General features: G+C 61.5%; 49 protein-coding genes and 2 pseudogenes (2 of these 51 cut by a window edge). 22 read left to right on the top strand and 29 right to left on the bottom strand.

All coding sequences use genetic code 11. From position 1 onward, the window contains the following. The 5 genes and pseudogenes from FBY10_RS32200 to FBY10_RS17745 form a co-directional block, all read right to left on the bottom strand. Positions 1-552, bottom strand: the 5' portion of a protein-coding gene (locus FBY10_RS32200; protein ID WP_371920981.1) for a methyl-accepting chemotaxis protein. It extends 204 nt beyond the left edge of the window; 552 of the gene's 756 nt are visible here — the first part of the coding sequence; the start codon lies at positions 550-552; its stop codon lies off the left edge, out of view. 102 nt (positions 553-654) lie between these two features. Continuing rightward, a pseudogene (locus tag FBY10_RS32195) lies at positions 655-1,074 on the bottom strand (HAMP domain-containing protein); the annotation flags it as partial. Positions 1,075-1,992: 918 nt separating this feature from the next. Further along, positions 1,993-3,243 (bottom strand): glycoside hydrolase family 68 protein, encoded by a 1,251-nt coding sequence (locus tag FBY10_RS17755; protein ID WP_145337197.1) that lies wholly within the window; start codon positions 3,241-3,243, stop codon positions 1,993-1,995. Between the two features lie 251 nt (positions 3,244-3,494). Continuing rightward, positions 3,495-4,433 carry a pectate lyase gene (locus FBY10_RS17750; protein WP_145337196.1) on the bottom strand — a complete coding sequence of 313 codons (939 nt, stop codon included), beginning with the start codon at positions 4,431-4,433 and terminating at the stop codon, positions 3,495-3,497. Positions 4,434-4,691: 258 nt separating this feature from the next. Next, complete coding sequence (locus FBY10_RS17745) at positions 4,692-6,191, bottom strand: CoA-acylating methylmalonate-semialdehyde dehydrogenase (protein ID WP_145337195.1); 1,500 nt, start codon at positions 6,189-6,191, stop codon at positions 4,692-4,694. A gap of 109 nt (positions 6,192-6,300) precedes the next feature. Between FBY10_RS17745 and FBY10_RS17740 the strand changes: the two genes are divergently transcribed. The 11 genes from FBY10_RS17740 (at position 6,301) to FBY10_RS17690 (ending at position 20,071) form a co-directional block, all read left to right on the top strand. Then, a complete protein-coding gene (locus FBY10_RS17740) occupies positions 6,301-7,239 on the top strand; it encodes a LysR family transcriptional regulator (RefSeq protein WP_131698806.1) in 939 nt (312 codons plus the stop codon). A gap of 141 nt (positions 7,240-7,380) precedes the next feature. Next, the gene (locus tag FBY10_RS17735; RefSeq protein WP_145337194.1) at positions 7,381-8,373 is read left to right on the top strand and encodes a transporter; all 993 of its coding nucleotides are present in this window, start codon (positions 7,381-7,383) and stop codon (positions 8,371-8,373) included. A gap of 39 nt (positions 8,374-8,412) precedes the next feature. Continuing rightward, the gene (locus FBY10_RS17730) at positions 8,413-9,609 is read left to right on the top strand and encodes an MFS transporter (protein WP_131698808.1); all 1,197 of its coding nucleotides are present in this window, start codon (positions 8,413-8,415) and stop codon (positions 9,607-9,609) included. Positions 9,610-9,634: 25 nt separating this feature from the next. Further along, a complete protein-coding gene (locus FBY10_RS17725) occupies positions 9,635-11,080 on the top strand; it encodes a carotenoid oxygenase family protein (protein WP_145337193.1) in 1,446 nt (481 codons plus the stop codon). A gap of 191 nt (positions 11,081-11,271) precedes the next feature. Continuing rightward, positions 11,272-12,123 (top strand): fumarylacetoacetate hydrolase family protein, encoded by an 852-nt coding sequence (locus FBY10_RS17720; RefSeq protein ID WP_145337192.1) that lies wholly within the window; start codon positions 11,272-11,274, stop codon positions 12,121-12,123. A gap of 3 nt (positions 12,124-12,126) precedes the next feature. Beyond that, positions 12,127-12,954 (top strand): IclR family transcriptional regulator, encoded by an 828-nt coding sequence (locus FBY10_RS17715; RefSeq protein WP_145337191.1) that lies wholly within the window; start codon positions 12,127-12,129, stop codon positions 12,952-12,954. A gap of 21 nt (positions 12,955-12,975) precedes the next feature. Beyond that, positions 12,976-14,637 (top strand): bifunctional 3-(3-hydroxy-phenyl)propionate/3-hydroxycinnamic acid hydroxylase, encoded by a 1,662-nt coding sequence (locus FBY10_RS17710; RefSeq protein WP_145337190.1) that lies wholly within the window; start codon positions 12,976-12,978, stop codon positions 14,635-14,637. Then, on the top strand, positions 14,634-15,482 hold the full coding sequence (locus FBY10_RS17705) for a VOC family protein (RefSeq protein ID WP_145337189.1): 849 nt from the start codon (positions 14,634-14,636) through the stop codon (positions 15,480-15,482). Before FBY10_RS17710 ends, FBY10_RS17705 begins: the two co-directional genes overlap by 4 nt. A gap of 49 nt (positions 15,483-15,531) precedes the next feature. Next, on the top strand, positions 15,532-17,010 hold the full coding sequence (locus FBY10_RS17700; RefSeq protein WP_131698814.1) for an aldehyde dehydrogenase family protein: 1,479 nt from the start codon (positions 15,532-15,534) through the stop codon (positions 17,008-17,010). Between the two features lie 58 nt (positions 17,011-17,068). Further along, positions 17,069-18,049, top strand: coding sequence for a helix-turn-helix domain-containing protein (locus FBY10_RS17695; protein ID WP_145337188.1), 981 nt, complete (start codon positions 17,069-17,071; stop codon positions 18,047-18,049). A gap of 339 nt (positions 18,050-18,388) precedes the next feature. Further along, complete coding sequence (locus FBY10_RS17690) at positions 18,389-20,071, top strand: AMP-binding protein (protein ID WP_131698816.1); 1,683 nt, start codon at positions 18,389-18,391, stop codon at positions 20,069-20,071. 47 nt (positions 20,072-20,118) lie between these two features. Here FBY10_RS17690 and FBY10_RS17685 read toward each other — a convergent pair whose 3' ends face one another. Both FBY10_RS17685 and FBY10_RS17680 read right to left on the bottom strand, forming a co-directional pair. Next, complete coding sequence (locus FBY10_RS17685; protein WP_131698817.1) at positions 20,119-21,393, bottom strand: glucarate dehydratase family protein; 1,275 nt, start codon at positions 21,391-21,393, stop codon at positions 20,119-20,121. Next, complete coding sequence (locus FBY10_RS17680; protein WP_131698818.1) at positions 21,390-22,757, bottom strand: MFS transporter; 1,368 nt, start codon at positions 22,755-22,757, stop codon at positions 21,390-21,392. Before FBY10_RS17680 ends, FBY10_RS17685 begins: the two co-directional genes overlap by 4 nt. A 106-nt stretch (positions 22,758-22,863) precedes the next feature. Here FBY10_RS17680 and FBY10_RS17675 point away from each other — a divergent pair, with 106 nt between their 5' ends. Further along, positions 22,864-23,766 (top strand): LysR family transcriptional regulator, encoded by a 903-nt coding sequence (locus FBY10_RS17675; protein WP_145337187.1) that lies wholly within the window; start codon positions 22,864-22,866, stop codon positions 23,764-23,766. A 148-nt stretch (positions 23,767-23,914) separates the two neighbouring features. On the opposite strand, the gene FBY10_RS17670 is transcribed toward FBY10_RS17675, so the two are convergent. Further along, positions 23,915-25,744 (bottom strand): methyl-accepting chemotaxis protein, encoded by a 1,830-nt coding sequence (locus tag FBY10_RS17670; protein ID WP_371920980.1) that lies wholly within the window; start codon positions 25,742-25,744, stop codon positions 23,915-23,917. A gap of 489 nt (positions 25,745-26,233) precedes the next feature. Here FBY10_RS17670 and FBY10_RS17665 point away from each other — a divergent pair, with 489 nt between their 5' ends. From FBY10_RS17665 to FBY10_RS17645, 5 genes are all read left to right on the top strand, one after another. Then, on the top strand, positions 26,234-26,692 hold the full coding sequence (locus tag FBY10_RS17665; RefSeq protein ID WP_090402472.1) for a (2Fe-2S)-binding protein: 459 nt from the start codon (positions 26,234-26,236) through the stop codon (positions 26,690-26,692). Next, positions 26,692-28,923 carry a molybdopterin cofactor-binding domain-containing protein gene (locus FBY10_RS17660; RefSeq protein ID WP_145337185.1) on the top strand — a complete coding sequence of 744 codons (2,232 nt, stop codon included), beginning with the start codon at positions 26,692-26,694 and terminating at the stop codon, positions 28,921-28,923. The genes FBY10_RS17665 and FBY10_RS17660 overlap by 1 nt, the downstream gene beginning before the upstream one ends. Positions 28,924-28,939: 16 nt before the next feature. Further along, entirely contained in the window at positions 28,940-30,280 is a 1,341-nt protein-coding gene (locus FBY10_RS17655; protein ID WP_145337184.1) for a cytochrome c, read from the top strand. A gap of 338 nt (positions 30,281-30,618) precedes the next feature. Continuing rightward, the gene (locus tag FBY10_RS17650; protein ID WP_131698822.1) at positions 30,619-30,900 is read left to right on the top strand and encodes a BrnT family toxin; all 282 of its coding nucleotides are present in this window, start codon (positions 30,619-30,621) and stop codon (positions 30,898-30,900) included. A 3-nt stretch (positions 30,901-30,903) separates the two neighbouring features. Next, a complete protein-coding gene (locus tag FBY10_RS17645) occupies positions 30,904-31,251 on the top strand; it encodes a BrnA antitoxin family protein (RefSeq protein WP_027603523.1) in 348 nt (115 codons plus the stop codon). A 41-nt stretch (positions 31,252-31,292) separates the two neighbouring features. Here FBY10_RS17645 and FBY10_RS17640 read toward each other — a convergent pair. Further along, positions 31,293-31,451: pseudogene (locus FBY10_RS17640) on the bottom strand (C4-dicarboxylate transporter DctA); the annotation flags it as partial. Positions 31,452-31,621: 170 nt separating this feature from the next. Here FBY10_RS17640 and FBY10_RS17635 point away from each other — a divergent pair. Continuing rightward, the gene (locus tag FBY10_RS17635) at positions 31,622-31,873 is read left to right on the top strand and encodes a hypothetical protein (RefSeq protein WP_145337183.1); all 252 of its coding nucleotides are present in this window, start codon (positions 31,622-31,624) and stop codon (positions 31,871-31,873) included. A 71-nt stretch (positions 31,874-31,944) separates the two neighbouring features. On the opposite strand, the gene FBY10_RS17630 is transcribed toward FBY10_RS17635, so the two are convergent. From FBY10_RS17630 to pstS, 6 genes are all read right to left on the bottom strand, one after another. After that, a complete protein-coding gene (locus FBY10_RS17630; RefSeq protein WP_131698824.1) occupies positions 31,945-32,568 on the bottom strand; it encodes a hypothetical protein in 624 nt (207 codons plus the stop codon). Next, positions 32,568-33,266, bottom strand: coding sequence for a hypothetical protein (locus tag FBY10_RS17625; RefSeq protein ID WP_131698825.1), 699 nt, complete (start codon positions 33,264-33,266; stop codon positions 32,568-32,570). Before FBY10_RS17625 ends, FBY10_RS17630 begins: the two co-directional genes overlap by 1 nt. A gap of 55 nt (positions 33,267-33,321) precedes the next feature. After that, positions 33,322-34,083, bottom strand: a complete 762-nt coding sequence (gene pstB, locus FBY10_RS17620; RefSeq protein ID WP_218571040.1) for a phosphate ABC transporter ATP-binding protein PstB — start codon at positions 34,081-34,083, stop codon at positions 33,322-33,324. 76 nt (positions 34,084-34,159) lie between these two features. Beyond that, the gene (pstA, locus tag FBY10_RS17615; RefSeq protein ID WP_131698826.1) at positions 34,160-35,071 is read right to left on the bottom strand and encodes a phosphate ABC transporter permease PstA; all 912 of its coding nucleotides are present in this window, start codon (positions 35,069-35,071) and stop codon (positions 34,160-34,162) included. Beyond that, positions 35,071-36,036, bottom strand: coding sequence for a phosphate ABC transporter permease subunit PstC (gene pstC / locus FBY10_RS17610; RefSeq protein ID WP_145337181.1), 966 nt, complete (start codon positions 36,034-36,036; stop codon positions 35,071-35,073). Before pstC ends, pstA begins: the two co-directional genes overlap by 1 nt. Positions 36,037-36,110: 74 nt before the next feature. Next, entirely contained in the window at positions 36,111-37,139 is a 1,029-nt protein-coding gene (gene pstS / locus FBY10_RS17605; protein ID WP_145337180.1) for a phosphate ABC transporter substrate-binding protein PstS, read from the bottom strand. A gap of 190 nt (positions 37,140-37,329) precedes the next feature. On the opposite strand from pstS, the gene ppk2 reads away from it, so the two are divergent. Beyond that, positions 37,330-38,247, top strand: a complete 918-nt coding sequence (gene ppk2, locus FBY10_RS17600; RefSeq protein WP_131698828.1) for a polyphosphate kinase 2 — start codon at positions 37,330-37,332, stop codon at positions 38,245-38,247. A 79-nt stretch (positions 38,248-38,326) separates the two neighbouring features. Here the strand turns inward: ppk2 and FBY10_RS17595 are convergent, their stop codons facing one another. From FBY10_RS17595 to FBY10_RS17555, 9 genes are all read right to left on the bottom strand, one after another. Next, positions 38,327-40,126: a glycosyl hydrolase family 28 protein gene (locus FBY10_RS17595; protein WP_145337179.1), complete on the bottom strand. Its 1,800-nt coding sequence runs from the start codon at positions 40,124-40,126 to the stop codon at positions 38,327-38,329. Positions 40,127-40,245: 119 nt separating this feature from the next. Beyond that, a complete protein-coding gene (gene kdgD, locus FBY10_RS17590) occupies positions 40,246-41,157 on the bottom strand; it encodes a 5-dehydro-4-deoxyglucarate dehydratase (RefSeq protein ID WP_145337178.1) in 912 nt (303 codons plus the stop codon). A gap of 199 nt (positions 41,158-41,356) precedes the next feature. Then, positions 41,357-42,133 (bottom strand): ABC transporter ATP-binding protein, encoded by a 777-nt coding sequence (locus tag FBY10_RS17585; RefSeq protein ID WP_145337177.1) that lies wholly within the window; start codon positions 42,131-42,133, stop codon positions 41,357-41,359. 11 nt (positions 42,134-42,144) lie between these two features. After that, on the bottom strand, positions 42,145-42,984 hold the full coding sequence (locus FBY10_RS17580; RefSeq protein WP_145337176.1) for an ABC transporter ATP-binding protein: 840 nt from the start codon (positions 42,982-42,984) through the stop codon (positions 42,145-42,147). Between the two features lie 14 nt (positions 42,985-42,998). After that, the gene (locus FBY10_RS17575; protein ID WP_027603510.1) at positions 42,999-43,916 is read right to left on the bottom strand and encodes an ABC transporter permease; all 918 of its coding nucleotides are present in this window, start codon (positions 43,914-43,916) and stop codon (positions 42,999-43,001) included. A gap of 42 nt (positions 43,917-43,958) precedes the next feature. After that, on the bottom strand, positions 43,959-45,569 hold the full coding sequence (locus tag FBY10_RS17570; RefSeq protein ID WP_145337175.1) for an ABC transporter substrate-binding protein: 1,611 nt from the start codon (positions 45,567-45,569) through the stop codon (positions 43,959-43,961). A gap of 45 nt (positions 45,570-45,614) precedes the next feature. Continuing rightward, entirely contained in the window at positions 45,615-46,652 is a 1,038-nt protein-coding gene (locus FBY10_RS17565) for an ABC transporter permease (RefSeq protein ID WP_065923970.1), read from the bottom strand. Between the two features lie 20 nt (positions 46,653-46,672). Continuing rightward, entirely contained in the window at positions 46,673-48,283 is a 1,611-nt protein-coding gene (locus tag FBY10_RS17560; protein WP_145337174.1) for an ABC transporter substrate-binding protein, read from the bottom strand. A gap of 72 nt (positions 48,284-48,355) precedes the next feature. Next, a complete protein-coding gene (locus FBY10_RS17555) occupies positions 48,356-49,510 on the bottom strand; it encodes a mandelate racemase family protein (protein ID WP_131698834.1) in 1,155 nt (384 codons plus the stop codon). A 359-nt stretch (positions 49,511-49,869) separates the two neighbouring features. On the opposite strand from FBY10_RS17555, the gene FBY10_RS17550 reads away from it, so the two are divergent. Then, positions 49,870-50,595, top strand: coding sequence for an oligogalacturonate-specific porin KdgM family protein (locus FBY10_RS17550; protein WP_131698835.1), 726 nt, complete (start codon positions 49,870-49,872; stop codon positions 50,593-50,595). Between the two features lie 81 nt (positions 50,596-50,676). Continuing rightward, the gene (locus FBY10_RS17545; protein ID WP_145337173.1) at positions 50,677-51,510 is read left to right on the top strand and encodes an NAD(P)-dependent oxidoreductase; all 834 of its coding nucleotides are present in this window, start codon (positions 50,677-50,679) and stop codon (positions 51,508-51,510) included. Here FBY10_RS17545 and FBY10_RS17540 read toward each other — a convergent pair. Further along, on the bottom strand, positions 51,450-52,229 hold the full coding sequence (locus FBY10_RS17540; protein WP_131698837.1) for a FadR/GntR family transcriptional regulator: 780 nt from the start codon (positions 52,227-52,229) through the stop codon (positions 51,450-51,452). The two genes, FBY10_RS17545 and FBY10_RS17540, sit on opposite strands and share 61 nt — an antisense overlap. Before the next feature lie 220 nt (positions 52,230-52,449). Between FBY10_RS17540 and FBY10_RS17535 the strand changes: the two genes are divergently transcribed. Further along, the gene (locus tag FBY10_RS17535; protein WP_145337172.1) at positions 52,450-53,313 is read left to right on the top strand and encodes a sensor domain-containing diguanylate cyclase; all 864 of its coding nucleotides are present in this window, start codon (positions 52,450-52,452) and stop codon (positions 53,311-53,313) included. 61 nt (positions 53,314-53,374) lie between these two features. Here the strand turns inward: FBY10_RS17535 and FBY10_RS17530 are convergent, their stop codons facing one another. The 4 genes from FBY10_RS17530 to FBY10_RS17515 all read right to left on the bottom strand — a co-directional run. Further along, complete coding sequence (locus FBY10_RS17530; RefSeq protein ID WP_145337171.1) at positions 53,375-54,823, bottom strand: amidase; 1,449 nt, start codon at positions 54,821-54,823, stop codon at positions 53,375-53,377. 16 nt (positions 54,824-54,839) lie between these two features. After that, entirely contained in the window at positions 54,840-56,072 is a 1,233-nt protein-coding gene (locus FBY10_RS17525; protein WP_145337170.1) for an MFS transporter, read from the bottom strand. Positions 56,073-56,082: 10 nt separating this feature from the next. Further along, a complete protein-coding gene (locus FBY10_RS17520) occupies positions 56,083-57,015 on the bottom strand; it encodes a transporter (protein ID WP_131698841.1) in 933 nt (310 codons plus the stop codon). A 68-nt stretch (positions 57,016-57,083) separates the two neighbouring features. Further along, positions 57,084-57,671 carry the 3' portion of a helix-turn-helix domain-containing protein gene (locus FBY10_RS17515; RefSeq protein WP_145337169.1) on the bottom strand. It continues 405 nt past the right edge of the window, so only the last 588 of its 993 coding nucleotides appear in the window; the start codon falls outside the window, past its right edge; the stop codon is at positions 57,084-57,086.

The raw sequence follows: 57,671 nt of genomic DNA, 5'->3' as shown, positions 1-57,671 counted from the left end.
GTCGACCGAATCGCTCATCGACAGCAGCAAGTCGCCCGCGCCCGAGGCCAGGGACACGCACTGGGTGGACTGCGCCTGGCTTTCGTTCATCACGTGCACCACCGAGTGAATCTTTTCCTGCATGAGCCCGATCATGTCCTGGATTTCGCTGGTCGAGGTCTGGGTACGGCTGGCCAGGGAGCGCACTTCATCGGCCACTACCGCAAAACCGCGTCCCTGCTCGCCGGCACGGGCCGCTTCAATCGCCGCATTCAGGGCGAGCAGGTTGGTCTGTTCGGCAATGGTGCGAATGGCGACAACAATGCCCTCGATATTCTGCCCGTACTTCTGCAACTCATCGGTCACCTGCGTGGCCTTGTTCACCTGGTCGGCCTGCTGGCGGATGTTGACGATGGTCTCGGCCACGCGCGCCTGCACCTTGTGCGTGAGTTCACTCGTGTCGTCCACGGCCTGGCGGGTGTCCTGCGCACGCCGAGCCACCTCTTCGACCGTGCTTTCCATCTGCGTCATGGCCGAGGCTGCCGATTGCAACCGGTCCTTCTGCTCATCCACCACACGGGTGGTCTGCTCGCTGTTCAAGGCGTTGCTGCCTGCGGTAACGGCCAGCGCATCGGCAGAGCTGATCAATTCACGAAAGGTTTTGCGCAGGGCCGTGGTCAGTTCGTTCAGGTAGCCGCCCAACTCACCGAACTCATCTTTGCGGCTGACATCGAAACTGACCCGCATGTCCCCCGCCGTGAGCGTCTTGAGGACTTCACGAAACGCCGCCAGCGGACGCCGCAGGCTGAAGGCGACCCACGTACCAATCGCCACTGCCGCCAGCACCGCCAGCACACACGCGATCAACAGCAAGCTGCGGCTGGTGCCGATGGTGGCATTGGCCGACTGACTGGCCTGGTTGGCGACCTCCAGGGACTGGCTGCCGAACTCGCCAATCCTGTCCAGGGTGGCTTTCAGGGTCGCGTCAACCGCATTGCGTTGCTGCTGCACCTGCGCAGCCAGTTTCGCCTCCACCTGATAAGCCTGGAACAGCCCGTCAGGGGCGGTCAGGTCAGTCAGCAGGCGATTGACCATGACGCCGGCAATCCGCCCGACCCTGGGATCAATCGCCGTCAGGGCCTGGGCCCGGGTGCTGATCACTTCGTCCTGCAGGTTGAGCACGCGCTGTAATTTATCAATAGCGGGCGTAACGGTATGAGCCGCGAAGCCATCGTAGGATTTGTTGACTTCCAACAGCAGCTTTTCCGCTGCGGCCACCTGTTGCGGCTCGCCGACACTGCGGGCATGGGCAATGTAATCGCGCAGATAGCTGGTCAGCTGTATCGCCTGAGCACTGCTGTAGCCTTGCAGTTGCCGCGTCAGCGCCAACTGCTGCACGTGTTGCACGTGGGACGTCATCAACGCCTGCGACTGCTCGGCGTAGGCCGCTACCTGTTGGCGCTGCTGCGCCAGGTTCGCGCGCAGCGCCTCATGCTCGCCGGTATAGGCAAGGGTGCTGTCGAGCAACTGGTTGAACTGGGCGATGCTCTCGGTGAACGGTCGCTTGCCGTCCTCGATCTGCTTGGGGTCGGTGCTGATCTGAATGGCCAGCAACGCCTGGTTGGCGCGCAGGATATGCACGTATAACTCACTGGCGGCCCGGCTCAAGGGTGCCGACTGGCCGGTGATAATGTTCAAGCGACTGCTGATAGACTGCGTGTTCTGATAGCTGATCCCCGCCATGACTAGCAGTAACAGCACCAGCACTGCGAACCCGCCGATCACACGCTGCAATATGGTCATGGCCACCCCTTTTGATTTTTATTCGTTGACCTGAGCGACGACCAGGTGTGCACCTACGCGTTCGGGATCACTCGTGGTGCTAGTGCCTGTATCGGCCAGGTGGGCGGGGACTTGAGCGTTGAAGGCGGCTGAAATGCGGTCAAAAAAAGTGGGAGGGGGCAAGCCCCCTCCCACCTACCTGATGAAATCAGGCTGGGTTTTGCACTGCGGTCACTGGCTCAACACCACATCCCGCATCGCCGGAATGTAACCGTAGTCGTAAGCCTCCTGCACAAACGAACGAGCGCCCTTCAACACGATCCTGACCGTCGGCGCCTCGGTGCCGCCGATGCGGTAGTCATCGCCGGTGGTGGGCACGCTGTCGATAAACGACGTCACCAGGCCGTTGGGCATCACGCAGTGGGAATACGTCTGGAACGGCTGCGAAGGCGGGTTGCCCAGTACCAGCCCCGACGCATTCATCAGCGTATAGGGGCCGAACAGGTGATCGCTGACGAACCCATAGACGCCATCCGGCCCCGTCACGCCATCCGCATAGGTGAACTTGTGGCTGATGGTGAACAGGTAGTACTTGTTGTCCTGGAACACATAGTGCGGCCGTTCGGTCTGGTCATTCACCCCGACGGCAGTCACCAGCGGCGGCAAAATCTCCCACTCGTCACCGTTGAGGTCTTTGGCAACCGCGATGCCGATACAGCCCACCTGATAACGCGCACCGCCTACATCTTCATACCCTGGCGGTACCAGGCCTATTTCATTCGGGCCCACTTCGTGAGTTCCGCGCTCGCCGGCCACATTGCCTTCGAACACCATGTACAACTTGCCATCGACGGGATCGATAAAGGGGCTGGGATCGCGAAAGTTCCAGGTCGCATTCTGCGCTTCGGTTTGGTAATAGGTGCCGTCGGCGTCGAACAATGACTTGACCTGAGTAAAGCCTCGCAGCTCGACACCGGTGTCCGAAGTGACAACCTGCCCCCTGACTTTGGCAATTGTGGCACCCGGCGTGACGCAGGTGTAATACAGGTCGATGTCACCGTTGTTATTCAACAGGATCGGCGTGCCCGCCCATTCACGGGTGGTCGGCGAAACCCCTTCAGCCATGACGCGGCCGCCGAAGATCCAGTCCTTGCCGGTGCGCGAGTACCAGTAGCAGATCCGCGCATGACCATGGCGGTCTTCCCAATCACGCTTGATGTCGTAACGGCCATCGGCATTGATGAATTGTGGATCATGGGGGCGGCGGTCGGCGGTCAGGGTGAAGATCACCGACCAGCCATTCACCGATACCACCGTGCCATCCAGTTCACGCAACGGCATGGTGTCCCAAATAAAGACCGTGTCGCTCATGACAGGAAAGTCAGGACTCACTAACGGCTGTGTCGTCGTCGGGTCATTCTCATTAACTTTCAGCGCATCGGCCCGTGTCCAGCGAGTGGGTGCGTGATTCGCATGTTTCATGATGATGTCCTTTTGCTGACGCTTAAATGACAAGCGAAGATTAAATAGCACATGACAGCCAGCAACTTAATGATGACTGGAAGAGCAATAGATAGTTGGCGCTGCAAGTGCGAAACAAGGTTTAACATGAGAACCTAATTACCGCAACATGAAGAATTATTTAGATTGCAAAGGCCATCACTGTATTTATATCCTTGATATAAATACAGTGGCACGTGCAATAAATGACAGCTAAGTAGAAAGCTAGCTACTCAACTACCAAACACCAGCGCCGCTGCCTGGGCCCCGGCATTTTTCTGTGTAAAGTCCTTGGCTTGTGCCGCCGTCTTCAATGTATAGGCGTAGTTAGAACTTGCCGTCCATTGTGCTTTGGGCGACTTTTGGTTGGTGATCGGCGGCACACTGTTTGTATCAGTGAACGTCCCGGTGCCCTTATCATCCAACATGCCTTTGTTTTGGCTGCCTTCGCCAAAATAGTTGCTTTCAGAGAGGATATTGGCGTTCTGCGCCAGGGTAAAACCGAGGTGAAAGTTATTGATGTAGTTGTTGTACACATGGAAATAACCGTAACGCATCAAGCCGGGCGCACGCACTTCCATGTTGTCGAAGCGGTTATGGCACACCGTCAGGCGCGGGTAACCGTTGAACTCTGCCTTATTATCATCCGCCGGGTGACCGAAGATCAGGCCGTACTTGTGGCTGCCAAAGAAGCAGTTGCTGATGGTGGCATAATCGGCCTTTTCACCGATATACAGCAGTTTGTCTTCACTGCCGTCAGTGGCGGACCAGCTGTGCCCGACAAACGAGCAATGGTCAATCCAATACTTGCTGCCGTAGTTCAGGTACACCTGAATATCGTCATTGGCCTTAATGCTCGCCGAATGTTTGAAGATAATATTCTGCAGAATAATGTTCTGCGACTGCGCAGTTGCACGCAGGTGAATATTCTCCAACGTACGGTTCTGGAACGAACCGATCAGGGTCTTGTTGGCGCCCATGTTGACTTTGGTCAGGCTCGACGCCGAGATATTACTGTTGAGCACCAATACCCGTGGGGTAGTGTCGCCAATATTGGCCTTGAGTTGATCCAGGCTGGTGATACTGACCACAGGGCCAGACCAGCCGCCGGTCACTTTTGCCGCAAGGGCGAAACCGGTCAAGCCGGTGAGTTTGCTTTCTGGATACGACATGAGTTCCCTCTCTATACATAAAAACGGCTCGGTAGAACGAGCCTGTGCATGAAGTTAATCCATTAACTTGCACACAGTGTTTGGCGTGGCTGATGTTGCCATCCTGGTTGATCAGCGCTTAAACACTGTGTTTATATACAGTATTCGTCATTCGCCTGGCCGTCAACCCTCAAGTGAAAAACAACCAAAAGTGGGAGGGGGCAAGTCGAATCGTCGCACCGCCCCTCCCACTTTTGCCCTACGGTGTTCTTCCAAGCGTTATTTGGACACCGGCATCGCAAACTCCGCGCCCTGCTCGATGCTCTCCGACCACCGCTGCATGATCGATTTCTGCTTGGTGTAGAAGCGCACCCCCTCAGTGCCGTAGGCATGCATGTCGCCGAACAGGCTCTTCTTCCAGCCACCAAACCCGTGCCACGCCATCGGCACCGGGATCGGCACGTTGATGCCGACCATGCCCACTTCGATACGCCGGGCAAACTCGCGGGCAATGTTGCCGTCGCGGGTAAAGCAGCTGACGCCGTTGCCGAATTCGTGGTCGTTGACCAGCTTCACCGCCTCGGCAAAGTCATTCACGCGCACGCAGGCCAGCACCGGGCCGAAGATTTCTTCGCGGTAGATGCTCATCTCTTTAGTCACGTGGTCGAACAGGGTCGCGCCGAGCCAGAAGCCGTTTTCCAGGCCAGCTTCGGTGGGTACATAGTCACGCCCGTCGAGCAGCAGTTGCGCGCCGGCCTGCACGCCTTGTTCGATGTAGCCGCTGATGCGCTCCAGTGCGGCGCGGGACACAATCGGGCCCATCTCGGCCTTGAGGTCGCGGCCGTCGGTGATGCGCAGGTGCTTGGCGCGTTCGGTCAGCGCGGCGATGACTTTGTCACCGACATCGCCAACCAGCACCGCTACGGAAATGGCCATGCAGCGTTCGCCGGCACTGCCGTAGGCGGCGCCCATCAAGGCGTCGACGGTTTTTTCGATATCCGCGTCCGGCATCACCACCATGTGGTTCTTCGCGCCGCCCAGGCCTTGCACACGCTTGCCGTTGCGCGCACCGGTTTCGTAGATGTACTGCGCAATCGGCGTGGAGCCGACGAAGCTCACGGCCTTGACGTCCGGGTGTGCGATCAGCGCGTCCACCGATTTCTTATCACCCTGCACCACGTTGAACACGCCTTTGGGCAGGCCGGCTTCACGCAGCAGTTCAGCCATGAACAGCGAAGCACTTGGATCGGTCGGGCTTGGCTTGAGGATGAAGGTGTTACCCGCCGCGATGGCGATCGGGTACATCCACATCGGCACCATCACCGGGAAGTTGAACGGCGTGACACCGGCCACGACGCCCAGGGGTTGGCGCATCGTCCAGTTGTCCATGCCACGGGAGACCTGGTCGGAATGCTCGCCCTTGAGCAGGTTGGGGATGCCGCAGGCGAATTCGAGAATGTCGATGCCACGGTCGACTTCGCCCTGGGCATCGGTGAAGACCTTGCCGTGTTCGGCGACGATGATGCGCGCCAGGTCGTCCTTGCGCTCACGCAGCAGGTGCAGGTATTCGAACAGCACGCGGGCGCGGCGGATGGGCGGAGTGTCGGCCCAACCGGCAAAAGCGGCCTGGGCAGCGGCGACGGCTTCGGACACGGTCTGGCTGCTGGCCAGTGCGACGCGGCCGGTCACTTCACCGGTGGCCGGGTTGTAGACGTCCTGATAGCGATCATCGCGGCTGACGCGCTGGTCGTTGATGTAGTGCTCGATTGTTGTAGTCATGGCAGTAGATCCCAGGTGGGTTGCGTTGGGACACACGATAGGCTTTCTGTTTGTTCCAAACCAGAGCAGAATCAAGAACTGATTGTCCTCACAAGCGAACAATAAGCCGATGGAAAAATCCGAGATCGAGGGGCTGTGGACCCACATTCACTGGCTCTCAGTGCTGGAGGAACACGGCACCTACACCGCAGCCGCCGCGCGCCTGGGGGTGAGTAAATCCGCAGTCAGCCAGCGCATTTCCGACCTGGAGAAAGCCACCGGCACACGGCTGGTGACGCGTACCACGCGCAGTGTGCGGTTGACCGATGCCGGGTTGTCGCTGACCCGTGAAGTGCGCGGTGCCTATGAGCAAATCGCGCGCAGCTTCTCGTCGGTGCGCGATTCCGCCGGGGAGATTCGTGGCCTGGTGCGCTTGACCGCCCCCGTGGCATTCGCCCGGCAACAGCTGGTGCCGCACTTGTCGGAATTCCTGCAGCAGTACCCGCAGGTGCGTATCCAGCTGGACGTGTCGGATGCCCTGAGTTCACTGGCGGCCGAGGGCTACGACCTGGCGGTGCGCCATGGCTTCCAGGTGCCGGAAACCCACGTGGCGTGGAAACTGTGCGACACCGGCTCGGTGCTGGTCGCCACCCGCGACTACCTGCAACGCCATGGAGAACCGCGCGAACCCGGCGACCTGTCCGCGCACAACTGCCTGTTCTACCCGCGCGGCACCGACCAGCCCGCGTGGACGTTCGAGCGCGGCAACAAAACCGTGGAACGCCTCACCGTGCCCATCGCCGGCAGCTTCGCCACCAACAACAGCGAAGCCCTGCGTGATTCGGCGCTCAACCACTTGGGCATCGCCCTGCTCCCGGACTTCAGCGCCCAGGCGGCGCTGGCCAGCGGCAAGCTGGTGCAGGTGCTCAAGGGCTGGACACTCAGGGGCGCGTTTGCCGACGAGATCTACCTGATCCGACCGTATTCGCCCCATGTGCCGAAGTCGGTGAGTGCGTTGGTGGGGTATTTGAAGGGCAAGTTGTCGGGTGGGTTTCGCTACGGGGGCTGACAGCGCCGGCGTTAAAACGAGCCCCGTGGCGCTATCAGTCAACTCTGGCGGTACCGCTCAAGTACGCCGGCGGGGTTTGGCTTAGGGTGATTGTGCGAGGGAGTTCCCTCTGCTCACAATTCCAATAATAGAGCCACGTCCATGAGCCCACTCAAATACTTGCCAGCGTGCCTGGTGCTCAGCTTCGCCTCGTCAGCTGTCTTCGCCGCCGATGGGCCGCCAGCGCCCTCGGTGACCGAGCCCAGTGGCATCAACCTCGGCGGCACCAGTTTCTACGATGGTTTTGCCGGGCCGCCCGGCCTGTCCCATCTCACCTACTTGAAGTTCAGCACCGCCAGCAGTCTCAGGACCAACAGCGGCAAGGCCAACAGCGCCTTCGACAATCCCAAAATCAACGTGATCACGCTGATCAACCAACTCAGCTACTACTCGCCCGACACCATTGGCGGCGGTGCGCACCTGGGCTGGAGCTTGCTGGTGCCCGTCGTGTCATTGGATGCCACCTTTGGCAGTAATGGACCGGCGCTGCAAGACAACGCCACAGGGCTTGGCGATGTCACCGTCGGGCCGCAGATCCAATTCGATCCTATCGTCGATGCGCACGGGCGCCCGGTGTTTGTGCAGCGGGTGGCCTTTGACACGATCCTGCCGACCGGTAAATACGACAAACACAAAGACCTCAACCCAGGGTCGAACTATTACTCCCTGAACCCCTACTGGGCCGCAACCTGGATGCCGGCACCGCGTTGGGAAGTCAGTTGGCGCCTGCATTACCTGTACAACTTCAAGAACCGCGATCCGGCCAGCAGCTCGCAGGACTCCTTCGAGGGCAAACCGGTAAGTGACAGCCGCGCCGGGCAGTCGGCCTGGGCCAACTTCACGGCGTCCTATGAAGTCATCCCCAACGTGTCGGTGGGGATCAACGGCTATTACTTCCGGCAGATCACCGACGACCAGATCAACGGCGACCGGCTGAGCGACTCGCGGGAAAAAGTGCTGGGCATAGGCCCCGGCATGTTCTGGAAAATCAGTGAAGGCCAAGGCTTCTGGCTCAACACTTACAAGGAAACCGGTGTCGAGAACCGCTCCCGGCAGGACTATGCCGTGCAGGTTCGTTACGCCCACACCTTCTGACCGACAAGCGCTCGCTCACCCTATCGAGGTACTGCATTCATGAATGCATCCGCTGGCATCGACAGCAAAACATCACTGGCGGCTATTTGCCTGATGATGGTCACGTCCCTTGGCACCTTGCAGATTCAACCGATTCTGGGCGGGGCTTTTATCGATCAGCTCGGTATCCCGCTCAATGCCATCGGTAGGATTTTCGCAGGCGAACTGATTGCCATGGCGCTCACCTGCGGGGTGTCTGCCCTGTTGATGACCCGCGTCAATCGCCGATGGGTGGCGCAGCTCGCCTTGCTGGTGCTGGTCTGCGCCAATCTGGCGAGTACCCGGTTCCACAGCGAAACATCGCTGCTGCTGTGCCGCATCGTCTCTGGCGCCAGCGGCGGCGCGGTCATGGCGGTGGTGTATGCCTCCGCGGCACTGCGCACATCCAAGGACGCGACGTTCGCGGTGATCAATATCGGTAATCTGTTCTGGGGCATGTTACTGGTGACCTCGATGCCAGCGGTGCTCATGGCCTTTGGCGTCAACGGCGCGTTTTACCTGCTGGCCGGCGCCAGTGCCTTGGCCCTGTTCGGCTGCGGGCGCGTGCCTGCGCGGTACACCCCCGCCGACGGAGCACCGGCTCGGCTGGCCCAGCCGTTCGGCCTGACGTCACTCTTGTTGATCGGGCTGTTTGCGCTGTTGTTTTTTGGCCATTCGGCGCTGTGGGTGTATCAGGAACGCATCGGCAAAAGTATCGGCCTGGAGCCCCAGCAGATCGGCGCCATCCTGGGTGGCAGTATTCTTGCCGGGGCACTCGGTGCTGCGCTGGCGGGACTTATCGGACGGCGCCTGGGACTGCTGTTTCCGCAGTTGCTGGGGTTCGGCACGGCGGTGATGGCCACGCTGATCATGGTCTACGGCGACAGCCCCATGGCGTTCGCCACCACGGCATGCCTGATCCATATGGTCTGGTTCTTCAGCCTTCCCTACCTGCTCTCGATGGCGGCCGAGTTGGACGCGAGCGGTCGACTCGCAGGCCTGGGCAATGCTGCGATCTTCGTGGGCCAGGGCCTCGGCCCGTTTGGCGCGGCCCTGGTCGTCGGTGACGGACACTTCCGAGCGGTCGGCTGGCTGGCGGCCTCGGCGTATATCGTCGCCCTGGTCATCTCTTGCTGGATGGTTGCCCGTTTTCGCCGCGCGTCCGGCCCTTCAACACCCGACGCGCCTGCGCTGCCCGCCGGCCTGCTCAATAAATAAATACTGCGCACATGAGGTCGTAGCCATGAGTACCCGATTCCCGCAAACCCCTGAATTTTCCGGGGCGCTGTATAGCCCTAGTCGTGTAGAAGCCGAGGTGCTGGACCTTGAGGTCGAAGGCACCCTTCCCGCGTCCATCCTAGGCGTCTTCTATCAAGTGGCCCCCGACCCGCAATACCCGCCCATGCTGGGCAGCGATATGTTTTTCAACGGTGACGGGATGGTCAGCGGTTTCTATTTTGCTGACGGCAAGGTGTCCCTGCGGCGACGCTACGTGCAGACCGATCGCTTGCTCGCGCAGCGCCGTGAAGGCCGCTCCCTCAATGGCGTCTATCGAAACACGTACACCAATGACCCACTGGCGGCCAAAAACAACACCACCGCCAATACGTCGGTGATCCCTCACAACGGCAGGCTGCTCGCGCTCAAGGAGGACGCCCTGCCCTGGGCCATGGACCTGCAAACCCTGGAAACCCTGGGCGAATGGGATTTTGCCGGGCAAATCAAGTCGGCGACCTTTACCGCCCACCCCAAGATCGACCCCGTCACCGGCAACCTGCTGGCCTTCAGTTATGAAGCCAAAGGTGACGGCACGCCGGATATGGCGTATTTCGAACTCTCACCCGACGGCAAGCTGCTCAAAGAGATCTGGTTCCAGGCACCTTACGCGGCGATGGTGCATGACTTTGCGGTCACCGAGCACTACGTCGTGTTCCCACTGATTCCGCTGACCGTCGATGTAGAACGCATGAAAAAAGGCGGGCCGCATTTTCAGTGGCAACCTGATCTGCCGCAGTTGTTTGCCGTGCTGCCGCGCAATGGCAACGCGCAGGCTATCCGCTGGTTCAAAGGCCCCAAGGACAGCTTTCAAGGCCACACCCTCAATGCCTTCGATCAAGACGGCAAAGTGTACGTGGACATGCCGGTTACTGGCGGCAACGTGTTTTATTTCTTCCCCCAGGCGGACGGTGCGGTGCCCGCCCCCGAGGACCTGCCTTCGAGCCTGATGCGCTGGACGTTTGATCTGAACGACGCGCGGGATGACGTCGAGCCGCAACCGTTGACCGACTACATGTGTGAGTTTCCCCGCTGCGATGAGCGCTATCTGGGTCGCCCGTACGAACACGGCTTTGTGCTCGCCTTTGATCCGACACTGCCCTACAACCCCGCAAACGGCCCCATGCCCTTTCAGTTTTTCAACCAGTTGGCCCATCTGAACCTCAAGACGGGCAGCACCGACGCCTGGTTCCCAGGGGACAACAGTTGTTTCCAGGAGCCCATATTCATCCCTCGTTCTTCGGATGCCGAAGAGGCCGACGGTTACGTGGTCGCACTGCTGAATGTGCTGGACCAGGCGCGTAGCGAGCTGGTGATCCTGGATTCGCGCGACATGGCCAGCGGGCCCATTGCGCGGGTAAAGGTTCCGTTACGAATGCGCATGTCCCTGCACGGCTGCTGGGCACAGGGATAACCCTGGGCTAGACCCGACCGCCAGCACACCGAATGGCCTGCTCCCGAAGGCAGGCACACGGCTGCGCGAAAGCAAAAAATATACATTATTCCTGCAATTTGGGATTTAAGTAAAATCCCGCTTTACAGGATTTTTAAGCGCGAATAGAGTGAAATTCTGTCCACGCCTCCCTCGCCCACAAGGACTATCGAATGAAACTTGCAAGCTTCACCGTTGAAGGCCGTCACACCTATGGCATCGTCGAAGGCGACCAGGTGGCTGATCTGGAATCGATGAAAAACACCCTCGGCGCGGATCTCAAGCAGGCGCTTGCCCTCGGCCGCCTGGGGTCGATGAGCGATGAGCAGGTGTCGAGCCTGCCGCGTCTGGCACTGGCCGACGTGACGCTGCTGCCGGTCATTCCAAACCCGGGCAAGGTGCTGTGCATTGGCATCAACTACGCGACCCACGTGCGCGAAACCGGGCGTGACATGCCGGTTTACCCAATGATTTTCACGCGATTTGCCGACAGCCAGACCGCTCACCTGCAACCCATCGTGCGGCCTACGGTCTCGCACAAGCTGGATTTCGAAGGCGAACTCGCCATCATCATTGGCAAGACCGCGCGCCACATCCGCAAAGCCGACGCCCTCGATTACGTCGCCGGCTACGCCTGCTACAACGATGGCAGCGTGCGCGATTGGCAAAAGCACACCCTTCAATTCGTCCCCGGCAAGAACTTCCCGAGCACCGGCGGCTTTGGCCCGTGGCTGGTCACCCGTGACGAAATCAGCGACCCGCAGAACCTCGAATTGACCACCCGGCTCAACGGCGAGGTCATGCAGCACACGTCCACAGGCGACATGATCTTCGACGTCGGCGCACTGATCGAGTACTGCTCCACCTTTACCGAACTCGCCCCCGGTGACGTGATTGTCAGCGGCACCACCGGCGGGGTTGGTGCCTTCCGCGAGCCGCCGGTGTGGATGCAGCCCGGTGATGTGGTGGAAGTGGAGATCTCGCGCATCGGCACCCTGCGTAACACCATCGTCGATGAGCAATAAACCATGACCCTGATCGATGAATCATCCCAACCGCCAGAGCGCGACACCAAGGGCTCCAGCCTGGAGCGCATGCTGCGCGTGCTGGATCTGTTTACCGAGACGCAGCCGATCTGGGCGGTCGACGACATGGTCAGCGCGCTGGGGTTTACCCGCTCCACCGCCTACCGCTACGTGCGTGAACTGGCCGAGACCAATCTGTTGTTCCAGGTCGAGGCCGGGCGCTATGCACTGGGGGCCAGGATCATTACCTGGGACCGTCAACTGCGGCTCAGCGACCCGCTGGTACGCGCCGCGCAGCAGCTGGAGGCCAACCTGCCAGGCTGGAGTGAGCAACAAGTCTGGCTGATCTGCCGGTTGTTCAAGGACCAAGTGGTGTGTGTTCACCAATGCGGTGAATTGACCAGCACCGTCAGCTATTCCCGTGGTTCGCCACGGCCGTTGTTCATGGGCGCGACCTCAAAAGCCATCCTTGCGCACATGAACGCTCGCCAGCACAGCCAGCTGTTTCTCGAACACCCTGACGAGGTGCGCGCCAGCAACCTGGGCGCCACCTGGGAAGACTTCCGCCGGTCGCTGCAACGCTTGCGGCGCCAGGGCTATGTAGCCAGTGCAGGCGAAGTCGACCCCGGCGTGTACGGCCTGGCCGCACCGATATTCGACGGCGACGGCAAGGTTGTGGGCAGCCTCAGTTGCGTGCGCCCGGCAGCCGAGCGGCACAAGGCGCTGGAGCAGGAACAGGGTGAGCAGATGGTCGCGCTGGCCCACACGCTCTCGCGGCACATGCTCGCGCTGACCCACAGCGCCAACCCATCCTCCAAGCCATTGGACTGATGCAGTCGTAGGGGAACAACAATGACAACCCTGAACAGTATCAATACCCGCGTCCTGATCGTCGGTGCCGGCCCTACCGGGCTGACCCTGGCCAACCTGCTGGGCCAGGCCGGCGTGGATGCCTGGATCATCGACAGCAAACCGGGCACCGTCACCGAGCCTCGCGCGGTCTCGATCGATGATGAGTCGTTGCGCACCATGCAGGCCATGGGCTTGAGCCAGGCGGTGCTGGCGGACGTGGTGGCCGGCTATGGCGTGCATTACTTTACGCGCCCTGGCGGGCGGTGCTTCGGCAAGGTCGAACCCAGCGGCAAGCTGTATGGTTTTCTCAAGCGCAATGCGTTCCGCCAACCGCTGTTCGAAAGCACGTTGAGGGCCGGCCTGCTGCGTTTCGCTTGCCTGACCGCGCGCTTCAGCCACGAACTGCTGGAGTTCACCCAGGACGAGCACGGCGTGCGTGCGCTGGTCGTGGACGCCAACAAGGAACTGCTGGAAGTGCAGGCCGACTACCTGATCGCCTGTGATGGTGGGCGCAGCCCGGTGCGTAAACAGCTTGGGATCAATATGGTCGGCTCCAGCTTCGCGTCGCGCTGGCTGGTGGTGGACACCGATCAGGACGATGACCCGTTCTGGCAAACCCGCGTGTACTGCGATGCGCGCCGCCCGACCGTCGAGGTCCCCGGCCCGCATCGCACGCGGCGCTTCGAGTTCATGCTCAAGGACGGCGAAAGCGACGCGCAGATGCTCAGCCAAGCGCGATTGCAAGCTTTGCTACGCCCGTTCAAGGGCGATGCACCGGTCTCCATCGTGCGTAAAACCGTGTACACCTTTCACGCCCGCATCGCCGAACGCTGGCAAGTCAACCGTGTGTTGCTCGCCGGTGACGCTGCACACCTCACTCCGCCCTATGCCGGACAAGGCATGAACAGCGGCGTGCGCGATGCCCATAACCTGGCCTGGAAACTGATCGGCGTGCTGACCGGGAAAATGGCCCCGGCCGTTTTGCTCACCTACGAAACCGAGCGCCGCGATCACGCGTGGGCATTGATCAAGCTCGCGCTGAACCTCGGGGTGGTGATGGCGCCCGCTACCGTGCTGCGGGCGCGATTGATCAGTGGTGCATTCTCGCTGATCGGGCTGGTGCCGCCGCTGCGTGACTACTTCCTGCAGATGCGCTTCAAGCCAAAACCACGGCTGCGCCAAGGCCTGGTGCTCACCGCCGGTGCCGCGGGCAGCGTGTCCAGCGGGCAAATGTTCCCTCAGCCAAGCCTCACCGACAGCCAGGGCACTGAACGCCTGCTCGACGATTACATCGGTGCAGGTTTCGCCCTGGTCCAATACGGCGCCCCTCACCGCGAACGCCTGGATCAATTGCAGCACCCGCTCTGGGCGCACTTGGAGGTGAAGCGGATTCTGATCCTGCCAGGTTCCGTCAGCGAGCCACCTGTCCTGCCGGGCTGCACGGTATTGCACGATCATGCCGGGGTGCTCGAGGCATTGCTCGGCGCCAGCGCCAGCTTCTTCCTGCTGCGGCCTGATCGCTACATTGCCGCGATTTTCCACAGCGCCACCGAGACAATCACTGCCGAGGCCTTGCAGTCCTTGCTGGGTGCCGTGCCCGCGGGCGATCGCGCGCCCCGACCGTCCATCACAACACCCGTCACGCTCGAGAGGTGCGTATGAACACATTGCAAACGTCCACCCCTGCTCGCCTGTGCTACTTGCACCTGGCGAGCAAAGACCCGCAACGGCAGATCGACTTCTATCAACGCATGATGGACATGCAGGGCCAGCCTCAAGCCGACGGCCACTGGCTACTCAGGGGGCCTAATCGCGCCATGCTGCTCTCCCCGGCCGAGCACAGCGGCCTGCTGGCGGCGGCGTATGACCTGGCGAGCCCAGAGAAACTTGCCACGCTGCACCGTCGCCTGCGCGAGCGCAACTGCACCACCGAAGACATCAGCTCGCCACTGCTCGCCCCGGGCGCCTTTGCAATACGCGATCCTCAAGGTCGCCAGACGATTTTTGGCGTATCCCAGGCGCACACTCATGCCACCCCACCCGGCATGCCCGGCCGCCTGCAGCATGTGGTATTCCAGACCACCGAGCTGGAAGCGATGATGGAGTTCTACGTCAACACCGTTGGCTTCACGGTGTCCGACAGCGTGGTCGACCAACAGAGTGGCCTGTTGATGGTGTGCTTCCTGCGTTCGGACGATGAGCACCATTCGCTGGCGTTCTTCCGCGGCTCGAAAAACGAGTGGGATCATCACTGTTACGAAACCAATGAATGGAATGACATTCGGGACTGGGGTGATCGCTTTGCCAAGGAGCGCATCAGCATTTTCTTTGGCCCCGGCCGTCATGGACCCGGCGACAACCTGTTCTTCATGGTGGTGGATGCCGATCGCAACCGGCTGGAGTTCTCGGCGGAGCTGCAAATCACCGAAGCGAGCGACCCTCCTGGCACTTGGCCGCAAGAAGAACACACCCTCAATTCCTGGGGGCGCGCGTGGATCAGAACCTGAGCCCGTCTTGCTCTGAAACCACGTGCCCCACTGACCCAAAGGTAAAACCATGACTGCCCAACGCCCAACCCCTTACGCCCTCAACGGCGACCAGTTCATCGACGGCACCTGGCACACTGGTCGTTCCTCAGCACAGCTGGACGATCGCAATCCTTTCAACGGCGAGACATTGCTCGAAATGCCCCTGGCCAGCATTGCCGACCTCGACGCGGCCTACGCAGCAGCACAACGCGCGCAAACCCCGTGGGCGCAGTTGCATCCAACCGCACGCGGCGCCCAGCTGGAAAAGCTCGTTCACATCATCCAGCAACGCAGCGAAGAGATCATCGACTGGCTGATTCGCGAGTCCGGCAGTACCCGTATCAAAGCGACCATGGAATGGCAATTCACCCTCAACCTGGTGCGTGAATGCATTGCGCTGCCCATGCAGGTGGAGGGGCGCATCCTGAGTAGCTACAAGCCCGGCGAGCAAAGCTTCGTGTTCCGTGAGCCGCTCGGGGTGATTGGGGTCATCAGCCCCTGGAACTTCCCCCTGTACTTGAGCATGCGTTCGGTGGTTCCGGCGTTGGCACTGGGCAATACCGTGGTCCTTAAACCGGCCAGCGACACGGCCGTGACCGGCGGCCTGCTGATTGCGCACCTGTTCGAAGAAGCGGGTTTTCCCGAGGGCACGCTCAATGTAGTAGTCGGCGCCGGCTCGGAAATCGGCGATGCCTTTGTGGGGCACCCCGTTCCCAGCCTGATCTCATTTACCGGGTCTACCGATGTCGGGCGCAATGTCGGGCGCATCGCCACCGGCGGCCAGCACATCAAGCGAGTCGCCCTGGAGCTTGGCGGCAACGCGCCGCTGGTGGTGCTCGATGATGCGGATATCGACCTTGCCGCGCATGCAGCAGTGGTCGGACGCTTCCTGCATCAGGGCCAGATCTGCATGAGCGTCAACCGGGTGATTGTGGACCGCTCGCTCTACGCCGACTTCACCGCGTTGGTGGTGGAACGCGTGCGCAACTTGAAAACCGGCAACCCGAACCTCGCCGATACCGTGATTGGCCCGGTGATCAACCGCAGCCAGTTGGACGGCTTGCTGCGCAAGGTCAATGCCGCCGACAGCGCGGGCCTGAAGAAACTGCACGGTGGTCCGGCGTCCGGGCTGGTGCTGCCGCCCCATGTATACGGGGATGTCCCTTTCGACCACGAACTGGCGCACGATGAAACCTTCGGGCCCTTGCTGCCAATATTGATCGCCGACAATGAGGCACATGCCCTGACCCTGGCCAACGCCAGCGAATATGGGCTGTCCAGCGCCGTGTTCAGTAAAGATATGGCCCGCGCTCTGAACTTTTCCCGTGGCATCGTGGCTGGGATGACGCACATTAACGACATCACTGTGGACGACCAGCCCAATGCCCCGTTCGGTGGCGAAAAGAACTCGGGGCTGGGACGCTTCAACGGTCACTATGCCCTGGACGAATTCACCCGTGCGCACTGGGTGACCTGGCAAGCCGGGAGCCACCACTACCCCTTCTAGGAGACAGGGTGGGCCAACCCGGTGTGGCCCACCCCATAACAATAAAAAGAGGCGAACCATGAGCAATCTAGCCTGCGTTTCTACCGATCAAGTGATGCGCTCCGACCGCCTGATGAAGTGGAAGGAGTTTATGAGTGACAACCTCGGCCGCACGCCGGAGTACATCAAGCGCCTCGAGTCCACCTACATCGAACCCTTGCACGATGCCGACTTCCAGGGCCGCCTGGAATACGGCGATCTTGGAAAACTGCGTTTTTGCCGCATGACCGCCAGCGCGCACCGCTACTCCCGTCACCTGAGCAAAGCAGTCGAGGCGCCCGATACGTCACGCATGTTGATTCTGCAAACCGCCGGCGTCAGTCATTTCCAGCAAGGCAAGCACAGCAACGCCCTGGCGCCCGACGAGTTGCTGGTGGTTGACTGCGCCCAGCCATTCAACGTCAGCAGCCCCCAAGGCTGTGAGCACTTCATCCTGTTGTTCAACGAAGGCGCCGGGCAGGCACTGGACGCTGACGACCTGCATATCAGCGCACGCAACGGGCTTGGGCGGATGTTGATGCACCTGATCGTTGACGCCTACAGCCAATACCCGCTGCTGAACAGCCAGTCGGCGGCGCTGGTCGGCGACAGTATCGTCGGGCTTTTGAACAATGCGCTGGGCAACAAGCAGGAAGAGAAGAAGCTCGAACACGACTTCCGTCACTACAAGCAGAACCGCCTCAAGCGCTATATCGAACTTCACCTGGCCGACCGCGACCTGAGCATCGAGCGCATCGCGTTTGCCGAACACTGTTCCGTGCGCAGTCTGCATCGGGCATTCCAGGACGAATTCGGTTGCAGTGTCAGCGAGTACATCTGGCAACGCCGCGTGGCGCGCTGCGCGCAAGACCTACGCAACCGTGACCTCAGCCATCGCTCGCTCACCGACATTGCTTACGCCTGGGGCTATGGCAGCAGCGCTCACTTCAGTCGCCATTTCAAGGCAGCATTCGGCATGCCGCCCAGGCTCTACCGTGAAACGGCCAGCGCCGCCCATTGAGCCAGATCGCGTTTCCCTAGGGAGCAACGCTGTGAGGCCCGAGCGCATAGCCCGCCAGAAAGGTATCCAGCGCACGGCTTACGGCTGCTCGCATTTTGCCGTTCCATCGGCCTGGGCCTGGAAGACATCGCACTGGCCAACGCCCTCTGACAGCTATGAGCCACGCGGACTTCATCATCATCGGCGCCGGCATTGCCGGTGCCGCACCCATGACTTTTTTGCACAACGCTCCTGTGTTTTTGAGCGTTTTGCTCTTATTTATGCGTGCCTATACTCGGTCCAGCCTCTCGGTGCACCCGAGGGGGTCAGTCCCCACAACAATAATTAAGGACACCGACCATGACCCAGTCCTTCCTGGCTGCCCGGGATTTTCTGCTCGCGCACCGCACCGACTACGCCACCGCCGCCCGCGACTTCCGCTGGCCGCAACTGGACGCCTTCAACTGGGCCCTGGATTACTTCGATGCCATGGCCGAGGGCAATGCCGCCGACGCGCTGTGGATCGTCGAAGAGGACGGCAGCGAGCAGCGCTACAGCTTCCAGCAACTGGCCGCGCGCTCCAACCAGGTCGCCAACCACCTGCGCGCCCTCGGTGTGCGGCGTGGCGAGCGCGTACTGCTGATGCTCGGTAACGATGTGGCGCTGTGGGAAACCATGCTGGCGGCCTTCAAGCTCGGCGCCGTGGTGATCCCCGCCACCGCCCTGCTCAACCCCGTTGACCTGCACGACCGCATCGAGCGGGGCCAGGTACGCCACCTGGTGGTCGGCGAGGCGCATGTCGGCAAGTTCGAGGGCCTGGGTGAGGGTTGCAGCCGCATTTGTGTGGGGGCGGCGCCTACTGGCTGGGTCGCGCACAGCGCCGCTTTCGAATACCCCGAGCGGTTCGAGGCCGAAGGTCGTACCTTGGCCACGGACCCGATGCTGCTGTATTTCACCTCCGGTACCACTTCAAAACCGAAAATGGTGCTGCACAGCCACCAGAGCTACCCGGTCGGCCATCTGTCTACGATGTACTGGATCGGCCTGCAACCCGGCGACCTGCACCTGAACATCTCCTCGCCGGGCTGGGCCAAGCATGCCTGGAGCTGCCTGTTCGCGCCGTGGAATGCCGGCGCCTGCATCTTTATCCATAACGTCGCGCGGTTCAGTGCCCAGGCGTTGCTCGGCGCGCTGGAGCAGTACCGGGTGACCAGTCTGTGCGCCCCGCCCACGGTGTGGCGCATGCTGATCCAGGAAGACCTGGCCAGCTACAAACCGCGCCTGAACCTGCGCGAACTGGTGGGTGCCGGTGAGCCGCTGAATCCGGAGATCATCGAGCAGATCCAACAGGCCTGGGGCCTGCCGCTGCGCGACGGCTTCGGCCAGTCGGAAACCACCGCCCTGGTCGGCAACACGCCGGGCCAGTTGCTCAAGCCAGGGTCCATGGGCCGCCCGTTGCCGGGCTACCAGGTGGCCCTGCTGGACGCCGACGGCGTGCCGGGCACCGAGGGTGAAGTCGCCCTGCCCCTTGAGGTGCGCCCACTGGGCCTGATGCTCGGCTACGAAGACAGCCCGGAGAAAACCGCCGAGGTAATGCGCGACGGTTACTACCGCACCGGCGACACCGCGCAGATCGACGCCGACGGCTACATCACCTTTGTCGGGCGCGCCGACGATGTGTTCAAGGCTTCCGACTACCGTATCAGCCCCTTCGAACTGGAGAGCGCACTGATCGAACACCCGGCGGTGATGGAGGTGGCCGTGGTGCCCAGCCCCGATCCGTTGCGCCTGGCGGTGCCCAAGGCGTTCCTGATCCTGGCCCACGACGCCCCTGGCAACGCCGAGCTGGCGCGGCACATTCTCGCCTTCGCCCGCGAGCACCTGGCGCCCTACAAGCGGGTGCGGCGGATCGAGTTTGTCAGTGAGTTGCCCAAGACCATTTCCGGGAAAATCCGCCGGGTTGAGTTGCGGCAGATGGAGGTGGTGCGGCGCCAGAGCGACACACGGGGTGAACAGGAGCACTTCGAAGAAGATTTCAGCTAAAAAAAACCCGGTGACGCAGGTCACCGGGCAAAACGAAGCGACCAGCTTCAGTAACGCGGTTTGACGGTCTTCCAATCCGGTTGATAACGCTGCATCTGCTTCACGTCGTCGCGCTGGCGAATGCCGCAGGTAAGGTACTGGTCATGCAGCTTGCCCAGTTGATCATGGTCCAGTTCCAGGCCCAGCCCCGGTGCGCGGGTAATCTTCACGCAGCCGTCGACGATCGGCAGTTTGCCGCCCTTGATCACTTCTTCGTCCGGTTCTTGCCACGGGTAGTGAGTGTCGCAGGCATAGTCGAGGTTGGGCACCGACGCGGCCACGTGGGCCATGGCCATCAGGCTGATGCCCAAGTGTGAGTTGGAGTGCATCGACACGCCCAGGCCAAAGGTCTGGCACATCTTCGCCAATACCTGGGTGTCGCGCAGGCCGCCCCAGTAGTGATGGTCGGCGAGTACGATCTGCACGCTGTTCAGGGCCACGCTGCGGCGGAACTCGTCAAAATCGGTGACCACCATGTTGGTCGCCAGGGGCAAGCCGGTGCGTGTGTGCAACTCGGCCATGCCTTCCAGGCCGGGGGTCGGGTCTTCGTAATACTGCAGGTCGTCGCCGAGCAGTTCGGCCATGCGGATCGAGGTTTCCAGGGACCAGTTGCCATTGGGGTCGATGCGCAGCGGCACGCCCGGGAAGGCCTTTTTCAAGGCCTTGATGCACGCCACTTCATGTTCAGGATCCAGCGCACCGGCCTTGAGCTTGATGCTTTTGAAGCCATAGGTTTCGATCATCCGCCGCGCCTGGGCGACGATCTGTACTTCGTTGAGGGCTTCGCCCCAGCTGTCGGGTTTATAGGGCGAGTCGATGTGCTCGGCGTACTTGAAGAACAGGTAGGCGCTGAACGGGATCTGGTCGCGGATCGCGCCGCCCAGCAGGTCCACCAGCGGCACATTCAATGAGTGCGCCTGCAGGTCGAGAAACGCCACCTCAAACGCCGAATAGGCATTGCTCACCGCCTTGCTCGCATGGGAACCGGGGGCCAGTTCGGCGCCGGCAATGCTCACAGGTTTGTGCGCCGCCACGGTGGCCTGCACGATGGCGCGCAGTTGGTTGAGGTTGAACGGATCGAGGCCGATCAGTTGGTCCTTGACCTGTTGCTGGATCGCCAGCGCCGGGGCATCGCCGTAGCTTTCGCCAAGGCCGATGTAGCCGGTGTCGCTCTCTATTTCGATGATCGAGCGCAGGGCAAAGGCTTCGTGGATACCGCTGGCGTTGAGCAGCGGCGGGTCGCGAAAGGCGATGGGGGTGACGGTGACTCGGACGATTTTCAAGAGGCGGCTCCCTGTGGGCCTGGACGCAAGGCGTGATGATGATTAGTCGGTTTGGAGGTGGGGGGCACACCGGGCCGTGGTGCGGTGCGCGCAAAAAACACCACCACCGCGGCCACCAGCGAGGTCGCGGCCAGGCCGTAGAGCCCGCCTTCAATCGAGCCGGTGGTCTGCTCCAGCAGGCCGAAGGTGGTGGGTGCAACAAACCCGCCGAGGTTGCCGACTGAGTTGATCAAGGCGATGACCGCCGCCGCGATGCGCGCATCCAGGTAACCCTGGGGGATCGGCCAGAACAGCGCGGAGGCAGCCTTGAAGCCAATCGCGGCAAAACAGATGGCGACAAACGCAAACACCGGCCCGCCCATGGTGGACATGAACATGCCGACGGCGGCGATCACGAGCATCAGCGCCACCCACGCCTGCTGGTGTTTCCACTTGCTTGCCAGGGCGGCGAACCCATACATGGCGACGATGGAAATCAACCACGGAATCGAGTTGAACAACCCCACCTGGAAGTCGCCCAGGTTGCCCATTTTCTTGATCATGCTCGGCAGCCAGAACGTGGCGCCGTAGATGGTCAGGGCAATGGAAAAGTAGATAAAGCAGAACAGCGCGATCTGCTTGTCGGCCAGCAGCTTGAACATCGACGGCCGCACGCTCTGGGTGGCTTCGCGGGCCGTTTGCTCAAGCGCGATGGCCGTCACCAGCGCGTGTTTTTCTTCGTCGCTGAGCCACTTGGCCTGATGGGGGTGAGACTGCAACCAGAACCACACAAACCCGCACAACACGACGGAGGCAAAGCCCTCGATCAGGAACATCCACTGCCAGCCATGCAGGCTCAAGCCGCTGACGTTGAGCAACGCCCCCGACACCGGCCCGGAAATCACCGAAGCGATGGCCGAACCGCTGAGGAAAATCGCCATCGCCTTGCCGCGCTCGGCGGCCGGCAGCCATTGAGTGAAGTAGTAGATGATGCCGGGAAAAAAACCGGCTTCGGCCGCGCCAAGCACGAAGCGCAGGATATAGAAACTGGTCTCGCCTTTGACAAAGGCCATGGCCATCGCGGCCGCGCCCCAGGTGAACATGATGCGCGTCAACCAGGCCCGTGCGCCGTAGCGCTGCAGCAGCAGGTTGGACGGCACTTCGAAGATCGCGTAACCGATGAAAAACAGCCCGGCCCCCAAGCCATAGGCGGCGGCGCCAATGCCCAGGTCGGTCTCCAAATGGCTGCGCACAAAGCCGATATTGACCCGGTCGATGTAATTGACGATGAACATCACCACGAACAACGGCAGTACATGGCGCTTGACCTTGGCGGCTGCTCGGGCAAGCACGCGCGGGTCGGGCGAATTCTGGACGGTATCCAAGGGCAACTCCCAATCATTGTTTTTTTAGGGACGCTCCGATGATGGACGCCGGGGATTGTTCCCGTCTAATCTAACTTGGCATTCGATTGATACCTGGATTAGATCAATGTTCGAACTGACGCAACTGCGCTGCTTCACCACCGTAGCCACCGAGCTGAATTTTCGCCGCGCCGCTGAACGCCTGAACATGACCCAGCCGCCCCTCAGCCGGCAGATCCAATTACTGGAACATCACCTCGGCGTGGAGCTGTTTACCCGCACCACCCGCAGCGTTGCGCTCACTGCCGCGGGGCGGGCGTTTTTTATCGAGGCCCAGAACCTGCTGGAACGGGCCCAGCAGGCGGCCGTAACCGCACGGCGCTTTGCCGAGGGCGATATCGGCACGGTGAATATCAGCTTCGTCGGCAGCGCGGTGTATGAGTTTTTGCCCAGGGTCATTGCCGAGGCACGGCTCAAGCAGCCCCAGGTCAGGATCGACCTCTCGGAGATGAACACCTACCAGCAATACGAAGCCCTGCGTGCACGCCGCATCGACCTTGGCATCGTCCGCGCGCCCCTGCTGGAGCCCGGTTATGCCACCGAGTGCCTGGTGCGCGAGCCTTTCGTGCTGGCGGTGCCGAGCAGCCATCGACTGGCCAGCGCCGACAACGTCAGTGTCCACGACCTCGACGCCCAGCCCTTCCTGATGTACGCCCATTCGGCCTACCCGCCATTCAACGAACTGCTCACCGGCCTGCTGCGCTCGGCCCGTGTCGCCCCCGAATATGTGCAGTGGCTGGGCTCGTCCCTGACCATCCTGGCCCTGGTCAACGCCGGCATGGGCTTGGCGTTGGTACCGCGTTGCGCCAGCAGCGTGGTGTTCAAGAACGTGGTGTTTCGCGATATCGACCTGGGCGAAGGCGCACAGAGTGAACTGCACTTGATCTGGCGCGAGAACAATGACAACCCGGCATTCGCGATGTTGCTGGAGGGGATTCGCAGTGCGGTGCGTGACGGGTGGGCGGACTAATGGAACAGGCCTCGTCGAAATCAAAGCCTTGCTGCAATCCATCCATCGCCACCAAACAACTGTGGGAGGGGGCTTGCTCCCGATAGCGGAGTGTCAGTCACTGTAGAGGTCGACTGACCCACCGCCGTCGGAGCAGGCCGCCCTCGCCTCACGCCACTTTGAAACGATTGACCAGATCCTGCTGGTGCTCGGCCAGGCGCGCCAGTTCCTGGCTGGTGATTGCGGTTTGCTCGGCGCCGGCACTGACTTGGATGACCAGGTCGTTGATCTCGTTGACGTTACGGTTGATGTCTTCTGAAACCGCGCTCTGCTCTTCAGCCGCCGAAGCAATCTGCAGGTTGCGATCACTGATGCTGGCCACACCTTCGGCGATTTCCAACAGCAACTCACCCGCACGTTCGACCTTGCGCGCGCCGTCCTGGGCCTTGCCCAAGGTCTCCTGCATGGACGAGCTCGCGCGATCGGAACCACTTTGCAGGTTGCTGATCATCTGCTGAATGTTCCCCGTGGACTCCTGGGTCTTCTGCGCAAGTACCCGCACCTCGGAGGCCACCACGGCAAATCCGCGCCCATGATCCCCGGCCCGCGCCGCTTCGATGGCCGCGTTCAAGGCCAGCAGGTTGGTTTGCTCGGCAATGCCACGAATGACGTCCAGCACGGAGGAAATCCCATCGCTTTCCTGTTTGAGTTCATCAATGATCAGCGCCGTGTCCTCGGCCTGCCCCGAGAGCTGGCGGATCAGGGTGATGGTGCCTTCGATCTCGGTGCGCCCTTGGGTGGTGCTGGTATTGACCCGTTGCGACAGTTGCGCCGCATCGTTGGTGCTGTGCGCCACCTCGCGCACGGTGGCGCTCATTTGGTTGATCGCCGTGGCCACCAGCTCGGTGCTTTGACGCTGTTGCTCGACGCTCTGGCTGGTCTGCATCGTCACGGCCGAGGACTCCTCAGCCGCCGTTGCAACCTGTGCGGTGGCGTTGCCGATTTCCTGCACCACGCCACTGATTTCTTGCGCCATGCGGTTGAGGTTGCGCGAGATCTGACCGAACTCGTCTTTGCTCTCATAGGTCGCCCGCGCGGTGAGATCGCGTGCTGCCAGGTCGTTGAGCACGCGGTTCAGGTCGCGCACCGCCGAATCGATCATGCGGATGATCAGCCAGGACAATACCGCCACTGCCAACAGGGCCACGATCACTGCGCCGACAGTCAGCCACAGGGCGCGGCGGGCGTCATCCCGCTCGTGCATCGCCAGGCTGCTGACACTCTGGCCCAAGGCTTCCTCGACTTGGCTCATCAGGTCAATGCGCTGGGTGGAGGTTTCAAACCAGGCTTCGGGTTTGATCCCCAGGGCCTGGCCCATCGGCACCTCAAACGCCAGGCGCTGCAACTTGCCGACCTCGACGGCGGCAGGTTGCTGCATTTGCGTATCGAACTGCGCCAGCGAGGCCGCGGGCGCCTTGCGCCGGAACGCATCGTAGTAGGCGCCGAACTCGCCCAGGTTGCGGCTGAAGCGCGACAACAGCGCCTCATCGAAATGCCCTTGGCTGAAGACCAGGCCCAGCACCACGCGCTCGCGCCCGGCCCGCTCTTTCATCTCGATAAATTGATTCAGTGCCCCCAGCGCGTAGACGATGGTCGCGTTGTTGACGCTCGCTTCCAGGGAATGGGTGTAACCGGTCAGCACTTGAATGATCTCGGTATAACGCGCGCCGGATTCGGTGCTGTTGATGCTCAGTTTATCGACCTGCCCACGCATGGCCGGCAGCTGGTCCAGGGCCCGCAGGACGTCGTCCAGGTTCGCACTGCCGGAGGTGGACAAACCGCGCACCACCTCGACGGCTGCGCTGGAGTCCCTGCGCATCTGCACCATCCGATCACCCATGGACTTGCCGCCGCTGCCCAGGAACACGCCACTGGCACCGCGCTCGCGCTGCAACGTAGTAATCAGTTGGCTCAACTTCTGGGCGGTGGCGCTGGCCATCACCGTGGTGTTCATGTCACGCAGCGTTTTGTAGTTGTCCACCACAAACACGCCGGCCAGGGTCAGGAACCCGAGCATGGGCAGCAGCAGTATCAACAACAGTTTCAGACGCAGCGGAGCGTTCTTAAGCATTTCCCTAAAGCCTCATGTCCATGGATCAGACTGGCGCCTGTCACGCCAAGATAGTGGCGCCATAATATCACCCATGAAAACGGCGCTACCGCTCTCGGACGGCCATCTGGAGCCAATAGGGGTTTGTACTGACCCAGATCAATAAACGATCACACATCAATCGGGTTCGGGTCCCTATGTTGATCGGCCACCTCAATTGACTGACTCAATCCTCTTGAATACTTGCCTGATCCTCCGAATGTTCGGTTTTTTCGTAGATGGCCCTTGTGCCCTGATCTAGAGTTCGACAATGGGCGCCCATCGCCTTTCTTATAAGAACCACGCCATACCAACCGATGATCAGCAGGTGAGTCAGCCATGGAATTACGCATCAACCAAAAGGCCTATCAGGTCGACGCCGACGCGGACACGCCGTTGCTGTGGGTGATCCGCGATGACCTGGGGCTGACCGGCACCAAGTATGGCTGCGGCCTGGCCCAATGCGGCGCGTGCTCGGTGCTGGTGGACGGCAATGTCGTGCGTTCGTGCGTCACGCCGGTGGCCGGGGTGGTCGGGCGTGAAATCACCACCATCGAGGCCATCGAAGCCGATGAAGTCGGCAAGCGGGTGGTCAGTGCCTGGGTCGAGCATCAGGTGGCGCAATGCGGTTACTGCCAGTCCGGGCAGGTGATGGCGGCCACCGCGCTGCTCAAGCACACCCCCGCGCCCACCAATGCGCAGATCGACGCGGCCATGGTCAACCTGTGCCGCTGCGGCACCTACAACGCCATCCACGCCGCCATGCATGACCTGGCCGCCGGGAAGGAGAGCGCCTGATGAACACGCCATCCGTCATCCCTGGCATCACCCTGGGCGAGCCGATCAACCTGTCGCGTCGACGCTTCCTGGCCAGTACGGCCGTGGGTGCGCTGGTCATCGGTTTCGGCCTGCCGCTGGGCTCGGCGCGGGTACAGGCCGCCAGTGCCGCAGAACGCGGCACCCAGGTGCCCGCGTTCCTGGAGATTCGCCCGGACGGTACGGTGCGCCTGCTCAGCCCCTTTATGGAAGGCGGCCAAGGCACCCATACCGCCATGGCGCAGATCGTCGGCGAAGAACTGGATGCCGACCCCGCAACCTTTATCGTCGAAGCCGCGCCACCCGGTGAGGCCTACGTGGTGATGGACAACGGCATGCGCATCACCGGCGGCAGCATGTCGGTGCGCATGAGCTACCCGGTCATGCGCCGCCTGGGCGCCCTCGCCCGCGCCATGCTGTTGCAGGCCGGTGCCGAGCAGCTCGGTGTGCCGGTGGCCCAACTGACCACCCAACCCGGCCGTGTGGTCCACGCCGCGTCCGGCCGCTCCCTGGGTTACGGCGAGTTGGCCGGCCGTGCGCTGGACATGCCGGTGCCCGACCCGGCCAGCATCACTCTGCGCGACCCGAGCCAGTTCCGCTGGATCGGCAAGCCGGTCAAGCGCCTGGATGCCTATGACAAATCCACCGGCAAGGCGCAGTACAGCATCGACATGAAGGTCGACGGCATGCTCCACGCCGCCGTGCAGCACGCGCCGCGCCTGGGCATGACCGTGGGCAGCCTGCGTAACCAATCGCACGTCGAAGCCATGAAAGGCGTGCACTCGGTGCATATGCTGCCCGGTGCGGTGGCCGTGGTGGCCGAACGCTGGTGGCACGCCAAGCGTGCGGTGGAGGCGATCCAGGTCGACTGGCAGGAACCGACGGCCGACTCAACAGTGCGCGGTATGCCTGCGGATTTCTCCAGCGACGGCTTTCGCGATTTTCTCGCGGCCCAGCAAGGTCCGGCCCGTGACGACGAGAACGAAGGCGATGTGGCCGGCGCGTTGAAAAACGCCAAGACCCAGGTCGAGGCCACCTACCACAACCAATACCTCAACCATGCCCAGCTGGAACCACCGTCAGCCCTGGCGCGCTTCAACCCCGACGGTTCGCTGGAGATCTGGCTGCCCAACCAGGCGCCCGATATGTTCCGCGCCGACATCGCCAAGCGCGCCGGGCTCGACCCCGCGCAGGTGACCCTGCACTCGCCGCTGCTGGGCGGTTTTTTTGGCCGGCACTTCCTGTATGACTCGGCCAGCCCTTACCCGCAAGCCATTGCATTGGCCAAGGCGGTGGGCCGTCCGATCAAGCTGATCTGGAGCCGTGAGGAAGAGTTCCTGCGCGACGTGTTGCGCCCGGTCGCCGTGGTCAAGTTCCGCGCCGCACTGGACGCCGACGGCCTGCCGGTGGCGATCGAAGCGGTGAGCGCCACCGAAGGCCCTACCGAGGCCATCGCCGGCAAGCAGGGCGAAAAACTCGACCCCACCGCCCTTGAAGGCCTGTCGGGCAAGAGCTACGCCATCCCCAACAAACGCATCGCGCAGATCTACGTCAAGGGCCCGGCCATGCTCGGTTACTGGCGTTCGGTGGGCAATTCGCTGAATGACTTCTTCTACGAAGCGTTCCTCGATGAGCTGGCGGACAAAGGCAGCCGCGATCCCTATGAGCTGCGCCTGCACCTGCTGCGTGACAACCCACGGCTGACCACCCTGCTCAAGGCCGTGGGCGAGTTGTCCGGTGGCTGGAAGCGTGGCCCCTACACCGCCGAAGACGGCACCCGGCGCGCCCGTGGCGTGGCCATGGCCTCGCCGTTTGGCTCCCACGCGGCGGTGATCGCCGAAGTCTCGCTTGAAAACGGCCAGGTCAGGGTCCACCACATCTGGGAAGCCATCGACCCCGGCAGCATCGTCAACCCGGCGATTGTGCAAGCCCAGGTCAATGGCGCGGTGGCCCTGGGCTTATCGCAAACCCTGTTGGAGGAAGCGGTGTACGTGGACGGTAAGCCACGGGCGCGCAACTACGACCTTTACCCAATCCTGCCGCCCTCACGGATGGCGCAGGTGCACGTAAAGATCGTCGAGAGTGGCGAGAAGATGGGCGGCATCGGTGAGCCTCCGCTCCCCGCTGTGGCGCCGGCCGTGGTCAATGCGGTAGCGCAGTTGACCGGCCAGCGTGTTCGCAGCCTGCCATTAAGCCGACACACCTTCAGCTAACCGAGCGAGACCGCCCATGAACAACCGTCGATTCGCAAGAACCGCAGGCTGGCTGGTGCTGCCCTGCCTGGTCGCCGCCGGCGTGCTGGCCTGGTATGTCACCCGCCAGCCCGCCACCCCGTTTGAGCAGGAACAGGCCGCCAGCGTCGACCCCGCACAGGTCAGTCGCGGCGAGTATGTCGCCCGCCTCAGCGACTGCGTTGCCTGCCACAGCCTGCCTGGCAAGGCGCCGTTCGCGGGAGGCCTGGAAATGGCCACGCCGCTGGGCGCCATTCACGCCACCAACATCACCCCGGACCGCACCCACGGTATCGGCACCTACAGCCTCGCCGACTTCGACCGTGCAGTGCGCCACGGCGTCGCACCGGGCGGGCGCCGGCTCTATCCGGCGATGCCCTACCCGTCTTACGCCAAGCTCAGCGACGACGATATACGCGCGATGTATGCGTTCTTCATGAAAGGCATACAACCGGCCAACGAGCCCAACATCCCCAGCGACATTCCCTGGCCGCTCAATCTGCGCTGGCCCATCGCCCTGTGGAACGGCCTCTTCGCGCCGACCGCCACTTACGCGGCCAAACCCAACCAGGACGCGCTGTGGAACCGTGGCGCCTACATCGTCCAAGGCCCTGGCCACTGCGGCAGCTGCCACACGCCGCGCGGCCTGGCCTTCAACGAAAAAGCCCTGGACGAGTCCGGCAAGCCGTTCCTCGCCGGCGCCCTGCTTGACGGCTGGTACGCTCCGAGTCTGCGCCAGGACCCGAACACCGGTCTGGGGCGCTGGAGCGAGGCGCAGATCGTGCAGTTCCTCAAGACCGGGCGCAATGCCCACGCGGTGGTCTACGGCTCGATGACCGAAGCCTTCAACAACTCCACGCAGTTCATGGCCGACGACGACCTGGCCGCCATCGCCCGTTACCTCAAGTCACTGCCCGGCGACCCACAGCGTGACGGCCCAGCCTGGCAGTACGCGGCCGCCGACACACGCCAGGACGCCCCCGGCGCCCACACCTACGCGACCCGCTGCGCCTCCTGCCATGGCCTTGACGGCAAGGGCCAACCCGAATGGATGCCACCCCTGGCCGGCGCCACCTCGGCATTGGCCAAGGAAAGCGCCTCGGCGATCAACATCACCCTCAACGGCTCACAACGGGTAGTGGCCGCCGGCGTCCCGGACGCCTACCGCATGCCGGCGTTTCGTGAGCAACTGTCCGACGCGGAAATCGCCCAGGTACTGACCTACGTGCGCAGCACCTGGGGCAACCACGGTGATGCGGTCGATGCCAAGGCCGTCGGCAAGCTGCGCGGGCATACCGACCCGGCCAGCAGCAGTCCGATTATTTTGCATATGCGTTGAAGGTAGCGTCCCGACCTTTTCCCCGGCGTGGGCAGTGAAATGAGCATGCCGGGGAATAAGGGTTGATGTGAACAAACTTAGTATTGATCCGGCCCCGCGAACGTTGATCTGTCCGATTACTCGCCTATTCAAGCTCGCCTCTTCCGACAATCAAAACAGAATCCTTCTACGTAACGGATTAACCATTACGCACGGAAATATGTTGGCAACCTCAGCAAGATCGAGACCCAACTGACCGAGCGGAACATGGCAAATTCACACTACCGCTATTTATGGCTGGCCATCTTCCTGACTGACGGTTCCTTCAACCGCTTTTTCATACATATAAAGTATGCATAATGAAGATGTTCAGGATTCAATACGATGAGGCAAAAAACATCGCCAATCAGCAGAAGCACAAGGGCATAAGCCTGGCGGACGCAGAACCGGTGTTCAACGATGAGATCGCCCTGACGATACAAGACCACGATCACGATGAAGAGCGCTGGGTGACCATGGGCACTGACGCGAGGGGACGAATTTTGGTAGTGACATACACTTACCGCGATCCGAATTTCGTACGCGTTATCAGCGCCAGGCTCGCATCAAAAAATGAACGGCGCCGTTATCTGGAGGCTTGAACAATGAAAGACGAATACGATTTCACCCACAGCAAACGCGGTGCTGTCGCCAGCAACAAGGGCAAGACCCGCATCACCATCATGCTTGACGATGCGGTAATCGATGCCGCCCGTGAACGCGCAGAAAGCGCCGGTACGGGCTATCAAACCGTGATCAACAATCTGTTGCGTCAGGCGTTGATTTCGCAACAAGCACACAATCTGGCGCCCGCCCCAAAGAAGCGGGCTAAAACCCTGCAAGTTATCAACAATGGCATTAGCCTTTCTGAGGTTGAAGCACTGGAACAACAACTCATCGCTGTCGCTGGCGAGTTGAATCGCGTGCTGGGCACAGCCAAACCGGCCGATTGACCAAGGCTTTCTGAGACCTGCCCCAACTCCCGCTTGAGTGGCTAACGGTCCAGCGCCCCATCCCAGCGGGCAATGAACAGGGTGGCCACGCCGTTGCCGATCACATTGATCAGTGCGCCGCCTTCGGAGATAAACCGGTAGACGCCCAGTACCAGCACCAAGCCTGCTGCCGGTATCACATAGATCGAGCCGAGGGTGCGGCCCGCACCCCGAACTAATTTGAACGAACCCCCACGTTTATCCATCAACACTGAAGGACCTATCAGACACGAGAACGGCTTGTGTCGCTCCTACGCGAGCTACGACCCCGGCGGCCTTGATCAGGCCCCTGCACTCTTCGCTCGCACATGACGACCTTGGGGTGAAGGCCATGGCAGCAAACATGCGTGAAGCGTCGAAACAAACCGACTGGGAAGCAGAGCTGGCCAGGAACACCGAGCTGTTCTACGAGGCAGACCGCCTGGAAACGCAGGCCTACGCCATCATTGGCAGCAGCCTGGCTGATGCCGGCGCGTGGTTGCGTTTTACCGAGGCAAAACAGGTGGCGGACGCTAAGCGCACCGAGGCCTATCAGGACCTGATGCGCATTCGTCGCGATATGGAAGCTGAACGCTCCGACTGAGGTGGCCGACTTGGGCTACGGTCGTCGCGCAGCCGCGTAGAGTACGCCAAGGGTGGCCTTTGCATGGGTCTTCAGAGTGCCTCAGGCAGAAAAAACCTCCGCGCACCCTGTGTTGTTGTTTTGTGCCGGACCGGCTGCTGTCGAACAAGCTGCGCCTGAACCTGGGCGACGGCATCCAGCACCCGCTGTGCCCAGTTCTCGTCCTGGGGGTCCACCACTACCACGCGAAAACCATGGTCATGGCCTTCACTGCGCACGCCTTCGGAGTCATCCACATGCAGGTCGATGTCGAAGGCCGGCGGGAATTTAGAGGGTGCGTTCGACAGGCCGTGCGCCGTCAGCGCATGGTTGTGCAGCACGCTGTTGACCACGCCGTCGACGCGGATGCCGTAGAGCATCAGCCAGCGGCGGATATAGGACGGCGTGCGACCGGACGAGGTGTAGACCCAGATGCTGCAGCCCTGGCGGCGTAGTTCGCGGGTCAGGGACCGTGTGCCGATCCGCAAGGGCTCACCCAGCCAACGGTGCACGCAGGCCGGCAGCCGGCTCGGCTCGACGTCGCAGTGGTGGAGCTGGCAAGCCAACGTGTCGTCGATATCGAACGAAATGCGGATGCGCGGCCGCTTGACCAGCTGCATCGGGAGCACGCGCTGGAGCGCCTGCCCTGCCCTGGCTAACAGGGAATAACCGCTCATCAATGGCCCCCTTGATAGACGGGCAAGGACTGATCTTTAAGAAAAAACTTCATCGGATCCGGCGCCTGTTCTTCCAGGAAGGCGGCGTATTTTTTCTTGATCTTGGGCAATTCGTACAACGCCTTGACTCCATGTTTGGCTGAGTTGCGGATGACCGACGAGGGGTTGAAATAGCCCTCGGCGTTCTCCAGCGTCAGCACGAACGGCGGCAAGCCTGCACGCATCAGCAAATAGCTGACGATCAGGGAGCCACTGCGGTTGTTGCCTTCAATGAACAACTGCGGCTTGCTGAGGATGCGTACATACACCCCGGCTGCACGCTTCCAGACTGATTCACTGCGGTACGCGCAGTACCAGTTGTACAAGTCCTTGATGCCGCCCTCGACGTTGTTGAAGAAGTGTTCCTCGGTCGCCGCCAGGTGCTGGGCGTATTCCAGGCGGCGCGCCGGGTCGCTGCCACAGAGTACGGTGGCGTTGATCTCCAGCATCAGGTTCAGTTGCTGAAGGTCAAACAGGTCGACGCCCCGCGCCACATAGTCATCAATCAGCGCGTAGCCTTCAAGCACGTTGTGCAGCACTTCGTCGGTCAACGGATCGCGCGGCTCGGTAAAGTCCCGGCTGAGCTCGGCAAAGCGCTGTTGCACCTCACGCAGTGCGCGTTCAATCGCGGGCAAATCAAGGCGTCGTGTTGCAGGCATTGGCATTCCCATAAGCAGTTGAAAATACGGGAGCATCCGAGCTCCCGCAGGGGCATCAGCTGAACTTGCCGCTGATGTAGTCCCCGGTCATTTGTTCACGCGGGTTCTCGAAGATCTGCGCCGTCGGGCCCATCTCCACCAGGTAGCCGGTGCGCGTGCCCTGGGAAATATCCACCGAGAAAAACGCCGTGGTGTCGGCCACACGGATCGCCTGCTGCATGTTGTGGGTCACCAGGGCGATGGTGTAGTCCTTCTTCAGCTCGACCATCAATTCCTCGACCCGGCGCGTGGCGATCGGGTCAAGCGCCGAGCAGGGTTCATCGAGCAACAGCACTTCCGGCTCGGTGGCGATGGCGCGGGCGATGCACAGGCGTTGCTGCTGGCCACCAGACAGCGACAGGCCGCTGACCTTGAGCTTGTCCTTGACCTCATCCCACAGCGCAGCGCCTTGCAGGGCGTGCTTGACGCGGTCGCCCAGGTCGCCTTTGTAGCGGTTCAGGCGCAGGCCGAAAGCGACGTTGTCGAAGATGCTCATCGAGAACGGGTTCGGCTGCTGGAACACCATGCCGATATAGCGGCGCACGACCACCGGGTCCACGCCCTTGCCATAGACGTCCTGGCCGAGGAAGTGCACATGGCCCTCGAAACGGAAGCCCTTGACCAGGTCGTTCATGCGGTTGAGGCTACGCAGCACGGTACTTTTACCGCAGCCGGAAGGCCCGATGAAGCCGGTGATCTTGTTCTTTTCGATCGGCACATGGCTGCCACGCACGGCCATGAAGTTGCCGTAGAAGATCTTGTCCAGCTTGCAGTCCATGACCACAGGCGCCTGGGTGACAAACGGAGCGGCTATTTGCGCAGTTGATACGTTCAAGATTCAGATGCTCCCGTTTTCAATACTTTGGCTTGCCGAAGATACGGCTCACGATATTCACGACCAGCACGATCATTACCAGTACCAGCGACGCCGCCCATGCGAGTTCAAGCTGGTTGTCGAAGGGCATGCCGGAGAAGTTGTAGATGAGCACGGCCAGCGAGGCCGTCGGGTTCATCACCGCCAGGCTGCCGTCGTGGTAGATCCAGTAGTTGCTGAACAGCGCGGTAAACAACAGCGGCGCGGTTTCGCCTGCGGCGCGGGCCACGGCGAGCATCACGCCGGTGAGGATTGCCGGCAGGCCGGTGGGCAGGACGATTTTCCAGATCACCTGGGAGCGGGTGCAGCCCATGCCGTAGGCGGCGTCCTTCATGATCTTGGGCACCATGCGCATCGACTCTTCAGCCGTCAGCACCACGATCGGCAGCATCAATACCGCCAGCGCCACACCACCGGCCGGGGCCGAGTAGGTGCCGGTGGTCATCACCACCAGGGCGTAGGCGAATACACCCGCCAGGATGGAAGGCAGGCCAGTGAGCATCTTCGCGGCAAAACGCGCGGCGTTCGCCAGCTTGCTGTCCGGCCCCAGTTCGGCGAGGAAGATCGCCGCCATGATGCCGACCGGCACGGCGATGGCAGCGGCAATGCCGACCATCACGAAGGTACCGGCCATCGCGTTGCCGAAACCGCCGCCGGTCTCGAAACCGGTGGGTGGCAGCTCGGTGAACACTTCAAGGCTCAGGCGCGCACCGCCGCGGGTGATGAGCATGTAGAGCACGGAAATCAGCGGTACGCTGGCCAGCAGCGCGCCCGCCCAGACCAGGGTGGTCAACACCAGGCTGCGCAGGGCACGGCCTTCGAACCGGCGCTGCAGGCTGGGCAGTGCGCCTGCGGGGGACGTCAGGTCGGTTGCAGCAGTGAGATCAGTCATCACTTATTACCCCGTTGGGCGTACATCATGATCATGGAGCCGAAGATGTTCACGATCAGCGTGATCAACATCAGCACCAGTGCGGCGTACATCAATACTTCGATCTCGTTCGGCCCGGCTTCAGGGAAGTTCAGCGCCAGCAAGGCTGCCAGGGTGTTGGCCGGTGCGAACAGCGACAGCGAGATGTTGTTGGCGTTGCCCACCAGCATGGCCAGGGCCATGGTTTCACCGAGTGCGCGGCCCAGGCCCAGCACCAGGGAACCGAAGATGCCGGTGGCGGCGGACGGCACCATCACCTTGAGAATCGCCTCCCAGTGGGTGGTACCCATGCCGTAGGCGGCTTGCTTGGTTTTCATCGGCACGGCGGTGAGCGCATCCTGCGACACGGCGGCGATAGTCGGCAGAATCATGATGGCCAGTACCAGCGCCGCCGGGAGCAACCCCGGGCCGCTCAGGGACGTGCCGAAAAAGGGGATCCAGCCAAGTTCAGTGTTCAACCATGCGGTCAACGGCCGAATCGCCGGGATGACCACGTAAATGCCCCAGAGGCCGTAAACGACGCTGGGGATGGCCGCGAGCAGTTCGACGATGGTACGAAACACCGCCGCCAGCTTCGCCGGCAAAAAATCCTGGGTGAGAAAAATCGCCATGCTGACGCCGAAGACGCCTGCGATCAGCAACGCGATAAAAGCACTGTAGAGCGTGCCCCAGATGGCCGGCAGAATGCCGTACTTGCCTTGGTTGACATCCCAGACGCTGCCGAGCAGCACGTCAAACCCGTGCTTTTCCATGCCTGGCAGGGCCTTGCGGCCGACTTCGAACACCAGGGCAAACACCAACGCCAGCACCAGAACCACGCCTATTCGCGCAAGCGCACGGAAGGTGCGGTCAACCAGGAAATCCTTCGTAGAAGGTGGCTGGCAGGCAGAATCCGGGTTACCCGGTACGACAAACGGTGAGTTCATTGGCTAATTCCGGAACAGGGGGGTAACTCTCCCGGCAAGGCTGACAGCACCCGCCGAGAGAGGCCTCACGAGCGTTACTGGATGTTGGCAGACGCTTTGCGAACCTGATCGACCACCGATGGCGGCAGCGGGATATAGCCCATCGAGTCGGCGATTTTCTGACCTTCGGTCAGGCTGTACTCGACCATTTCACGCATGGCCTTGGCCTTGGCCGGGTTGCCGTTGTCCTTGCGGAAGATCATCCAGGTGTAGGAGGTGATCGGGTAGGACTTGGCACCGTCCGGATCCGGCAGCCAGGCCACCAGGCTTTCCGGCATCTTCACCGCCGCCAGTGCTTCGGCACCGCTTTCGGCGTTAGGTACCACGTACTTGCCAGCCTTGTTTTGCAACTGGGCAAAGTCAACCTTGGCCAGCTTGGCGAAGCCGTATTCGATGTAGCCAATCGCGCCTGGGGTCTGGCGTACGGTGGCGGTCACACCATCGTTCTTCGGCGATTTGATGAATTTGTCGCTGGCTGGCCAGTTGACGGTGTTGCCTTCACCCAAGTCCTTCTGGAACTGTGGGTTGATGGCCGACAAGTGCTTGGTGAACACTGCAGTGGTACCGCTGGAGTCTGCACGCACGACCACGGTGATCGGCATATCCGGCAGTTTCAGGCCAGGGTTGGCGGCGACGATCTGCGGATCGTTCCACTTGGTGACCTTGCCCAGGAAGATGTTGGAGTACACATCGCGTGGCAGCTTAAGTTCTTTAGGATTGCCTGGCAGGTTGAACGCCAGCACGATTTCGCCTGCGGTCATCGGCAGCAACTGCACGCCTTCGGCGACCTTGGCGATGTCTTCATCTTTCATGGCCGAGTCACTGGCGGCGAAGTCCACGGTTTTGTTCAGGAAGTCCTGTACACCCGCGCCACTGCCTTTGGACTGGTAGTCAACCGTGACGCCTTCGGTCTTCTTGCTGAAATCCTTGAACCAGGTGAGGTAGATCGGCGCCGGGAAGCTGGCGCCAGAACCTGTCAGACGGACGTTCTCGGCAGCAAATACCGAGGTGGCACTTAGAGAAACCGCAACGGCGAGTGCAGCAGACTTCATCAGACGTTTCATTCAGGGAAATCCTTGTGATTACGGGCTCCCGGCACTTTGCAGCAGCTTTGTTACGCTTTTATGAAAATTGAGTGGCAAACCGCTATTTCTTCCCGCCTTTCCGCCACTGCCATGCATTTCGATGTAATTGGTTGGTAACAAAATGCGACTAAGACTTTGCCATCTCCCCCCCACGACGCGAGTGCCTCCCATGTCTGCAGTAGACGACGCCTTGATCCAGCGCATCCACCGAGAGCTGCTGGATCACAGTGACGAAGAGCTGGAACTGGAATTGTCCGAAGACGGGCACGACCTGAATGCGCTGTTCGATGAGCACGTCGAGGAAAGCCCGGAAAAGGCCGCGCGCAGGATTTATTTCAGCGAGCTGTTTCGCCTGCAAGGCGAACTGGTGAAGCTACAAAGCTGGGTGGTCAAGACCGGCGCCAAAGTGGTGATCCTGTTCGAGGGCCGCGATGCCGCCGGCAAAGGCGGTGTGATCAAGCGCATTACCCAGCGCCTCAACCCGCGGGTCTGCCGCGTCGCCGCCCTGCCCGCCCCCAACGACCGCGAACAGACGCAGTGGTACTTCCAGCGTTATGTCTCGCACCTGCCGGCCGCCGGTGAAATCGTGCTGTTCGACCGCAGCTGGTACAACCGCGCCGGCGTCGAACAAGTCATGGGCTTTTGCAACGAAGACCAGTACGAAGAGTTCTTCCGCACCGTGCCGGAGTTCGAACGCATGCTCGCCCGCTCCGGCATCCAGTTGATCAAGTACTGGTTCTCCATTTCCGACCAGGAACAGCACCTGCGCTTTCTCAGCCGCATTCATGACCCGCTCAAGCAATGGAAACTCAGCCCCATGGACCTGGAGTCGCGTCGGCGCTGGGAGGCTTATACCAAGGCCAAGGAAGTCATGCTCGAGCGCACCCACATCGCCGAAGCGCCATGGTGGGTGGTGCAGGCCGATGATAAAAAGAAAGCCCGACTCAACTGCATCCACCACCTGCTCGGGCAGATGCCTTATGAGGAAGTGGAACTGCCGGTGATCGAGCTGCCGCAACGGGTCAGGCAGGAGGACTACTCGCGCAGCCCGACGCCGGTGGAAATCATCGTGCCGCAGGTCTATTAACGCAGGACGCAATAGATTCCGCAGTGGTGAGCGGGCTTGCCCGCTCACTACAAGGGTCCATTCGTCATAACGTTTACGCTTACGGCGCCGGCTCCACATCCTTGAACACCAGCCCTTGGCTATCGCTGACCTGCCATGGATTGGCACCGCCGGTCTGGCTGAAGACCACGTGGTCGAAGCGTGAGTCTTTCAGTCCATCAATACGCGCCTTGGCTGCGCCGCGAAAGCGCACACGCTCGAACACCAGGCCCTGATGGTAGGCGTTGTGCAAGGCATCACCCTTGACCTCGATCGCCGCCCCTTGGGCATTCTCGACGCTCACGTCGCTCACCCGAATGTCCTTGAACTGCCCCGCTATCGTTGAGCGCTGATAGTCGAGCTTGGCGTTCGGGTCGTTGTAGTCGAGGGTAAAAATGAACGCCTGCTTGACGGTGTTGCGGATCGCCGAGTCGCGGAATGTCACGTTGCGCGCGCCGCCGCCCATGAAGTTGGTGCTCTTCATGCGCAACCCGGCATCGGTGCCGTCCGACACGTTGTCTTCGGCCAGGATGTTCTGGATCCAGGCGCCGGTATGGCTGCCGGCGACCACCATGCCATGGCCCTTGCGGAAGTAGTTGTTGAAGATCCACGCATCTTCCTGCGGCGGCTGATGCACGGCATCGGCACCGGTGCCGGCAGCGAAGTTCACGCAGTCATCACCGGTGTCGAAGAAGTTGTTGAACACCATCGCCCCCTTGCTGTTGGCGAACTCGATGCCGTCGCCGTTGTTGGCGTCGTAGGTCTTGTGGGTGGTGTTGGCCAGCACCACGTTCTCGGTCTCCAGGTTCATGATGCCGTGGAACGCCGGGTTCACCACGGTGAAGCCGCCGTAGAACACGTTCTGCACATTGCGCAGGGTGATCAGCGAGGAGCGCATCTGCCCGTAGGCATCCTTGACGTTCATGCCGCGCGCCACGGCCTGTTCCACCTGCGCCTTGGCGAGGATGCCGTCCTGGGCATAGCGGGTATTGTCGCTGGGCAGGTAGAACGGCAGTGCCTGGCCACGTTCGTCGACGACATCGGCGTTGCGCTTCCAGCCATTGCCGTCGAGGGTGCCCTTGCCGACGATGCGGATGTTTTCGAATGACTGGTGCCGGCGCGGGTCGCGGGGCAACGCGTTGATCAGCGAGGCCGGGCGCACGGTGGTGGAATACGGGTACTGGATGTAGCCGGCCAACGGGTAATCTTCAGCGCGCTCGGAGCCGAGCAAGGTCGCGCCTTCGGCGATCTCCAGGGTCATGTTGCTCTTGAGGTAGAGCGCGCCGCTTTTGTAGGTGCCTTGAGGCAGCAAGACTTTGCAACCGACGCTGCAGGCATCGATGGCGTTCTGTATAGCCTGGGTATCGAGATGGCTGCCATCGCCTTTGGCGCCGTATTTTTTCACGTCAAATACCGCCGCAACCTGGGTGGTGCGCTGCAGCACCGGGGCGCTGTCGGCGGACTCTTTGCCGTTGCCATCCACGGAGCGCACGGTGAAGCGGTACGCGGTGTCGGGCTTCAGGCCCTGGGCGGTGAAGCTGTGAATGCCGATGCGATGGTGGAAGTTGGCGGTGTCTTGCCGATAAAACCGGTCGATGTAGGGTTTGGCCGGTGACACCTGGTCATTGTTGGCATTGGCGCTGCCCAGCAGCGTGCCATTGGCGTAGACCCGGTAATCCTTGATGTCGGCGTGATCGGCAGGCTTTTCCCACACCAGGATGATTTGCCGGTCATCAAAGGCCAGCGTCGGTACTTGCAGTTTTGACGGGGCTTGCAGCGCCCATGACAGCGGGCTGCAACCGAGGACCACAAGGGCCAGCGCGCAACGCACCGGTCTTTTTTTCGAGGGTTGATACGGCATGTTGTTCTCCTTGTTTTTGCCGGTATTCACACCGAGGGGCGCTACATCTGCCGCACGGATTCTTCGAGGTAGTTGATAAGGCGGTTGTAGGAGCGGGCAAGCCCGCTCCTACAAGGGGCTTACTGGGCGCCCAGCGCCTTGATCAGCACGTCCAATTGCTCCACTTCTTCAGGCAACAAGTCGGTCAACGGCGCACGCACGGGGCCGGCGTCGTGGCCGACCAGGCGTGCACCGGCCTTGACGATACTCACGCCATAACCTTCGCAGCGGTTGCGGATCGCCAGGTACGGCAGGAAGAAATCATCGATCAAGCGGCCCACGGTGGCGTGGTCGTCGGCGGCCACCGCGCGGTAGAAATCCATCGCGGTTTTCGGGATGAAGTTGAACACCGCCGAGGAATACACCGGCACGCCCAGGGCCTTGTAGGCCGCGGCATAGACTTCGGCGGTCGGCAGCCCGCCGAGGTAGGTCAGGCGGTCGCCGAGGCGGCGACGGATCGACACCATGGATTCGACTTCACCGATGCCGTCCTTGAAACCGATCAGGTTCGGGCAGCGCTCGGCCAACTGTTCCAGGCTGTCGGCGTTGAGACGGCACAGGTTGCGGTTGTACACCACCACGCCGAAATCCACCGAGTTGCACACCTGCTCAACATGGGCCACCAGGCCTTTCTGGCTGGCTTCGGTGAGGTAGTGAGGCATCAGCAGAATACCGGCGGCACCGAGGCGCTCGGCCTCCTGGGCGTAGGCGATGGCCTGGCGTGTAGGGCCCCCTGCCCCGGCGAGGATGGGCACCTGGCCTTTGCAGGTGTCCACGGCAGTCTTGATGATCTGCGTGTACTCCTTGGCTTCCAGGGAGAAGAATTCCCCGGTGCCCCCCGCCGCGAACAACGCGCTGGCGCCGTAGGGTGCCAGCCACTCCAGGCGGCGGGCATAGGTGGCGGCACGGAAGTCACCGGCCGCGTCAAAGTCGGTAACCGGGAAAGAGAGCAAGCCGGAAGACAGGACTGTTTTTAGTTCTTGTGGCGTCATGTTCGCAAACCTCAAATCGAAAAATAAAGGGGATACCTAAAGAAGTACGTCATCGTACAACTGTAGAGGAACGTTAGCTAGTCTCTAAGCGCTTTTGTTTGCGCCATTATTATTTAATCAATAAAACCATAAGCTTGCGTGAAAAAAACATGAAATCACGCATCATCAATAAGCCATAGTCATACGATGACTATAGAAATCAGCCGACCTTACGCCCTACAGACTCCTGACTGAAGTCACGGCTGGCCTGCACCAGCATGCGCGTGTAGTCGTGCACGGCCTGGTCCTCACTCAAGGCCTGGCAGTCGAGCAATTCGACGATCCTGCCGTGCTGCATCACCGCCACCCGGTCGCACAAGTGAGTGACCACCCCCAGATCATGGGTGACCAGCAGATAGGTGAGTTTCTCGCGCTGGCGCAGGTCCGCCAGCAAGTTGAGGATCTCGGCCTGGACCGACACATCCAGGGCCGAGGTCGGCTCATCCAGCAACAGCACGCGGGGCTCAAGGATCAATGCGCGCGCAATGGCCACGCGCTGGCGCTGCCCACCGGACAACTGATGCGGATAGCGGAAGCGGAAGCTGTCGTTCAGGCCGACCTTGAGCAGGATCTCGTTGATCCGGTCGTCCTTGTCCCCTACCCCGTGGATAATCAGCGGCTCACGCAGGGCGGTGTCGATGGTGTGCCTGGGGTGCAGGGAGCCGTAGGGGTCCTGGAAGACCATCTGCACTTTGCGAAAATGCTCCTTGGGAATCTTGTGCTGCAACGGCGCGCCGGCGATGCTCAGCTCCCCGTTCCAATGCCGGTATTGCCCGGCCAGGCAGCGCAGTACGGTGGTCTTGCCCGAACCGGACTCCCCCACCAGGCCGAACGATTCGCCGTCGGCGACACTCAGGCTCACATCGTGCAGCACCTGGTTGATGGCAGCGCCTGTGCCGAAACTCAGGTTCAAGGCGTGCGCTTGGATCATGGGCATGGTCAGGTTCCTTATTGAGTCAGCCAAAGTGGATCGCGCTTGAGCACCGGCAGGTGCACGCGACGGTTATCCATGCTCGGCAGCGCGGCCAGCAGGCCACGGGTGTAGGGATGCTCGGCGTATTGCAGGTCGCAGGCAGCCAGGGATTCGACGACACGCCCGGCGTACATCACCAACACGCGGTCACAGTAGTTGCGCACCAGATTGAGGTCGTGACTGACAAAAATCAGCCCCATCTGCTGCTGGTCCACCAGTTCTTCCAGCACGCTGAGCACTTGCTGGCGCACCGAGACATCCAGCGCCGACGTGGGCTCATCGGCAATGATCACTTCCGGACGCGTGATCACCATCATCGCGATCATGATGCGCTGGCCCATACCGCCGGACACCTCGTGGGGGTACAGGTTGTAGACCCGCTTCGGATCGCGGATATGCACCTGCTCGAGCATCTGCATGACCCGCTCGCGCGCATCAATGCGACTGGCCTTGTGGTGGGCCAGGTAGGCTTCGGCAATCTGGTCGCCCACCTTGACCACCGGGTTCAGCGAGTACTTGGGGTCTTGCATGATCATCGAGATGCGCTGGCCGCGAATCTTCTGCATCGCCTTTTCACTGGCCGAGAGCAGATCGACCTCGCCAAACGCCATGGCCTTGGCGGTGATTCTGGCGCTGGGCGGATGCAGCTTGAGCAGGCTGCGCCCGACGGTGGACTTGCCTGAGCCGGACTCACCGACAATCGCCAGTTTCTCCCGCCCCAAGGTAAAGGACACATCGCGCACGGCGTGGGTTTCTTTCTGGCCACTGACGAAGCGCACATTAAGCCCTTCGACATTCAGTTTGATGGCGGACATAAGGTGTTCTCCGATTATTCGCTGCGCGGATCAAGGATGTCCCGCAGGCCATCGCCCAACAGGTTGAAGGCCAGGCTGACCAACATGATCGCCGCCCCAGGCACCGCCACCAGCCACCAGCACTCGAGCATGTAGCGGCGCCCGGTGGAGATCATCGCGCCCCACTCCGGCAGCGGCGCCTGGGCACCCAGGCCGAGGAAGCCCAACGCGGCGGCGGTGAGGATGATCCCGGCCATGTTCATGGTCAGGCGGATGATCACCGAGGACAGGCACATCGGCACGATATGGCGCAGGATAATCCGCGCCGGCGACGCACCTTGCAGTTCCACGGCGACGACAAAGTCAGCGTTGCGCAGGGACAGGGTTTCGGCCCGCGCGAGCCGCGCAATCGGTGGCCATGAAGTCAAGGCAATCGCCACCACCGCATGCTCCAGGCCAGGACCCAGGGCGGCGATAAAGGCCAGCGCCAGGACCAGGCTGGGGAAGGAAATAAAGATGTCGGTCAGGCGCATGAACACGGTGTCGACCGCCCCGCCGAAGTAGCCCGAGACGGTGCCGATAAACAGCCCGATGGGACCGACGATCACGGTTACCAGGGCAATGATGTACAGCGTGATCCGCGAGCCATAGACCAGCCGACTGAAAATATCCCGGCCGTATTCGTCGGTGCCGAACCAGTGCGCCGAGCCCGGCGCCTGCAAGGCAGTGGCGAGATTTTGCGCGACCGGGTCATGGGTGGCGATCCACGGCGCAAAGGCCGCGACCACCACCAATAGCAGCGCAACCAGCAGGCCCGCCAGGGTCATGGGGTTACGCAACAGGTGACGCAGCACCCGCAGGCCGCTCTTGCAGAAGGCATCGAAGCTGGAGCCCGGCGAGCGATCCACCGGCCGCTTCGCCGCCGTGTCGATGGAAGACAGATTGGCATTCATAAGCATCTTCTCTGTGTGAATTCTGAAGGGCCGCAGCCCCACTCAACGCTGCTTGTAGACACCCAGGTAACGGGTGGCCTCGGCATCGTCACCGCTGAAACCCTTGACGTCGGCAGCGCTGACCACGGTATCGGTCATCTGCGAGATCATCAGGATCGGCCCCACCTGCTGGTCATAGAGCGTCTGCGCCTGGTGATACAGGCTGACCCGCTGTGCCGAATCGCGCGTTACGCCCGCCTGGTCGATCAGGCTGTTGAGCTGCGGATTGAAGAATGAAGCGCGCCAGCCCTGGAAGTTCGGCAAGCCAGCGTCATCGCTGTTGTTGGGGTTGTAGGCGAAGGTGCGCAGGCTGAAATACGGATGCGGATAGCGCTCGGCGCCACGGGCCACGATGATCTCGAAATTGCGCGCACGCATGGCGCCGTAGACCTGGTTGCCGGTGCCGGTGACGATACTGGCCTTGATCCCACCTTCGGCCAGGGTCGCTTGCAGGCGCGCGGCGATGTCGATGAACGGTGGCTCCGACAGCGTGCGAATAGTAGTGTTGAAACCGTCGGGGTAACCCGCCTCGGCGAGCAGCTTTTTCGCCTTGGCCACATCCATGTGATAGCCCGGATCCGGCAAGCGCGCTTCCAGCCCCAACTGCATCGGCTGCTGATTGAGCTTGCCGTAATACGGCATCACCTGTTCATCCAGGCCCTTGTAGTCGATCAGGTTACGCACGGCTTCACGCACCTGAGTCTTGGCAAACTCGGGTTGCTTCATGCTCATCGCCACGTAGTACATGGTGCCGCGCGGCAATGATTGCACCTGGATCTTGTTCGAGCCGTCGATGGCGCGAATGTCGGGCGCCGCCATGCCGTAGGCCAGGTCGAGGTCGCCGCGTTCAAGCATCAGGCGCAAGGATTGGGATTCGGTCATGTGCCGCACCACCACGCGCTTGAGCTTGGCCGCGCCGCCCCAGTAACCGTCGAAACGGGTCAGCAGCAGCGAATCGTTGGCGCTCCATTTGGTCAGCACGAAGGGGCCACTGCCCGCCTCGTTCGTCACCAGCCAGCCGGCGCCGAGGTCGCCGTTTTTTTCATGCGCCAGGGCCGTCTTGCGGTCCACTACCACGGCGCTCGGCGAGATCGCCAGGGAGTCCACCAGCAGCAGCGGGTCCATGGTCTGCGGCAGGTCGATGACCAGGGTGTGGGTGTCCGTAGCGCGGATCAGCGATTGGATATTCTCGACGCTGTAGCCGTAGGCCTTCCAGGTGGTGGCCAGGCCGAAATTGAGCTTCATCACCCGGTACAGCGACCACGCCACGTCCTCGGCGGTCAGCGGGTTGCCCGAATGGAATTTCACATCCTGGCGCAGATGAAAGGTCACCTGCTTGCCGTCTTCGCTGATGTCCCAGCGTTCGGCCAATTGCGGCAGGTGTTTTTCCGGGTTGCCCTGGTCGCGCTTGATCAGCGTGTCGTAGAGGTTGGCGTTGACGCCGGAGGCATCCAGGCCGGGCGCATTGGCCGGGTCGATGGAAAACAGGTTGACCATGCTCATGCCGACGATCAATTGATCGGCGGGGGTCTTGGCGCTGGCCGTTGTCATCGGCCCAAGGGCGAGTATCGCCGTCAACAGGCCAAGGTGCAGTGTTGAAAATACCGTCTTCATGCAAAAATCCTTCTTTTTATAGTTTTATCGGTACTGCGCAGTGTGTTAACGGGTACGGGGGTCGAATACCTTGTACAAGGCGTCGCTGATCAGGTTGAGCGCGACGAAAATCAAGCCGATCACCAGCACGCAGCCCATCACCGCGTTCATGTCGCCGAGCATCAGGCTGCTGGTCAGGTACTGGCCGAACCCCGGCCAGGCAAACACGGTTTCGATCAGCACCGCGCCCTCCAGCAACGAGCCGTAGGCCAGTGCAACCACCGTCAGCAATTGCACGAGGATGTTGCGAAACGCATGCCCCCACACCACCTGGCGACGGGAAAGGCCCTTGACCCGCGCGGTGATGATGTACTCCTGGGACAGCTGCTCGAGCATGAAGCTGCGGGTCATGCGGCTGATATACGCCACCGAATTCAGGCCCAGAATCAGCGCCGGCAACACGATGTGGCGCAGGGCGCTGGCGAAGGCCTCCCAGTCACGTGCCAGGGTCGAGTCGATCAGCAGCAGGCCGGTGACCTCGGGCACCATGCCGTCATAGGCCAGGTCGATGCGCCCCGCTCCACCGGCCCAGCCGAGCCAGGCGTAGAACACCAGCAGCCCCATCATGCCCAGCCAGAAAATCGGCGTGGAGTAGCCGAACAAGGTGATCACCCGCGCCACGTGATCGCCGAGGCGACCCTGGTTGCTGGCCGCACAGACGCCCAGCGGCAAACCGATCAGCACGCCGAACAGGATCGCCAGGGTGGCCAGTTCGATCGTCGCGGGGAATACCCGCAGGATGTCGTCGAGCACCGGGTGGCCGGTCAACAGCGCATTGCCGAAGTCACCGTGGAGCAGGTCGTTGAGGTAAAGACCGAATTGGGTCCAGATCGGCTTGTCCAGGCCCATCGACCGGTACACCTGATCGTAGGTGGAACTGTCGGCATCCGGCCCGACTACCGCCAGCACGGGGTCGAGCGGCATGACCCGGCCGATGATGAACGTCAGGGCCAGCAGGCCGAGCAAGGTCACCAGCACCGTACCGGCACGCCGGGCTGTGTTGGACGCGCGAGCGCCCATGACAGAGGCAGTCATAACAAACATAGTGAGCTCCTGATAATCGGTCAGCGCTTCTTGTAGACGTCTTTGTAGCGCGTGGTCGCGGCGGTATGGCCCTGGAAGTCGGCCACGTCGTCGTACACCACCACGGTGTCGGTCATTTGCGAGACCGGCAAAATGGCCCCGACCTGCTGATCGACCTGCTCCTGGATGTCGCGGTATTGGGCCAGTTGCTTGCCTGTGTCAGGCTCGACTTCCGCGCGCTCAATCAGCTGGTTCAGCTCAGGGCTGTAGAAGGACGTGCGCCAGCCCTGGAAGTTGGTGAGCTTGGCTTCATCGCGGTTATCCGGGTTGTACACCAGCGTACGCAGGCTGGAGTGCGGATGCCGTTCCGCGCCGCCACCGCCGCGGCCGACGATGATGTCGAAGCTGCGCTCACGCATCGCGCCGTAGATCTGGTTGCCCGTGCCGGTGATGATGCTGGCATCGATACCGGCTTGGGCCAGGGTCGACTGCAGGTTGGAGGCAATGTTGATAAACGGCGGTTCGGCGAGCACGCGGATGGTGGTCTTGAAACCGTTCGGGTAACCGGCCTCGGCCAGCCAGGCCTTGGCCTGCTTGACGTTGAGCGTGTAACCCGGATCCGGCAGGCGCGCGGCCAGGCCCAGCGGCAGCGGCCGTTGGTTGATCACGCCGTAATGGGGCATGACGGTCTGGTTGATGCCCTGGTAATCGATCAGCGCGCGCACGGCCTTGCGCACGCGCGCATCGGCAAACATCGGTTGCTTCACACTCAGGGCTACGTAGTACAGCGTGCCGCGCTGCAAGGTCTGGGTGCGGACCTTGTCGCTTTTCTGCAGGGCTTCGATGTCCGGCGCGGACATGCCTTTGGCGATGTCCAGGTCGCCGCGTTCGATCATCAGGCGCAACGACTGCGACTCGGTCATGTTGCGCATGACGATACGTTTGAGCTTGGCCGGGCCGCCCCAGTACCCATCGAAACGGGTCATCAGGATCACGTCGTTGGCGCGCCAGTCATTGAGCACAAACGCACCGCTGCCGGCGGCGTGAGTCACCAGCCAGGCGGCGCCCATGTCGTTGTTTTTCTGGTGTTCGAGAACTTTTTTGCGATCGAGGATGAACGCACTCGGCGACGTCGCCAACGTATTGAGCACCAACAGCGGGTCGGTCGGCCGAGGCAGTTCGATCACGAAGGTCGCGGCATCCGTGGCACGCATGTAGCGCTCGACGTTCTCGGCGGTAAAGCCGTAGGCCTTCCAGGTGGAAGCCAGCGCCAGGTTGAGCTTGAGCACGCGCTGCAACGACCAGGCAACGTCTTCGGCACTCAGGTCATTGCCGGACTGGAATTTCACGCCGGTGCGCAGGTTGAACGTCAGGGTCTTGCGGTCATCACTGACCTGCCAGCGCTCGGCCAGCGCCGGTACCAGGCGATCCGGCTGGGCGACGTCCTGCACCAGCAACATGTCATAGAGGTTGGCGTTGATCTCCGACACGTCCAGGCCGGTGGCCGCCGCCGGGTCGAGGGACAGCAGGTTGATCATGCTCATGCCGACGATCAGCTGATCGGCCGGTGTCTTGGCAAAGCTTGCAGGTACGGCGGTAACGGCCAGGGCGGCGACGAATACCCGCGCCCACAGCGAGGGGAAAATGTTCATAACAAGAGTGCCTTTTTTATATTTATAGGGCTCTTGATCAGCCCGACTTATGCCGGACTGACCGTGTACACGTCAGAAGCTTTTAAGCGTATTGGTCTCGATGAAGTTGAAATCGATATCTTCACCCAGGCCCGGCAAGTCGGACAGGTGCACAAAACCGTCGCTGTCCATCGGGTCTACCAGACGCTTGAGGTAGGCCGGTACTTCGTCGTAATCCAGGTACGGGTGCAACAGGCCACGCTCATACCAGGTGCAGTTCTTGATCGCGCCGACGACAGCCAGGTTGGCGGCACCGTTGCCATGAATCTCGCAATCCATGCCGAAGGATTCAGCCAGGTGCGCAACCTTCAGGCACGGCGCAATACCGCCGACACCCGCCACACCGGCGCGCAAGATATCGCACACATCGTGCTTGACCCAACTGGCGCGGCTCAGGTGTTTGCCGGACAGGGTTTCCGGGCCCAGCACCGGAATGTCCAACTGCCCCGCCAGCCAGGCATAGGACTCGGCGGACTCTTCCATCATCGGTTCTTCGAACCAGGCGAAGTCGAGCTTCTCCAGCTCACGCCCGATGTACAGCGCTTCGGTGCGGCTGTACCAGTGATAACCATCGAGCATCAGGGCGATGTCCGGGCCGACTGCTTCGCGTACCGCAGCACAAGCCTGCACGTCGATGCGCGGGCTCGGGGCGAAGGACACCGGCGGCATCCAGGTGTGCAGCTTGATGGCCTTGTAGCCGCGCTGCACCAGGGTCTCGGCAAAACGCCCGTAGTCTTCCGGGGTCGCCAGGCCACCGGGCAGTTCGTCGCCACACATGGTGGAACCGTAGGCCGGCACTTTGTCGCGGAAACCACCAATCAACTTGTGCACCGGCACACCCAGTTTGCGCCCAGCCCAATCCCACAGGGCCTGCTCCACCAGCGCCAAGGCGCGGTCGGTCAACTGGCTGGCACTGCCACGCTGCCAATGCGCGAGGTCATGCCAGATTTTTTCGCGATCGAAGGCGTTCTGCCCCACCAGCACTTTGCGCACGAAACCATCAAGCACATACGGGCGGATCAGTTCAGGGGCGCCGAAGGCATAACCCTCGTGACCGTCTTCGGTCTGGATGCGCAGCAAAGCCATCTGCGCCTGGGTGACATCACCCGGGTGCGCATGGCCGGCGCTGTCCACTGCGCGGCGGGTCGGGTAGGAAAATACCTGGACGTTGACTGCTGTGATTCTCATGGACGTCGTAAGCCTTCTTATTGGATTTGTGACGGGAGTGTCGTCTGTTGCGACCGATCATAGGTCATCGTACAACGCTTGAAAAGACCCAATAACCCGCCTCTCGCCTGCATACATTTTCAGTAAATCCCGACAAAACCCTTATTTTTAAAGACAACCAAGGAATAACTAGGATTGCTTTAAAGCCCTATTCACTTGGCACATATATTTCAAAGTGTTTCAAAACCACCGATAACCCATAGACGAGTCGTCTTGTCGTACGATAACGTATATCGGCACCTTAGATGAGATCCATACGCAACAACGCACTGCCGTAGCAACCGTCAAACGACCCTAACAAAAACAAAAAAGAAGACCGTATGAACACCACCCTACGCACGCTCGTTACTGCCCTGACCCTCGGCCTGCCGCTGTATGTCAGCGCTGACTCTGCCAGCATCAACTACCGCCACCAGTTCACCGAGGAGGACAGCGCCCACGCTGACCGAATCAAGCTCAACTACCGCCTGGACAGTGGCCTGGGATTTGAAGCGGAAATGAAATACCGCACCGCCGGAGACCGTGAAGACGTCGCCTACGACAACATGGTCAACAACGGGCACGAGTTCACCGTGAGCTACAACTACAAACTCAGCGCGCAATCGACGTTGACCCCGGCGTTCCAGATGGACAGCTCGAAAGACTCGACCACCTACAAGTTCGGCCTCAAGTACAACTACAAGATCAACGACGCCTTCTACGCCGCCACGCGCTATCGCCTGGATGCCAAGAAGCTGGACCGCGATCAGGTCGACGAGGACTTGCCCGACCACATCAAGGATGACCAGACCACCCATCGTTTCGAGGGCTGGCTCGGCTACACGCCGGCCAGTAAGTGGGCGTACGAATATCAGTTCATCTACTTCAAGACTGACTACATCCGCTACGACAACAAGAAGAGCGATTACGAACAGAACCTGAGCGTTAAATACAAGCTCAACAAGGAATGGGCCCCGTTCATGGAGATTGGTGATGTGAAGGTCAACGCCACGTCCGAAGACCGCCAGGCGCGGTGGCGCCTGGGCATCCAGTACAACTTCATGTAAAGCCTCCACGACTTGCCTGGCGAGTGCGCATCGCTCGACAGGCAAGCCACCTGCATTCAGCGTTCAATGGAAGACCTGACCATGACCACACAACCCAAACCCTTCACGCGCATCTTGCTCACCGGCGCCGCCGGCGGCCTGGGGCAAATCCTGCGGAACACCTTGCAGGCCCACGCCGGCATCGTCCGCGCCTCGGACATCAGCCCCATGGCGCCCAGCCGTGGTGAGCACGACGAAGTGATCACCTGCAACCTGGCCGACAAGGCCGCCGTTGCGGCGTTGGTCAACGGCGTCGACGCCATCGTTCACCTGGGCGGGATTTCCGTGGAGCGGCCGTTCGAGGAGATTCTCGACGCCAATATTCGCGGCACATTCCACATTTATGAGGCGGCGCGACAACAGGGGGTCAAGCGGATTGTGTTTGCCAGTTCCAACCACGTCACCGGTTTCTATCCCCAAGACGTTGAACTGGACGTGCACTCACCGCGCCGTCCGGATGGCTACTACGCCCTCTCCAAGGCCTACGGCGAAGACCTGGCGGCGTTCTACTTTCACCGCTACGGGATTGAAACCGTGAGTTTGCGCATCGGCTCGTCGTTCCCCGAGCCGCGCAACCGGCGGATGCTTTCGACGTGGCTGAGCTACACCGACCTGGACCATCTGGTGGCGCGCGCCCTGCTGGCCAAGGAAGTCGGGCACAGTGTGGTGTATGGCGTGTCGGACAATCGGGACCGCTGGTGGAGCACTCGGCACACGGAACACCTGGGCTTTGCACCCAAGGACAGTTCGGAAGCGTTTCGCGCCAAGGTCGAGCAACAACCGCCAGCGCCGGCTGATGAACCAGGCAGCCGGCTTCAGGGCGGCGCATTCACCGCGGCCGGGCCGTTCGACAACTCGGCGGCGGCGGCTTCATAGGCCCGACGCATGCGCTCGCGACTGTTGGACAGGTGCAGGCGCATCGCCGCCCGAGCCGCATCGGCGTCACGGCGCAGGATGGCTTTGTAGATGTCCTCATGCTCACGACTCAAGCGCTCCAGGAAGGGCTCCTTGTTGTCGTTGGCCAAGCGTTTTGAGTGCAGGCGTGTGCGCGGCAGGATGTTGACCCCCAGGTGCAACATGATGTCAGTGAAGTAGCGATTGCCCGTGGCTAACGCGATCTGCTGATGAAACTGAAAGTCTGCCGACACCGCATAGTCGGCACTCACCGCCCGCGAGTTCAGCGCATCCAGCGAGTCGCGCATCACCCGCAACTGCTCGTCGGTGCGCCCTACGCACGCCAGGCCGGCGGCCTCCACCTCCAGGCTGATGCGCAACTCCAGCACGGCCAGCACATCCTGCAAGGTCACGATGCTGTCCGGGTCGATGCGAAACCCGCTGGGGCTGGGGATATCCTTCACAAAGGTGCCGACGCCGTGCCGGGTTTCCACCAGGCCTGCGGCTTGCAGGCGCGAAATGGCCTCGCGCACCACCGTGCGGCTCACGCCATGTTCGGCCATCACTTCGGATTCGGTGGGCAGCTTGGTGGCACGCGGCAGCTCACCGGAACAGATGCGCCGGGAAAGCTCGGTGACCAGTTCTTCAGCCAGGCTGCGGTGCCGGCGGCGAACGGTGGGCTGGACGTTCGGGTTGTCCATCAAGAACGGGTATCTCGGTTAGCGGAGGAACGCGCATAATAGCGCATTCGGTTGTACGACAACCTTTCCTGTCCGTTCGCAGCGCCTTCGCCTACACGAAAGACTCTGCCAGGCCGCTCTCGACGGTTACTGAGCGGACTAAAAATGTGCAGGATTGCTCAACGCCTCGGTGCATGATCGGGCTATGATCGGCCGATATGAACCGGATGCCCAACGCCCCATGTCTGTTGATCTGCAAGCTCTCTACCCGAAACTGATCCACCTGATGCTGGATACGGTCTTTGTCGTCGACGGTGACAGCCAGATTGTCTTCGTCAGCGATGGCTGTGAGGCCCTGCTCGGCTACCGTGCCGACGAACTGATCGGCACCCTGATCACCCACTACATGCACCCTGAAGACCTGGCGCGCACCCGGGCCTCGATTGTGCGGGTCATGAATGGCCAATCCCATGTCGACTTCCGCAACCGCTACATACGCAAGGATGGCAGTGTCGTGCACATCCTGTGGGCGGCCTTCTGGTCCCAAGAAGTGCGCGCGCGCATCGGGGTCGCACGGGACGTGACCGCGCTCACCCAGGCCGAAGAAGAACTGCGCTTCCTTGCCCATCATGATCCGCTGACCGCCCTGACCAACCGGTCACTGTTCAATGATCGGCTGGACCGCGCCCTGCACCTAGCACAGTCCCACAACCGCAACTTGGCGTTACTGTTTCTGGACGTCAATGATTTCAAGGGCATCAACGATGTGCATGGCCATGCCATGGGCGATCGCGTGCTGTGTGTGATTGCCCGACGGTTGGAACGCTGCGTGCGCGAGAGCGACCTGGTGGCGAGGATGGGCGGTGATGAGTTCACGGTGCTGCTGACGGACATCCCGTCGCGGGAGGCTATTTCTGCCAAGGTGGTGCAGATACTCGCGGTCATGGCCGAGCCGCTGGGCCCAGAGTTTGGCGGGGTAGTGATGCCGTCCTGCAGTATCGGCGTGGCGGTTTATCCCCAGGACGGAGAGGACGCCGATAGCCTGCTCAGCCATGCGGACGGAGATATGTACCGGGTAAAAAGGCGCCGATTTGCGGCTGAGTGACAAGGCGGGGTTTCGCATCGGGCAGGTCGGTCACCCGCCCAATGCAGAACCCCTCGGACGCTTATAGTCGACAGGCATTGACCGGCGGTACCCGACCGCGCCAGGGCTGGGCCCGCTCCAACTGCCCCGCGAGGGCAAACAAGGTACTTTCTTCGCCAAAGCGCGCGGCGAAATGAGCGCCCATCGGCAAGCCGGCAGCGCTCCAGTACAACGGCACTGACATCGCCGGTTGCCCGCTGGCATTGAACAGTGCCGTGAACGGCGAGTAGCTGTGGAACTGTTCAATCAGATCTTCCAGGCTCAGACGGTCGTCTTGCAGGTCCAGCTCACCGATTGGCACCGGCTCGCGTGCCAGGGTCGGCGTGAGGATCAGGTCGTAATCCTGCATGAACACCGCCAACTGCCGACCCAAGGCATGAATCCACTCCACGGCCCCCGCGTACTGCGCACCACTGACATCGCCCTTGCTGCGCAAAATGATGCGGGTGCGAGCTTCCAGCTCTTCAGGCTGCACAGCGAAACCGCGCATCTGGCCCAACACATCAACATAGTGGCGAGTACTTGCACCAATGATGGTGAAGACCTGATCAAGAAACGTCGGCAACACCACCGGCAAGCTGACCGGTTCAACGCGGTGGCCCAGGGATTCACACAACCTGGCGGCCTGGCGCACGGCTTCCACACTTTCGCTGGAAGTTGGCCAAGGCCCGAGGTGCTCAACCAGGGCGATGCGCAGCGGCCGGGGATCACGCTGCAGCGCGGTGACATAGGGCTGTGCCTGCAGCGGCGCAGCATAAGGTGCGCCCAGGTCGATCCCGGCCGTGGCATCCAACAGCGCGGCGCTGTCACGCACCGACAAGGTAATCGCATGGGGGGTGCCCATGCCGGCCCAGCCCTCGCCGATCATCGGCCCGGACGGCAACAGCCCACGGCTGGGTTTGAAGCCGAACACCCCACAGCAGGACGCCGGCACGCGCAAGGAACCGCCGCCATCGTTGCCATGGGCAAACGGTACGACGCGCGCCGCCACCAAGGCTGCCGCGCCGCCGCTGGAACCGCCGGCACTGTGGCCGATATTCCAGGGGTTGCGTGTGGCGCCAAAGCGGTTGGACTCGGTGGAGTACGATGTGCCGAACTCGGGTGAGGTGCTGGTGCCGAGAATCACACACCCGGCACGACGGATACGGCTTACATGTTCAGCTTCAAAGTCAGCGCGAGCGCCTCCCAACGCCTGCGAGCCATTGGTCATCGCCGCGCCGTTAACCGGTGAAAACAGGTCCTTGATCAAGGTCGGTACCCCGGCAAACACACCGTGGCCGGGGCGCGATGCGCGTGCCGACTGCCGCGCCGAATCGTAAAGCCGCTCGGCCACCGCGTTCAGCTGCGGTTCGACCCGTTCGATACGCTCAATCACCGCTTCCAGCAGCTCGGCGGGCTGCACCTCACCGCGCCTGACCCATTCGGCCAAACCGGTGGCGTCCTCGCTGTCCAGCAGGTTGTGGATGTCCATGTTCGTCTCCTATTGATTATGAATGACTTGATCCGAATGCCTGGGTCAGCGCTTTGCGCCGTGCTTGCAGGCCTGCCAGTGCCCAGGCCAGGGCCGAGGCAAAACTGGCACAGGCCAGCCACAGGATTGAACGACGTACGTCACCCGAGTAAACGCTGAGCAAGGCCACCACCAGCGGGCTGACAAATTGACCGAAATACAGAAACGCCGTGAACCCACCCAAGCCGCGCCCACGGGTTTTCGCGCTCAGGGCATTCATCACCGGCGCCATCGCGTTGGGCACCAGCAGCCCGGCGCCCAGGCCATGGATCAGCACTGCCACCAACACCATGGTGTAGCTCGGTGCGCGCATCAGCAGCCACAATCCCAGGCCCAACAGGCTCAGCAACAGCGCATTGCAGCCGGGGATACCGATACGCCGGCGTAGCAGCGGCCAGGCTAACGAACCACCTAGGGTCGCCAGCAGACTGCCCCCCGCCGACAGCCCGATCATCGTGCTTGAAGTAATGCCGAGGCTGACGAGTAAAACCGGCGCCTGGATCGGCACGATAAAACTCAGCACCATCCCACTGAGGATCAGCAGATAACCGAGCACCAGGGGCAGCACGGCCACCCTGCCCTGTTCAGCCACCTCGGCGGGCTGGCGAGCGGCGGCGGGCTCCCACAGCACCTTGATCATCATCGGCACCAACAACAGTGGCAGCAGGTACAGCAGGAATGGCAGGCGCCAGGAGTGTTCGCCCAACGCGCCGCCCACAACATAGAACAGCGAGCCGACCAAACCGATGGTGACCACCTGCCGGTTGATGTAGCGCAACCGCTCCTCGCCGTGCCAATAGTCGGCAATCAGCGTGGCGCAACAGGTCATCACCGCAGCCTCCGCCGCACCGAACAATAGGCGCACGCCGACGATGGCGGGCAAGTTATCCAGCAGCGCCGGGATAGCCCCGAGCACGGCATACAACAGGGTGGCGATCACCAGCAACGCCTTGCGCCCGACCCGGTCGGCCAACCAGCCGGCCAGCGGCGCGCACAGCGCAATCGCCAGTGCCGGCCCGGTGACCGCCAACGGCACCAACAAGTCGGCACGCGGTTCCAGCGCACCGAACTCGGCGCCCAGCTTGGGCAGGATCGGCGCCACCATGGCCGCGCCCATGATGGTCAGGCTGCTGCCCAGCATCAGCACCAGCCCTTCACGGCGCCCGGTGGCTTGCCGTGGTGATGGGGAATCGGAATGTGATGAGTTCATGGCCAGCCCCTTAGAAACTTTGAGAAATGCGCAGCGCCACGGTGTAACCCTCGGCACGGTTGCGGGCATCGGTTTCCTTATAGGCATGCAGCCACACGGGCGGCAGGCCGGGCTTGAAGTAACTCACTGCAGGACCGACAGCCAGCACCCGCGCGCGGTTGCCCGATTGCAGCCCGGGCGCGTCGTCATCGCTGAACTGGCGGTAGTAATAGCCACCCAGGCCCAGAGTCCAAGGCCCCACGTGCTGGCCCACGGCAAACTCGTGACGGTACTCGACACCGTTCTTGTAATCGGTCGCGGGGTTACGGGTATTGACGTCGACTTCAAAGCTGGAAGAAACCTCGAAGCCACTGTCGGTGATGTAGGTGGCGTTGACGATCGGCGAGAACGTCCAGTGATTGAGCCCTGGAGAAATCAAACGATTCTTGTCGTAGTCACCGGTGGGCGTCTGGATCTGCAACTGCGTGTTGATAAACAGATTCGGCGACAGGTTCCACTGCAGGATCACCGGCAACAGTTGCACGTCGGCCATTCGAAACGGATCGGCCTCCAGGCTCAGCGGCCCCACCGGCGTCTGCACCTTGACGGAAGCGTCCATCTTGAAAAACGGCACCACGGCGCCGAAACCATAGGTGGCGCCCAATACGGTGTAATCGGTCATGCGCATATAGGCAACGCCGATGGACAACACATCCAGTGAGAAGTGGTTGTCGACAGCGCGCCCTTGGCGATCCTTCTGCACGTTGGCCGAATAGAATGCCGTGCGCAGCCCTACAGTTCCGAAAGGCGTGGCCGGCGGCATCATCCCTGCGCCAAAGTCATAGACACCGACGGCCGTCGTCGGCGCACCGTTCTCGGTGGCCTGGACACTGGCGCAGCAACCCAGCAGACCCAGGGTGAACAGCGTCATGCGTGCGGCGCTTGCGTTATTGTTATGAATCATCGAATGCCCCTCCCATCAAGTGGTGTGGGCCATCCTAGTAACGCGCGACGTGAGCCGGTTATCCGTTTTCAGCAGAGTTGCGTGCGGCGCAGGGTCTGTGAAGGGCTTTCGCCAAACAGGGTGCGGTAATCGCTGGAGAACCGGCTCAAATGCCAGAAACCCCAACGCGCAGCCACTTCCTGTACGCCATGGGCCTGGGTGCTCGTTCGCAGTTCGCGGCGCACTGCATTGAGGCGCAGTGCACGCAGATAAGCCACCGGGTTGATGCCCAGGGTTTCCTGAAAACAGTATTGGAGTTTGCGCCGGCTGGCGCCGATGTGATTGCACAGATCGAGGATCGACAGCGGTTCGTCGAGGTGACTCAACGCGTACTCGCGGGCGCGGTCGACCATCCTTTTGCGCGCCGTGGGGTTGAGGGGTGGCGCCTGGTCCGGCGCGATCAACTCCAGCACATGCAGCATCACCGCATCGCGTATGCCGCGCCGGATCGAATCGTGCCCCAGCACGGCATCACGGCCCTGATCGCAGCCCGCCAGTTCATCGAACAACGCCGCGAGGTCACGTTGCACAGATGAATGGCCCAAGCGGTAACACTTGGGAAGATCGGTAATTCGAAACTGACTGCGTTGACGCTCCAGCACATGTTCGAGTGCGTG

This window comes from Pseudomonas sp. SJZ103, assembly GCF_007828335.1.
Lineage (GTDB): Bacteria > Pseudomonadota > Gammaproteobacteria > Pseudomonadales > Pseudomonadaceae > Aquipseudomonas.
Note: the sequence above shows the minus strand (reverse complement) of the source record. Positions and strands in the feature narration are given on the sequence as shown.

Excerpts from the sequence above, each read along its gene's own strand:
- FBY10_RS17560 (WP_145337174.1), bottom strand. The coding sequence starts at position 48,283 with ATGAACATTTTCCCCTCGCTGTGGGCGCGGGTATTCGTCGCCGCCCTG.
- FBY10_RS17715 (WP_145337191.1), top strand. The coding sequence starts at position 12,127 with ATGACCCTGATCGATGAATCATCCCAACCGCCAGAGCGCGACACCAAG.
- FBY10_RS17565 (WP_065923970.1), bottom strand. The coding sequence starts at position 46,652 with ATGTTTGTTATGACTGCCTCTGTCATGGGCGCTCGCGCGTCCAACACA.
- FBY10_RS17730 (WP_131698808.1), top strand. The coding sequence starts at position 8,413 with ATGAATGCATCCGCTGGCATCGACAGCAAAACATCACTGGCGGCTATT.
- FBY10_RS17735 (WP_145337194.1), top strand. The coding sequence starts at position 7,381 with ATGAGCCCACTCAAATACTTGCCAGCGTGCCTGGTGCTCAGCTTCGCC.
- pstC (WP_145337181.1), bottom strand. The coding sequence starts at position 36,036 with ATGAACTCACCGTTTGTCGTACCGGGTAACCCGGATTCTGCCTGCCAG.
- kdgD (WP_145337178.1), bottom strand. The coding sequence starts at position 41,157 with ATGACGCCACAAGAACTAAAAACAGTCCTGTCTTCCGGCTTGCTCTCT.
- FBY10_RS17525 (WP_145337170.1), bottom strand. The coding sequence starts at position 56,072 with ATGAACTCATCACATTCCGATTCCCCATCACCACGGCAAGCCACCGGG.
- FBY10_RS17690 (WP_131698816.1), top strand. The coding sequence starts at position 18,389 with ATGACCCAGTCCTTCCTGGCTGCCCGGGATTTTCTGCTCGCGCACCGC.
- FBY10_RS17535 (WP_145337172.1), top strand. The coding sequence starts at position 52,450 with ATGTCTGTTGATCTGCAAGCTCTCTACCCGAAACTGATCCACCTGATG.
- FBY10_RS17530 (WP_145337171.1), bottom strand. The coding sequence starts at position 54,823 with ATGGACATCCACAACCTGCTGGACAGCGAGGACGCCACCGGTTTGGCC.
- FBY10_RS17575 (WP_027603510.1), bottom strand. The coding sequence starts at position 43,916 with ATGAATGCCAATCTGTCTTCCATCGACACGGCGGCGAAGCGGCCGGTG.
- FBY10_RS17740 (WP_131698806.1), top strand. The coding sequence starts at position 6,301 with ATGGAAAAATCCGAGATCGAGGGGCTGTGGACCCACATTCACTGGCTC.
- FBY10_RS17520 (WP_131698841.1), bottom strand. The coding sequence starts at position 57,015 with ATGATTCATAACAATAACGCAAGCGCCGCACGCATGACGCTGTTCACC.
- FBY10_RS17725 (WP_145337193.1), top strand. The coding sequence starts at position 9,635 with ATGAGTACCCGATTCCCGCAAACCCCTGAATTTTCCGGGGCGCTGTAT.
- FBY10_RS17695 (WP_145337188.1), top strand. The coding sequence starts at position 17,069 with ATGAGCAATCTAGCCTGCGTTTCTACCGATCAAGTGATGCGCTCCGAC.
- FBY10_RS17555 (WP_131698834.1), bottom strand. The coding sequence starts at position 49,510 with ATGAGAATCACAGCAGTCAACGTCCAGGTATTTTCCTACCCGACCCGC.
- FBY10_RS17550 (WP_131698835.1), top strand. The coding sequence starts at position 49,870 with ATGAACACCACCCTACGCACGCTCGTTACTGCCCTGACCCTCGGCCTG.
- FBY10_RS17625 (WP_131698825.1), bottom strand. The coding sequence starts at position 33,266 with ATGCCTGCAACACGACGCCTTGATTTGCCCGCGATTGAACGCGCACTG.
- pstA (WP_131698826.1), bottom strand. The coding sequence starts at position 35,071 with ATGACTGATCTCACTGCTGCAACCGACCTGACGTCCCCCGCAGGCGCA.
- FBY10_RS17650 (WP_131698822.1), top strand. The coding sequence starts at position 30,619 with ATGAAGATGTTCAGGATTCAATACGATGAGGCAAAAAACATCGCCAAT.
- FBY10_RS17700 (WP_131698814.1), top strand. The coding sequence starts at position 15,532 with ATGACTGCCCAACGCCCAACCCCTTACGCCCTCAACGGCGACCAGTTC.
- pstB (WP_218571040.1), bottom strand. The coding sequence starts at position 34,083 with ATGGACTGCAAGCTGGACAAGATCTTCTACGGCAACTTCATGGCCGTG.
- FBY10_RS17595 (WP_145337179.1), bottom strand. The coding sequence starts at position 40,126 with ATGCCGTATCAACCCTCGAAAAAAAGACCGGTGCGTTGCGCGCTGGCC.
- FBY10_RS17540 (WP_131698837.1), bottom strand. The coding sequence starts at position 52,229 with ATGGACAACCCGAACGTCCAGCCCACCGTTCGCCGCCGGCACCGCAGC.
- FBY10_RS17660 (WP_145337185.1), top strand. The coding sequence starts at position 26,692 with ATGAACACGCCATCCGTCATCCCTGGCATCACCCTGGGCGAGCCGATC.
- FBY10_RS17655 (WP_145337184.1), top strand. The coding sequence starts at position 28,940 with ATGAACAACCGTCGATTCGCAAGAACCGCAGGCTGGCTGGTGCTGCCC.
- ppk2 (WP_131698828.1), top strand. The coding sequence starts at position 37,330 with ATGTCTGCAGTAGACGACGCCTTGATCCAGCGCATCCACCGAGAGCTG.
- FBY10_RS17665 (WP_090402472.1), top strand. The coding sequence starts at position 26,234 with ATGGAATTACGCATCAACCAAAAGGCCTATCAGGTCGACGCCGACGCG.
- FBY10_RS17670 (WP_371920980.1), bottom strand. The coding sequence starts at position 25,744 with ATGGCCAGCGCCACCGCCCAGAAGTTGAGCCAACTGATTACTACGTTG.
- FBY10_RS17675 (WP_145337187.1), top strand. The coding sequence starts at position 22,864 with ATGTTCGAACTGACGCAACTGCGCTGCTTCACCACCGTAGCCACCGAG.
- FBY10_RS17580 (WP_145337176.1), bottom strand. The coding sequence starts at position 42,984 with ATGTCCGCCATCAAACTGAATGTCGAAGGGCTTAATGTGCGCTTCGTC.
- FBY10_RS17750 (WP_145337196.1), bottom strand. The coding sequence starts at position 4,433 with ATGTCGTATCCAGAAAGCAAACTCACCGGCTTGACCGGTTTCGCCCTT.
- FBY10_RS17705 (WP_145337189.1), top strand. The coding sequence starts at position 14,634 with ATGAACACATTGCAAACGTCCACCCCTGCTCGCCTGTGCTACTTGCAC.
- FBY10_RS17755 (WP_145337197.1), bottom strand. The coding sequence starts at position 3,243 with ATGAAACATGCGAATCACGCACCCACTCGCTGGACACGGGCCGATGCG.
- FBY10_RS17630 (WP_131698824.1), bottom strand. The coding sequence starts at position 32,568 with ATGAGCGGTTATTCCCTGTTAGCCAGGGCAGGGCAGGCGCTCCAGCGC.
- FBY10_RS17745 (WP_145337195.1), bottom strand. The coding sequence starts at position 6,191 with ATGACTACAACAATCGAGCACTACATCAACGACCAGCGCGTCAGCCGC.
- FBY10_RS17720 (WP_145337192.1), top strand. The coding sequence starts at position 11,272 with ATGAAACTTGCAAGCTTCACCGTTGAAGGCCGTCACACCTATGGCATC.
- FBY10_RS17545 (WP_145337173.1), top strand. The coding sequence starts at position 50,677 with ATGACCACACAACCCAAACCCTTCACGCGCATCTTGCTCACCGGCGCC.
- pstS (WP_145337180.1), bottom strand. The coding sequence starts at position 37,139 with ATGAAACGTCTGATGAAGTCTGCTGCACTCGCCGTTGCGGTTTCTCTA.
- FBY10_RS17645 (WP_027603523.1), top strand. The coding sequence starts at position 30,904 with ATGAAAGACGAATACGATTTCACCCACAGCAAACGCGGTGCTGTCGCC.
- FBY10_RS17570 (WP_145337175.1), bottom strand. The coding sequence starts at position 45,569 with ATGAAGACGGTATTTTCAACACTGCACCTTGGCCTGTTGACGGCGATA.
- FBY10_RS17585 (WP_145337177.1), bottom strand. The coding sequence starts at position 42,133 with ATGCCCATGATCCAAGCGCACGCCTTGAACCTGAGTTTCGGCACAGGC.
- FBY10_RS17710 (WP_145337190.1), top strand. The coding sequence starts at position 12,976 with ATGACAACCCTGAACAGTATCAATACCCGCGTCCTGATCGTCGGTGCC.
- FBY10_RS17635 (WP_145337183.1), top strand. The coding sequence starts at position 31,622 with ATGGCAGCAAACATGCGTGAAGCGTCGAAACAAACCGACTGGGAAGCA.